At 39.2% G+C, this 57,671-nt stretch carries 39 protein-coding genes (2 of these 39 cut by a window edge); 12 read left to right on the top strand and 27 right to left on the bottom strand.

Annotated features, from left to right (window positions below; all coding sequences use genetic code 11):
- From FMM05_RS08440 to porU, 4 genes are all read right to left on the bottom strand, one after another.
- Window positions 1–1,274, bottom strand: the 5' portion of a protein-coding gene (locus FMM05_RS08440; protein ID WP_143372902.1) for a 2-oxo acid dehydrogenase subunit E2. The gene continues 433 nt to the left of window position 1, outside the view; the window shows 1,274 of its 1,707 coding nt (coding positions 1–1,274); it begins with the start codon at window positions 1,272–1,274; its stop codon lies off the left edge, out of view.
- A 5-nt stretch (window positions 1,275–1,279) separates the two neighbouring features.
- The gene (gene pdhA / locus FMM05_RS08445) at window positions 1,280–2,281 is read right to left on the bottom strand and encodes a pyruvate dehydrogenase (acetyl-transferring) E1 component subunit alpha (RefSeq protein ID WP_143372903.1); all 1,002 of its coding nucleotides are present in this window, start codon (window positions 2,279–2,281) and stop codon (window positions 1,280–1,282) included.
- Between the two features lie 249 nt (window positions 2,282–2,530).
- Window positions 2,531–3,748 carry a type IX secretion system outer membrane channel protein PorV gene (gene porV, locus FMM05_RS08450; RefSeq protein WP_143372904.1) on the bottom strand — a complete coding sequence of 406 codons (1,218 nt, stop codon included), beginning with the start codon at window positions 3,746–3,748 and terminating at the stop codon, window positions 2,531–2,533.
- Window positions 3,749–3,788: 40 nt separating this feature from the next.
- Window positions 3,789–7,625, bottom strand: a complete 3,837-nt coding sequence (gene porU, locus FMM05_RS08455) for a type IX secretion system sortase PorU (protein ID WP_143372905.1) — start codon at window positions 7,623–7,625, stop codon at window positions 3,789–3,791.
- A 205-nt stretch (window positions 7,626–7,830) separates the two neighbouring features.
- On the opposite strand from porU, the gene gldJ reads away from it, so the two are divergent.
- A complete protein-coding gene (gene gldJ / locus FMM05_RS08460) occupies window positions 7,831–9,504 on the top strand; it encodes a gliding motility lipoprotein GldJ (protein ID WP_143372906.1) in 1,674 nt (557 codons plus the stop codon).
- A 75-nt stretch (window positions 9,505–9,579) separates the two neighbouring features.
- Entirely contained in the window at window positions 9,580–10,863 is a 1,284-nt protein-coding gene (locus FMM05_RS08465) for a UDP-N-acetylmuramoyl-tripeptide--D-alanyl-D-alanine ligase (RefSeq protein ID WP_143372907.1), read from the top strand.
- Between the two features lie 19 nt (window positions 10,864–10,882).
- Here FMM05_RS08465 and FMM05_RS08470 read toward each other — a convergent pair whose 3' ends face one another.
- Window positions 10,883–12,610, bottom strand: a complete 1,728-nt coding sequence (locus FMM05_RS08470) for a mechanosensitive ion channel family protein (protein WP_143372908.1) — start codon at window positions 12,608–12,610, stop codon at window positions 10,883–10,885.
- A gap of 302 nt (window positions 12,611–12,912) precedes the next feature.
- Between FMM05_RS08470 and FMM05_RS08475 the strand changes: the two genes are divergently transcribed.
- The 3 genes from FMM05_RS08475 (at window position 12,913) to FMM05_RS08485 (ending at window position 15,604) form a co-directional block, all read left to right on the top strand.
- Window positions 12,913–14,601, top strand: coding sequence for an RluA family pseudouridine synthase (locus tag FMM05_RS08475; RefSeq protein WP_143372909.1), 1,689 nt, complete (start codon window positions 12,913–12,915; stop codon window positions 14,599–14,601).
- 12 nt (window positions 14,602–14,613) lie between these two features.
- Window positions 14,614–15,063, top strand: a complete 450-nt coding sequence (locus FMM05_RS08480; protein WP_143372910.1) for a GNAT family N-acetyltransferase — start codon at window positions 14,614–14,616, stop codon at window positions 15,061–15,063.
- Window positions 15,064–15,238: 175 nt separating this feature from the next.
- On the top strand, window positions 15,239–15,604 hold the full coding sequence (locus FMM05_RS08485; protein ID WP_143372911.1) for a nuclear transport factor 2-like protein: 366 nt from the start codon (window positions 15,239–15,241) through the stop codon (window positions 15,602–15,604).
- A gap of 88 nt (window positions 15,605–15,692) precedes the next feature.
- On the opposite strand, the gene FMM05_RS08490 is transcribed toward FMM05_RS08485, so the two are convergent.
- From FMM05_RS08490 to FMM05_RS08585, 20 genes are all read right to left on the bottom strand, one after another.
- Entirely contained in the window at window positions 15,693–16,691 is a 999-nt protein-coding gene (locus FMM05_RS08490) for a glycoside hydrolase family 43 protein (protein WP_394345148.1), read from the bottom strand.
- Window positions 16,692–16,871: 180 nt separating this feature from the next.
- A complete protein-coding gene (locus tag FMM05_RS08495) occupies window positions 16,872–18,179 on the bottom strand; it encodes a flavin monoamine oxidase family protein (RefSeq protein ID WP_143372912.1) in 1,308 nt (435 codons plus the stop codon).
- Between the two features lie 182 nt (window positions 18,180–18,361).
- Window positions 18,362–19,792: a glycoside hydrolase family 125 protein gene (locus tag FMM05_RS08500; protein ID WP_143372913.1), complete on the bottom strand. Its 1,431-nt coding sequence runs from the start codon at window positions 19,790–19,792 to the stop codon at window positions 18,362–18,364.
- A 34-nt stretch (window positions 19,793–19,826) separates the two neighbouring features.
- Window positions 19,827–22,130: a GH92 family glycosyl hydrolase gene (locus FMM05_RS08505; RefSeq protein WP_143372914.1), complete on the bottom strand. Its 2,304-nt coding sequence runs from the start codon at window positions 22,128–22,130 to the stop codon at window positions 19,827–19,829.
- Window positions 22,131–22,327: 197 nt separating this feature from the next.
- A complete protein-coding gene (locus tag FMM05_RS08510) occupies window positions 22,328–23,359 on the bottom strand; it encodes a LacI family DNA-binding transcriptional regulator (protein ID WP_143372915.1) in 1,032 nt (343 codons plus the stop codon).
- Between the two features lie 141 nt (window positions 23,360–23,500).
- Window positions 23,501–24,424: an ROK family protein gene (locus FMM05_RS08515; RefSeq protein ID WP_143372916.1), complete on the bottom strand. Its 924-nt coding sequence runs from the start codon at window positions 24,422–24,424 to the stop codon at window positions 23,501–23,503.
- Between the two features lie 55 nt (window positions 24,425–24,479).
- Window positions 24,480–26,762 carry a GH92 family glycosyl hydrolase gene (locus tag FMM05_RS08520; protein ID WP_143372917.1) on the bottom strand — a complete coding sequence of 761 codons (2,283 nt, stop codon included), beginning with the start codon at window positions 26,760–26,762 and terminating at the stop codon, window positions 24,480–24,482.
- Window positions 26,763–26,783: 21 nt separating this feature from the next.
- Complete coding sequence (locus FMM05_RS08525) at window positions 26,784–28,952, bottom strand: hypothetical protein (protein WP_143372918.1); 2,169 nt, start codon at window positions 28,950–28,952, stop codon at window positions 26,784–26,786.
- Between the two features lie 10 nt (window positions 28,953–28,962).
- Window positions 28,963–30,087, bottom strand: coding sequence for a glycoside hydrolase family 76 protein (locus tag FMM05_RS08530; protein WP_143372919.1), 1,125 nt, complete (start codon window positions 30,085–30,087; stop codon window positions 28,963–28,965).
- 3 nt (window positions 30,088–30,090) lie between these two features.
- Window positions 30,091–32,559 carry a glutaminase family protein gene (locus FMM05_RS08535; protein WP_143372920.1) on the bottom strand — a complete coding sequence of 823 codons (2,469 nt, stop codon included), beginning with the start codon at window positions 32,557–32,559 and terminating at the stop codon, window positions 30,091–30,093.
- Between the two features lie 117 nt (window positions 32,560–32,676).
- Window positions 32,677–34,062 (bottom strand): discoidin domain-containing protein, encoded by a 1,386-nt coding sequence (locus tag FMM05_RS08540; RefSeq protein ID WP_143372921.1) that lies wholly within the window; start codon window positions 34,060–34,062, stop codon window positions 32,677–32,679.
- A gap of 65 nt (window positions 34,063–34,127) precedes the next feature.
- Entirely contained in the window at window positions 34,128–35,924 is a 1,797-nt protein-coding gene (locus FMM05_RS08545) for a RagB/SusD family nutrient uptake outer membrane protein (protein WP_143372922.1), read from the bottom strand.
- A 35-nt stretch (window positions 35,925–35,959) separates the two neighbouring features.
- Entirely contained in the window at window positions 35,960–39,124 is a 3,165-nt protein-coding gene (locus tag FMM05_RS08550; RefSeq protein WP_143372923.1) for a SusC/RagA family TonB-linked outer membrane protein, read from the bottom strand.
- Window positions 39,125–39,741: 617 nt separating this feature from the next.
- Complete coding sequence (locus FMM05_RS08555; protein ID WP_143372924.1) at window positions 39,742–40,371, bottom strand: response regulator; 630 nt, start codon at window positions 40,369–40,371, stop codon at window positions 39,742–39,744.
- Window positions 40,372–42,282, bottom strand: coding sequence for a tetratricopeptide repeat-containing sensor histidine kinase (locus tag FMM05_RS08560; RefSeq protein ID WP_143372925.1), 1,911 nt, complete (start codon window positions 42,280–42,282; stop codon window positions 40,372–40,374).
- 120 nt (window positions 42,283–42,402) lie between these two features.
- On the bottom strand, window positions 42,403–44,232 hold the full coding sequence (locus FMM05_RS08565; RefSeq protein WP_143372926.1) for a T9SS type A sorting domain-containing protein: 1,830 nt from the start codon (window positions 44,230–44,232) through the stop codon (window positions 42,403–42,405).
- Window positions 44,233–45,154: 922 nt separating this feature from the next.
- On the bottom strand, window positions 45,155–45,478 hold the full coding sequence (locus tag FMM05_RS08570) for a hypothetical protein (protein WP_143372927.1): 324 nt from the start codon (window positions 45,476–45,478) through the stop codon (window positions 45,155–45,157).
- Window positions 45,479–45,636: 158 nt separating this feature from the next.
- Window positions 45,637–45,894 carry a hypothetical protein gene (locus FMM05_RS08575; protein ID WP_143372928.1) on the bottom strand — a complete coding sequence of 86 codons (258 nt, stop codon included), beginning with the start codon at window positions 45,892–45,894 and terminating at the stop codon, window positions 45,637–45,639.
- A 69-nt stretch (window positions 45,895–45,963) separates the two neighbouring features.
- Window positions 45,964–47,808 (bottom strand): DUF262 domain-containing protein, encoded by a 1,845-nt coding sequence (locus tag FMM05_RS08580; protein ID WP_143372929.1) that lies wholly within the window; start codon window positions 47,806–47,808, stop codon window positions 45,964–45,966.
- A gap of 191 nt (window positions 47,809–47,999) precedes the next feature.
- Window positions 48,000–48,734: a hypothetical protein gene (locus FMM05_RS08585; protein WP_143372930.1), complete on the bottom strand. Its 735-nt coding sequence runs from the start codon at window positions 48,732–48,734 to the stop codon at window positions 48,000–48,002.
- Between the two features lie 837 nt (window positions 48,735–49,571).
- Here FMM05_RS08585 and FMM05_RS08590 point away from each other — a divergent pair.
- From FMM05_RS08590 to FMM05_RS08615, 6 genes are all read left to right on the top strand, one after another.
- Window positions 49,572–50,252 (top strand): hypothetical protein, encoded by a 681-nt coding sequence (locus tag FMM05_RS08590; RefSeq protein WP_143372931.1) that lies wholly within the window; start codon window positions 49,572–49,574, stop codon window positions 50,250–50,252.
- A complete protein-coding gene (locus tag FMM05_RS08595) occupies window positions 50,249–51,334 on the top strand; it encodes a hypothetical protein (protein WP_143372932.1) in 1,086 nt (361 codons plus the stop codon). Before FMM05_RS08590 ends, FMM05_RS08595 begins: the two co-directional genes overlap by 4 nt.
- A 100-nt stretch (window positions 51,335–51,434) precedes the next feature.
- Window positions 51,435–52,289, top strand: coding sequence for a restriction endonuclease (locus tag FMM05_RS08600; RefSeq protein WP_143372934.1), 855 nt, complete (start codon window positions 51,435–51,437; stop codon window positions 52,287–52,289).
- Between the two features lie 38 nt (window positions 52,290–52,327).
- On the top strand, window positions 52,328–52,648 hold the full coding sequence (locus FMM05_RS08605; protein WP_143372935.1) for a hypothetical protein: 321 nt from the start codon (window positions 52,328–52,330) through the stop codon (window positions 52,646–52,648).
- Window positions 52,649–52,652: 4 nt separating this feature from the next.
- Window positions 52,653–53,606, top strand: a complete 954-nt coding sequence (locus FMM05_RS08610) for a hypothetical protein (protein ID WP_143372936.1) — start codon at window positions 52,653–52,655, stop codon at window positions 53,604–53,606.
- Between the two features lie 5 nt (window positions 53,607–53,611).
- Window positions 53,612–54,376: a peptide arginase family protein gene (locus tag FMM05_RS08615; protein WP_143372937.1), complete on the top strand. Its 765-nt coding sequence runs from the start codon at window positions 53,612–53,614 to the stop codon at window positions 54,374–54,376.
- Between the two features lie 694 nt (window positions 54,377–55,070).
- Here FMM05_RS08615 and FMM05_RS08620 read toward each other — a convergent pair.
- Window positions 55,071–55,511, bottom strand: a complete 441-nt coding sequence (locus FMM05_RS08620) for a very short patch repair endonuclease (protein WP_143372938.1) — start codon at window positions 55,509–55,511, stop codon at window positions 55,071–55,073.
- 61 nt (window positions 55,512–55,572) lie between these two features.
- Here FMM05_RS08620 and FMM05_RS08625 point away from each other — a divergent pair, with 61 nt between their 5' ends.
- Window positions 55,573–56,580 carry an HNH endonuclease gene (locus FMM05_RS08625; protein ID WP_143372939.1) on the top strand — a complete coding sequence of 336 codons (1,008 nt, stop codon included), beginning with the start codon at window positions 55,573–55,575 and terminating at the stop codon, window positions 56,578–56,580.
- An 88-nt stretch (window positions 56,581–56,668) separates the two neighbouring features.
- Here the strand turns inward: FMM05_RS08625 and FMM05_RS08630 are convergent, their stop codons facing one another.
- Window positions 56,669–57,671: the 3' portion of a hypothetical protein gene (locus FMM05_RS08630; protein ID WP_185965535.1), read on the bottom strand. It continues 365 nt past the right edge of the window; the window shows 1,003 of its 1,368 coding nt (coding positions 366–1,368); its start codon lies off the right edge, out of view — the gene reads right to left on this strand; the stop codon is at window positions 56,669–56,671.

The raw sequence follows: 57,671 nt of genomic DNA on the forward strand, positions 1-57,671 counted from the left end.
ACATCTTCTTTCCACTGGGTATTAACCTGCGGGTGTTTACGAAGCGCCATTGCACAAGCCTTGATAACAAGGTCGTTAAACGACACTTTAGTATCCGGCACGGCATTTAGCACGCCGCGGGATGCTATAGCATTATCCATATCAAGTTCAATAGTGAGGCTATATTCCGGAGCAGTAAATTTAGATTCGCCCAAACGCTTGGCAATTACCTTACGCATTTGGTTGTTCTTAACCTCTTCCGTAGCTACTTCACCTGTTGGAACGTAAGCCGGTTTAGCAGCAGCCTGCTCTTTAGCCGGAGCAGCTGTTGCAGCTGCCGGTTGTTGCGCAGGAGCGGCGGCAGCCGGTGTAAAGTTCTCGATATCTTTTTTAACGATACGGCCGTTCTCACCAGATCCTTTTACCTGATCAAGGCTTACACCTTTATCCTGGGCAATTTTACGGGCAAGCGGAGAAACAAATACCCTACCGCCATCATTAGATGCTGCAGGGGCAGCCTCTTCAGCTTTAGGAGCTTCTTTAGTTTCTTCTTTTTTATCTTCTGATTTAGGTTTGTCTTCGCTTTTGCTTTCGGCAACAGCAGGAGCAGCATCTTTACCAATGTTGCTAACATCTGTACCTGCAGGGCCTATTATAGCAAGAACGCTGTCTACCGGAGCCGACTCGCCTTCTTTAACACCTATAGATAATAAAGTACCGGCGTTGAATGATTCAAACTCCATAGTAGCTTTATCAGTTTCGATCTCAGCAAGGATGTCTCCTTCTTTAACTTCGTCACCTACTTTTTTAAGCCAGGTTGCAACAGTACCATCGGTCATGGTATCGCTAAGGCGTGGCATGGTAACCACAACAACACCCTTAGGCAATGCCGCAGGGGCTGCTTTTTTATCTTCGGTTTTTTCTTCAGCCTTAGGCTCAGAAGCTTTGTCTTCGGTTTTAGCCTCAGCTTTTTCTTCTTTCGGAGCTTCTTCTTTTTTATCAGAAGCACCCTCAGATGAACCGCCTTTACCGTCAAGAAGCGCCTGATAATCTTCGCCCTCTTTACCGATTACAGCAAGAACGCTGTCTACCGGAGCAGTATCGCCTTCTTTAATCCCTATATATAGTAATGTACCGGCATCAAAAGCCTCAAACTCCATAGTGGCTTTATCAGTCTCTATTTCTGCAAGTATATCACCCTCTTTAATGGTGTCACCTACTTTTTTAAGCCACGTTGCCACAGTACCCTCAGTCATGGTATCGCTAAGGCGTGGCATGGTAATAATTTTTGCCATGGTTATTATTGTAGTTTATGTGGTAAAAAAGGATAGTTTTCCTGATCGTAAACAACGTCATACATAACGCTTAATTCAGGGTATTCTGATTCTTCAGCAAATTTTTCACACTCAGCAACAAGGTCTTTAACCCTTGCGTCAATTGCTTCAATTTCTTCGTCTGTAGCGTATTTGTTTTCTTTTATAACATCAAGCACCTGTGTAATAGGGTCTATTTTACGGTACTCTTCCACTTCATCTTTAGTCCTGTAGTGTTGTGCATCACTCATAGAGTGGCCCCTGTAACGGTACGTTTTCATTTCTAAGAACGTTGGCCCGTCTCCGCGGCGTGCCCTGTCTATAGCCTCATGCATAGCTTCGGCAACTTTAACAGGATTCATACCATCTACTGGCCCGCATGGCATTTCATAACCAAGGCCCAGTTTCCAGATATCAGTATGGTTAGCAGTACGCTCTACCGATGTACCCATTGCGTAACCGTTGTTCTCTACAATGAATACTACCGGAAGTTTCCATAGCATAGCCATGTTAAATGCTTCGTGTAGCGATCCCTGGCGTGCAGCACCATCACCAAAATAGGTAAGGGTTACACCACCGGTCTCAAAATATTTATCGGCAAAGGCAAGGCCAGCGCCAAGAGGAATTTGCCCGCCCACGATACCGTGGCCGCCGTAAAATCCTTTTTCTTTAGAAAATATGTGCATAGAGCCACCTAAACCTTTAGAGGTTCCTGTGCCTTTACCTAAAAGCTCTGCCATAACACGGCGGGGATCTACACCCATACCAATAGGTTGCGGGTGGTTACGGTATGCTGTTATCATTTTATCTTTAGACAGGTCCATGGCATGCAATGCTCCTGCAAGCACCGCTTCCTGGCCGTTGTATAAGTGAAGGAAACCCCTCACCTTTTGCTGAATATACAAGGCAGCAAGCTTGTCTTCAAACTTTCTCCAAAACTGCATGTCTTCATACCACTTCAGGTAAACCTCTTTTGTAATTTCTTTCATTGCTAAATGATTGTTGCTCACGTGATTTTAAATGTTTTGGAAACACCCAAAAGCCTTTCCTCGCAAAATTGCGAAATGCAAAAATAAGACTTCCCTTTAATAACAAAAAAAATTACAGCAAGTATTTTGTTATTTTTTAAAAGGATTACCCATCGTGATGTTATTAAAAAGTAAAGGGATTTAAATAAATCCCTTTTCACTCGTTTTCGTAATGTAAAGCGCGCACAAATTACTTTGTGCTGCTGTATGCTAATATTCGTCCCAATCGTCGCCAAAGTTAAAGGTAAGCGAGAAACGAAGGGTATTTTCTAACGGGTTCCTTACTTTTGATGCAGAGAACAGGTAAGAAACATCTACCTTAACTACATTGTATTTAAAGCCGGCACCCATAGAGAAAAATTTACGTGCACCCTTAAGCTCATTCTCATTAAAATAACCAAGACGGAACATAAATGCATTATTGTACGTATACTCTGCACCTACCGAATAGGTAATTTCTTTAAGCTCCTCTTTTACACCATCGGGCGCATCGCCAAATGATTTAAACATACCGGAAACCCAGTTAATATCGTTATAATCCTGCAACCTTTGTCCGTATTCGTTATTTGCAATGTCCTGCTCAGCATTACCAATCTCCCCATCGCCATCAGCATCTATTGCTGCTACAGTTGCAGGAGGTGTAGGTACTAAAAGCTTTGCAAACTCTACGCTTACACCTACTGTGTTATACTCATCAAAAATAAAATCAAAGCCGCCTCCAAGCTTTAAATTAGCCGGTAAAAAGTTTGAGCTAAGTTCAGGATCACTGTCATAGCTAATTTTAGGACCTAAATTTTGCAAATTGAAACCTGCCCTCCAACGGCCATCAAAATCAGAAAAAGCTGTTTCTTCAGACTGATAAAAACCGGAAAGGTCAAAAGCAAACGAAGATGCCGCCTGTGCATCGGCACTACTGCCCGCAAATGCTTCTGCAATTCTCAGGTTAGACCTGATGTACCTTGCCGCTACCGACATTGAGAAACGCTCGTCAAGTTTTAGTGAGTACGAAAGGTCTACCGCGAGTTCGTTAGGGTTACGCACTAATGCCGGATCTTCTGCATTTTGCCTTAACTCAATTTCACCAAGGCTAAAATATCTTAAACTACCCGCAAAGGCCATACGCTCATCAAACTTATTGAAAAACGTTACCTGACCCAACGAAATGTCATTTGCAATACTGGTCATGTATGGCGTATAACTTGCTGAAAAACCATACTCTTTTAATGCAAACGCATATTTAGCGGGGTTCCATTGTTGTGAGAAAACATCAGATGATGTAGCCACACCCTGATCTGCCATACCGGCAGCACGGGCATCGGCAGCAATTAGTAAAAATGGCACACCTGTGGTTATAACCCGGCTGTTATCCTGAGCCTTTGCTACGTGCATTCCTAAGAGGCCTACGGCAATAAAAATTATTTTCTTCATTATGTTATTCAAAATTTAAGGGTCACAAATATACTATTTTTTACAGCAAAACAAGTTTTTCATACTTTTCTGCTCTTTTATTGGTTGTAGAAGATCTAACAGTGAGTTTATAAACATACACTCCCTTACCTATTTTGTCGCCAAAATCATCACGCCCATCCCATTTAATCTCGCGGCACAAAAAGCCATCTGTAGTAACACTCTGGTTAATGGTTTTTACGATTTTACCGGTTACAGTAAATATTTGCACCTGAACATCAAGCAATTCAAACGGCCTGTTGTGCGAAAACCAAAACTCAGTATAGCTAACAAACGGGTTGGGGTAATTAAGCACCCTTTCCAGCTTTAGCTCATCATCTCCGGTAACTACAAATTGTATCTCGGCAGTAACAAGGTTATTATACACATCCCAAGCCTTAAAGGTTAGTGTATGCAAACCCTCTGCAAGGTTAGTAAACGGAAAACGTACCGTTCCTGTTGTATAGTCATCTATATTAGCTTCATAATAATCGTTCATAAGGAAAGGATTGGTCTCATCTCCATCTAATATCCCAATAATATCGTGCCCAATACCGCTGGCAGTATTAATACCATGCGCATCAAAAAGCTGGGCAATAAGTATGGGAGTACTGTTTGTTATACCGCCCGACACGAACGATTCATCGTTCATATACAACCTTGCTGTTGGCGCAGTATTATCTTCTTCTGCATTTGGGTTAACCCCACCTATTTTTATCAAAGCATCATACCCTGTATGATCTTCCAGCACATTATTTTTTTTAGAATAAAAACTAACACGCCCTTCGGCAACCGGCACACGAATGTCGCGCGGTACAACAAAACCAAATTCAAATTGGCCGTTAGTAACCGTTGCATTACCCCTAAAAATAGTTTCGCCTAATGTTTGAAACGGAGTAACCTGCCCCATATTATCGTTATCCAGTGTTACTTTATTTATAGGCTTATCAAAAACCGTAACCTCCAGCACTCCGTTATAATTACCCATTAAAGTATTATTCTCATCGGTAACCCTGCCGCCAAGCTTTGCATAAGCAAGTGACTGTAAAACATCGGTAGTGCCAGTTATAGGAGCATCGTTAATATGAGTAAGCACAATTTTAGGCTTAGGTACTGCAAGTTTAAGCGCCGGATCGCCAATAAAACATACCATCCTGATGTTATTATCTGCCATTAAAAACTTGGTCTGCCGTAGCGCCTCTGCCATAGATGGATATTCCGGACTATCAAAAGCATACAGCTTTTGGGTAATTATAGGATTAAATTCATTTGCCACACTTATAAAAAGTTCGCGCGTAGTGGTTATCATTGCTATAGCCCCCCCGGTAGGATTCCAATATAAATACTCTCCTGCGGTTTGCCTGTAGGGGTTATCAAACTTGGTAAGTTCGCAGGTGGCCGTAATAAATAATGCATATTTATACCTGTTAGTAAGCTCTGCAACATCAGAAATTTTAAAAACACGCTCACTCGCAAGGCCGTCTTCGCCACCATGACCAAAATAATTTACTACTAATGCGCCATAATTTATAGTACGTTTAAGTTCATCTTCGGCATCAGGATAACGCTGCCCGCCGGAAGATGCCTGCTGTTCATACGAATCCAGGTAAATTTTTCGCACATTAACAAACGGACGGTTATTACGCAAGTCGGTTACCGTTTCTTCCAACTTGGCCTGAAAACCAAGAGACCCATTACCATCTAAATCGTCTGAGACTACCACAAACTCATTGCGCCACCTGCCGTACGAATCGGCATGCTTGTATTCTGCAACCTTATTTACCATTTCATCGGCCTGCGATTTACTGCTTACAAGCATCCTGCCCGTTGCAATATCCAACCCCTCGGTAATACCTCCGGTCATACGCATCTCTCCTTCGGCATCATCCATTAGCCCAAAAAAATCATCGGTAACAAAAGTGGTAATTATACTGTAATTTCGGGCACCATTAGGATCATAAGCATGAAAAGTAGGCACTATGTTAGTATTATTGGGTATACGGTCTTTGTAATCAAAAGAGCCATCTCCAAAAAGATTTACATATTTAATTCGCTTATCCGGTGTAGATGCATTGTTATAAATATACTTAACCAAATTTCTTATGGCAGCAATATCCTGCTTGCCCGACGAAAATTCCTGGTATATATTATCAAGCGAAATCACCTTTACGCTGAGGCCATCCTCTGTACGATGTAAATTAGCAAGTGTTTCTGCAGATGACCTTAAATCTTCGGGAGTGACTATTAAATAATCAAGATCCTGGAATTCGCCCTGGGTATTGTTAAATATTGTACCCTTTAAATTTTGATTGGCCACTTTAGCCTGCGATTCTTTTAAAGGTGTATAGTAGTCAGACGCCACTACCGCAACATATTGCCTTAACGACCCCATATTGCCTTTAAAAGAAAACGATGCCTGCCCGTTATTATCTATACCCCGTGCATTGTAAATATCGGTAATATCCCAAACCTCATCTATACCGGCAGCACTGCTAAAATTATACTGCACCACCCCAAGGTTATTGGCAGTTTCTTTTAAACGGAACCTAAACTGGCCATTTCCTCCCCTGAGGGCTCTTTTACCCTCAATATTTATATGGTCCAGCCAGGCGTTAGATGCCGGGTTGCCACCATTATTATACGTAAGCGATATGGTAGTAGTGCCCGCAGGGGTAAATGTACCCGTAAAGTCCCTGTCTATTGCCGCAACAGTATCTTCAGTATTAGCTCCAAAAGACAGGGAGCCCACCACGCCACCATTAGCCTTAACCTCCATAGTAGTAGATACAATAGAGTTTGCCGCAGCATTAACCGATATGGTATAAGGCCCTTCGGCATCAGGGAGGTTAAACTCAAAATCCTGCACATTATCTACATTAAATTGCTCACCATGCCATTTACGGCCCAATCGGGCAATACTAACAAGATCCTGCTCATGAAAATAATAAGCATCAAAACTACTTGTTTGCAACGTAGGCGCACCGGTAGGCTGGGTAGCATCTATAATACGCTTGCCGTTACCACTACCTGCCGATGTTACATAATAATACGTCCTGTCGGCAAATAGATTATTATTGGTATCGCTTTCACTATTCCAGTTATCAACACCCTCGGCGTAGAAAAGTATGTAATCGTCGTTGCCAAAATTACCATCATTTTCACCTATAAACCTTACGGCATTTTCCTGAAGGTCTGCAGGGTACTCTATAGAATTAAGCAATGGAAGCATGCGCCCACCGTTACCGTATATTTTTATTTTTCGGGGATCGGTGTTTACGTTAAACCCAAGCGACGATAAAAAACTACGGCTTAACCTGTAAACGCCTGATTTTTCTACATAAAAACGATACCATTCACCCGATGCAAGCACCGAGTTTGTTATAACATTTGCAGCCATGCCACTCCTTGCAGTACTGGCCTGCCCAAGCGAATAGGTGTAAGAAAATGATTTTATTCTTTTATAACTTGAGCCTTCTTTAACGATAGGCGAAAGCGACAACGAACCAAACCATTGTTCCCTGGCCTTATAGCCATTTAAAACAGGTTTTTCTGTTGAAGGGATTTTTGAAGCAGAGAGCTGCCCCAATTGTGCGGCAGTTATGCTTTCATACACTATATTAGAGAGTTGTAACGAGGTGGTATTTACAGCTCCCGAAACCGGAAAGACCGCAGAAAAGCTAAGCTGCTTTAAAGAAACATCGTAACGCATATATTCACTCTGAAAAACAGGTATTTTAACCGGCTTATCGCCAACAGATGTTGTTGTGTTATCAACCCAGTTTAAAGCAATTTCGGTTCTTTGCTGTGCAAAAGACAACAAAGAATATAGGAGTGTAAAAAAGAGTAACCTGTTTTTCATTATTCAAACAACGCAGATAGCGCTATTATATTACGGTGGTGCGATTTTTTTTATTGGTATGGTACTGCAATATTACTCCAAAAACCACGTTATATACAGACACATTTAACATAATTTTGTAATTTTATTAAAAATTTTAAAAACGTGTTGCAGTTTAATGGTTAATTATTATATTGCGCCACGAAATTTATTTACCTACAGAAAGATGAAAGTTAACAAAATCACGGCTTTAAGAGTGTTGCTCGCAATGGCGGTAACAGTGGGTTTTACCGGCTGCAGCAAAAAGGGCGCAGGTGGAGACACTTCCACAGCTACGGGATGGAAGATTAATGACCGAAAAGGTGGTTTCCAGCACAACTCCAGGTACAAACAGCAGGCAACTGCACCGGGACTGGTTGAAGTAGAAGGCGGAACATTTACCATGGGTAAAGTTCAGGACGATGTTATGCACGATTGGAACAACACACCAACCCAACAACACGTTCAGTCTTTCTTTATGGATGAAACAGAGGTTACCAATGTTATGTACATGGAATACCTTGACTGGCTTAAAAGAGTTTTCCCTCCTACGGAAGAGAACTATAAAAATATATATGTAGGTGCACTACCCGATACTCTTGTATGGAGGAGCGCTCTTGGATATAACGAAACCATGACTAACAACTACCTTAGGCATCCGGGCTACTCTAACTACCCTGTAGTTGGTGTTAACTGGATCCAGGCGGTTGAATTTAGTAAATGGAGAACTGACCGTGTTAACGAAAACACGCTTGAGCAGGAAGGCTACCTTAAAAGGGATGCCAAGCTTACTGATGCAACCGCAGAAGCTACTTTTAGTACAGAAGCTTACCTTGAGAGCCCTACAAAGAGCTACGGTGGTAACGAAGAAATTGTACTAAAAGGCCCAAGAAATAAACTTGCAAGCAAAGAAGATGCTAAAGGCGTTTATGCCCAAAGAACTTCTGGCCTTATACTTCCTGAGTACAGGCTTCCAACCGAAGCTGAGTGGGAATATGCTGCTATAGCGCTTGTTGGTAACCGTGAGTATAATTTATACCGTGGTAACAAAAAATATCCTTGGAAAGGCCAATATACCCGTAACGGTAAAAGGCAGACTAAAGGTGACCAGTTAGCCAACTTTAAACAAGGTAAAGGTGACTACGGAGGAATTGCAGGATGGAGCGATGATAACGCTGATATTACTGCACCTGCTAAATCGTATCCACCAAACGATTTTGGTCTTTATGATATGGCTGGTAACGTAGCCGAGTGGGTTGCCGACGTTTACCGTCCTATAGTTGATGATGAAGCTAACGACTTTAACTACTACAGGGGTAACGTTTACATGAAAAACAAAATTGGCGAAGACGGACGTGCTGAAATTGTTACTGCCGAAACTATTGAGTATGATACTCTAAGCAATGGTAGGATACAGTACAGGAACCTTCCTGGCCAAATTGCTCAAACGCAAATTACTAAAGAAGATACTTACCTTAGGCAAAACTATACCAAAGCTGATAACAGAAATTACAGGGATGGTGACAGGCAGTCTACACGTTACTACGACTTTGGTACTACTGACGAAGAAGCAGGTGCATTAACTGATGCTGAAAGGATGTACGATTCTCCTAAACACCTTGTTGCTAAAGACAGCCTTGGTAACATGCTTAGAGAATACGATAAAACTTCTAAAAGAACTACACTTATTAACGATAACGTAAGGGTATTTAAAGGTGGTTCGTGGAGAGACAGGGCTTACTGGTTAGACCCGGCTCAAAGAAGGTACTTCCCTCAGGATATGGCTACAGACTATATTGGTTTTAGATGTGCTATGTCTAAAGTTGGACCTAAAAACGCAAGAAAAACTGCAAGAAATTAATTTCTTACAACATAAAATTATCAATAAAAGCCCTAATTTAGGGCTTTTATTATTTTACACCGTTTATCATTTTATATGGAAACCAGCGAGCTTTACAATTACTTTTTAGAATGCACCGGTATTGCTACCGATACCCGTAAAATTACACCCGGCTCTTTGTTTGTTGCCCTTAAAGGCGACAACTTTGATGCCAATACTTTTGCTGCCGAAGCACTTAATAAGGGCGCTCTTTATGTTGTGATAGACAACCCTGCTTATAAAACCAATGACAGGATGTTATTGGTTAACAACGGGCTTACAGCCTTGCAGCAACTGGCGCAATACCATCGCAGGGAGCTTGGCCTGCCCATAATAGGGCTTACTGGCAGTAATGGCAAAACAACTACCAAAGAGCTAATAAATGCTGTACTCTCTAAAAAATACGCTACTAAGGCTACGATAGGCAACCTCAACAACCACATAGGCGTACCCCTTACACTGCTTTCTTTTACTACTGAAACCGAAATTGGTATTGTAGAGATGGGTGCCAACCATCAAAAAGAAATTGAGTTTTTGTGCAACATAGCCGAACCTAATTTTGGCTACATTACAAACTTTGGCAAAGCACATTTAGAAGGTTTTGGCGGATATGAAGGTGTTATTAAAGGCAAGAGTGAGCTATACACTTATTTAGAGCAAAACACTAAAATGGCTTTCGTAAATTTAAATGATACCATACAGAAAGAAAAGACACAGCAACTGCCCCGCTTTACTTTTGCTACCGAAAGTTATGATGGCGATGTGCGAATAGAAAGCATTACTGCAAATCCTATGGTGTCTTTGATTTATAAAGACCTGCACATACAATCGCACCTTATAGGCATTTATAACGCGGCTAACATAAGCGCGGCCATTGCTATTGGGCACTACTTTAAAGTACCGGATGATTTAATAAAAGAAGCCATAGAAGGCTATATCCCTGCTAACAACCGCTCACAGCTTTTAGAAAAAGACAGTAATAGCATTATATTAGATGCCTATAACGCCAACCCAAGCAGTATGGCAGCAGCCATAAATAACTTTATACAGTTAGGCCATCCGGGTAAAGTTGCCATTTTAGGCGATATGTTCGAGCTGGGTCCTGAAAGCCTGTACGAACACAAAAAAGTTGTTGAATTATTGATTGACGAGAAAGAAATAGAAGTCCACTTTATAGGTCCGGATTTTTACAGCAACATTGTAGATGAAAGCAATATACACTTTCATAAAAGTTTTGACGATTTTAAGCAATATATGCAGGGTGTAAAGTATATCAACAAAAATATACTCATAAAGGGTTCGCGGGGTATGGCACTGGAGCGCACACTCGATCTGATATAAAAATCTTAAAGGCGCTGCATTAATTTGTAGCGCCTTTATCTTTATTAAGCGCAGAACCTTCCGGCGGATAGGATAATGTACTTTTTATCGATTTTATCTTTTCTTCGCTAAAACCGGGAAGCTGTAAATCATTTTCCTCTTTCCACTGTTTAACAGTTTCGCTCGTTGTTGCGGCTTTATCTTCGGCAGGAACCTTATCGCGGGTTAGATAAACAGTTTGCGATGGTAGCGCAAAACCGGTACCGCTGGCATCAACCACATCCATCATGCGCAAAAGTAAATCTTCCTGCACTTCCTGAAACGCATCAAAATTTGCAGCGTTTATATAAGCATATACTTCAATTTTTACCGAAGCGGAATTAAACCCCGTAAACCTCACCTTTGCAGGATCGGGGTTTACCATTGGGTGTGCATATAATATAGCTCTTAATTCTACCAATAAATACCGCACTTGGTCGGGGGTGGTTTCTTTCCTGAATTCCAAAACCGGGTCAAACAAAAAGCGGTCGCGGTGGGCGTAATTCTCAATCCTGTTCGATGAAAAATCTCCATTGGGTATCGTAACTACAGTACGCTCTCCGGTACGCAAACGTGTAGAGCGTATGCCTATCTGCTCTACCGTACCCGATACCTCGCCTACCTTACAAAAATCGCCCACACGCACCGGCTGATCGGCGATAAGGGTAACGCTGCCCACAAAATTCTCCACGGTTTTTTGAGCCCCAAGTGCCAGGGCTATACCACCTATTCCCAACGCAGCAAACCAGGTATTAACATCTACCCCTACTACCCCAAGCACCGATATGATCCCGAAAACAATTATCGCTATCTTAAAGGCACGTCGCACAAAAAGTATTACTGATATGGCCGATACCCTTCCCCGCTGGGTCATTCGGTCTTTAGTAAATGTGCTAATAAAATCGGTTAAACGCCATAATAGTATAAGAAATGCCAGCACCCCTACTATAAGTGTTATGGCACTAAACCTTTGCCGTACAATTATAGATATGCCTATTTGCTGTGAAACGGTTACAAATATCCACAAGGCAACACACAACCTGAATGGCAGCACCAAAGCTGCAATTATACCCGAAGTAGGTTCGGTTTCGGCCTTACGCCAAATTTTGCGTATTAAAAAACTACAGATGAAAACAATACCCCATGCAATAAGATACGATATAATAACCAGTACTATCAGCGCCAGCCAGTGCCCTATGGGCACACCGCCCAGCATGGTGTCTTTTAACACCTGAGGCAAAGCCCTGTCAATTAACAAATTGTCATTAATCTTGAGGGCAGCTACGGCAGCAATGGTTTCCTCCGAAAAGAGCCATACCGGCGGGGCATCTTCGGCAGCCTTATTTTCTACGTAAAGGTCTATTATTACACCATCAGATGTAACGGTACCTATCAGGTCGGTATTTTGCGGGAGGTCGTCATCGGTACGGCCGGTTGCTTTATTGCTTATAAGCGAATACGGCATAATATCGCCGCCCTGGTCCAGCAGGCGCTGCATTACCTTTACAATACGCTCCCGCTCCTTTAAGCGGCGTTGTGTACGTTTAGTAAGATCAAGAAAGCGGCTTGCACGAGTATAATTCTGGTCGGCCACAGCCTGAATGAATCCACTAACCGTACCACGCGGATTTTGCCTGCCCAGCGAGTCATCCGGAAATTTTTGCTCGGGCACTTCCTGTTTTTCGCCTGTAAGGTCGCTTAAGGTTTGCGCAGTAATTTGAAAAGGCATTAGCATTAAAACACCCAAGAGAATTAGTGCGTGCAACATTTTTGTTAGGCGAAGCATAGGTTATAAGGTTGGTTAGATAAACAATTACTAAATTTAGCAAAATACCTGTCCTGCCGCAAGCGTTTAACGTTACTTTTAATTTTTTGCCCTACGTTGCTTTGTTCATGACCCCATTGCCCCTGAAGTTCAGGGAGTCATTCAAATGATGATTCACTCTAACAAAAGCTTCAGTTTTACTTGAGCTTTTTTATTTTAATAGCCTTAAATCTATTACTTTCGCGCTATAAATATGTTATAAAGAATTGACCGAAACTACCCAAAATACTATTACCTATTTTTCTGACAGCGACGTTAGCGGGATTGCTTTACCGGAGCGTTTTACGTTTCCGTTTTTTTATGAACCGCATCCGCTGACCCAGATTGCGGCGGCAGAATTACAAGACTATTTGGAAACCCAAACAGAGCTTGATCATAATTTTGGGCTTATAGAAAACCAACCCGGACTTGTTATAGGTAAAATGTTTGGCGTTTTAGTGATTCAGGATACTGAAGGGAAATTAGGGTATTTATCGGCGTTTTCCGGCAAGCTGGCCGATAGCAATACGCATTCCCGATTTGTACCTCCGGTTTTTGATATGCTTTTAGAGGATAGCTTTTTCCTTAAAGAACAGTACATACTTAACAGCATTAACGACAGGGTTAAAGAAATAGAGTCTGACTCAACCTATCAAAGCCTAAAACGCGAACTAAAACAATTTATAGCGCAGTCGGATGCTGAGATAGCGGCTTTAAAAGCACAGCTAAAAAGCAATAAGCAAATACGTAAGGAAGCGAGAAATGCACAAAAAAGCATCTTAACGCCGGAGGATTACGCTTTTTTTGAAGCCTATTTAGTACGCAACAGCCTGCACGACAAGCACCAGTTTAATATGCTTACACAAAACTGGCAGCAACGTTTAGATACAATTAAGCAGGAACTGGCGCATTTTGATACGATTTTAGAAGCACTAAAAACGGAACGTAAAGAAAAATCAGGGGCATTGCAGCAGCAGCTTTTTGAGCAATATGCTTTTCTTAATAAAGATAGACGAACAAAAAGCCTCCATGCCATATTTAGCGATACTGTTTTTGGCAAACCGCCAGCCGCTGCCGGCGAATGTGCCACACCCAAGCTGTTGCAATACGCTTTTTTGCACGGATATAAGCCACTTGCCATGGCAGAATTTTGGTGGGGAGCTCCGCCAAAATCGGAAATACGGAAACATAAGCAGTTTTACCCCGCCTGTACAGGCAAATGCAAGCCCATACTAGCACACATGCTGGAAGGGATGGATATAGATGATAACCCGTTGCTGATTAACGCAGGAGAGGGCACAGAACTTAAAATTGTATATGAGGATGATAGTTTTGTAGTAGTTAACAAACCTGCCGAACTGCTTTCGGTACCCGGTATACAAATACAGGATTCGGTGTATACGCGCTTACAGGCCAGGTTTGGCACTATTGAGCCGCTTATTATCCACAGGCTGGATATGGCAACATCAGGGCTTTTAGTGGTAGCCAAAACAAAAGAGGCCCATAAAGACATACAAAAACAGTTTTTAAAACGTACCGTTACCAAACGCTACACCGCGGTGCTTTCTAAAATTATTGAGGATAATGAGGGCGAGATATCACTCCCATTGCGTGGCGACTTAGATAACCGGCCAAGGCAACTGGTTTGCTTTGAGTTTGGGAAAAAAGCAATTACAAAATGGAAAGCCGTAGCGCGCACAGCTACCACTACTAAAGTACATTTTTGGCCGCTAACCGGCCGTACGCACCAGTTACGCATGCACGCAGCACACGAACACGGCCTTAATGCACCAATTGTGGGCGACGACCTTTACGGGACAGCATCAAACAGATTGTACCTTCATGCGGCTTACCTGGAGTTTATACATCCCGTAACTAAACAAATAATGGTTTTTGAAGAAATGGAGGAGTTTTAATCCCGCAGTACAATGACCATAGAAAAAGCCAACAGCAACGATGATAAAATCTTAACGGAGATAACCCTTAAGTCTAAAGCGTATTGGGGCTATAGCGATGAGCAAATTGTTGCATGGCATGAATTGCTTACCATTACTAAAAGCTATATTGAAACCAGACCAGTCTATAAATTAGTTATAAATGATATCATTGCCGGGTATTATTCGTTCTTCACCGAAAACGAATATACAGTAAGGCTTGACAATCTTTTTATCCTGCCGGAATATATCGGCAAAGGCCTGGGCAGGTTTTTAATGGATGATTTTATATTACGTATTGCAGGTACAGGCGTTAAAAAAGTAATTCTTGATGCCGACCCCAATGCTGAACTATTTTATGCCAAATTCGGTTTTGTAAAAATAGGCAAACTTAAAACATATATCAAAAACCGGTATTTACCTGTGATGGAGTTGGTGTTTTAATTACGAGAGTCTATCTATTTACCCTTGGTATTCTACTTATATGCTTGACACATGTCAAGATTATTTTCTGTCATATATCATCGTTCAGGGCATCATATAATTCTACTTTTACATTAGTAATCAGAACTAAGACAAAAGATTACTAAAAACAATACGTAACATAAAATTAGATATCATGAACGATCTTTCAAAAATTTTAGAGAACAGCCTGTTGCAAATATGGAATAACCGTAATGCTGAAGAACGGCTTAACATTATGAAAAATATCTACTCGCCCGAAATAGATTTTTTTGAAGACAATACAGGCGCGGCTATTACCGGCTATGATGCTATAAACGAACTTATAGAAAAATTACAAATAAACTGGCCGGCCGAGTTTGAGTTTAGCCTGCACAAAGCACAGGGTAACCATAATGTACATTATATTACCTGGTCTTTAGGAGCACCCGGGCAACCACCGGTAGCAAGCGGAATGGACATAGCGATTATTGAAAACGAAAAAATTAAATCGCTGTATCTTTATTTAGACAGTAGTAAATAAATGCCTGGAGTATTACTATAAAGAAACACCTTCAGCAAAAAACTGAAGGTGTTTTAAATTTTATGAGCGATAATAATTTACAGGAGTACTAGTGCGTTAACGGCCAAATTACCTCAGCGCCCGGCTTAATTGCTAACACTCCCTGTTCTAACGATAATTCTATAATTGCTGTTTTCCTGGGATCTACCTGTGTGGTTGAAAAATGCGTATGAAACACATAATATATAGCTCCTGCCCCATCATAAAAAATATCGCCATGCCCTGTGCCGGGAGCGTTAAGTAACTGTTGGGATATAAAAGGGCTACTGTTTTCTTTATTCCACGGGCCGGTAGGGCTGGCAGATGTTGCATAGCCCACAGCATAATTTTGGTTCCTGAAATCATTAGCCGAATATACCATATAGTACAGTTCGCCGCTTTTAAAAACCGTAGGCCCTTCGGTTACTGCCCAGTCAAGGTTTTCTGTATTTTCCCAGGGCTTGGTGGCGTGTATGCACTCTATAAGTGTTTCGGGCTTTATGGCACTAAGGTCGTCTTCCATCTCTGCTACAAAAATGCGGTTGCCCTGATCGAGCCGCACATGGTACAGGTATATCTTACCGTTATCAAAAAACACGTAGGGGTCTATCTGCTTCCCATCTGATGGGATAGGGTTACCTGCATTAGTAAATGGGCCAAGAGGGCTGCTGCTTTCTGCTATGGCAATATGCTCATTGGCTGTGTATGCCATATAAAACTTACTGTTATATTCAAATATTTGCGGTGCCCAAAAACCGGTATCGCCATAACCGTCGCCTTTTTTAAAGGCAAAACCATCATGCGCACCGGCAGGCCCGCTCCAGTTTTCTAAGTCGGTAGATGTGTATACTGTAAAACCATCACCTTGTACATTAGGATTGTTTTTTGTACCATACAGATAATACGTGCCGTTATGGCTGTATATGGTTGGGTCGGCCTGCATCGGGTTGATACGGCTTTCTGCAATTACCGATTCTTTACTATCATCAGATCCGCACATGATAAATAACGGACATATAAAAAGTAATAGCGCCAGTTTTGCAAACGGTGTTGTAAGTTTTAGCTTCATCTCTAAATAACTATTTCGTTTTCGCAAACTAGCTCATTTAAATCGGATTACTACTCGCCCATCCATTTCAAAATCTGTTCATAGCGTGTCAATCACACTAAATTAGGCTGCTATAAATAGATCTGTAGAAAAATAAGACACCGTGGGATCGTATCGAAAGCTGCCATTGGAAGAAGCCTGTTAAAGCTTCAATATCTTTTCAGCAACGTTCCTGCCGCTGGTTAAAGCAGCCTCAACGGTACCCATAGCAGGGCCATCGTACAAATATTCTCCTGCAAAATATAGTGTATCATTAACAGGCTGCTGCAAAAGCTTACGCGCCTGAGCGCTTGCCACCTTATCGTAAGCATAAGAGCCTCGGGTATACGGTTCGGCTGTCCAGTTGGCTACGTGCCATGCAACAAGTTTTTGTTTTAACGAATCTGGTGCGATTTTAAAGACATTGCTTAACGAGGTGAGTGCCTGTTGCAATACATCCTTAGGAAATGCATCTTTTACATGATAAGCCGGCGGCCCACCAAGCCATCCCGTAATTAGCGGGCTGTGTGCAGGCGCTTGTGTCCAAAACGTAGGGATTGCCTCATTAGTAAATAAGAACCCCATGGTAGAGAGGTTAGCGCCAAGTTGTTTGGTAACGGCATCGCTTTCCCAAAAAACAGTATCAAACTCTAATAGTATTTTAATGACAGCCCCAAACCCAATGTTATTTATAGCGTTTAGCTGCTCCTGCACCGGCGGATTAAACAGGATGGTTCCTTCGGCACCTTCAGCGGCCTGTAGCACGCCCAATGGCAGGGCTACAATTACTTTTGCGGCGTTGTAAGTACTTCCGTTCGTAGCACTTACAGTTATGTTGTTATTATGCCATTGCACATTGTTTACCACATTGTTTATAAGGATATCATTGCCGGCATCGCGGCACTTTTGGGCAAGATAATTTATCATGCGGCAATACCCTCCGGTAACACGGTGCTGGGCATCTTCATCTTCGTGGTTCCATTCGTTACGCAGGGCAAAGGCGCTTACATCATTGATATCGGCAGTATCATACCCGGCCACATAGTTTTGTACCTGGGTGCGCATCTTGGCATATTCGCTACCTGCAAAGTGCTCATCTAAAAAATCCTGCAGCGGCACATCATGCTGTAATTCATTCAGCGCTTTGAGCAAGGCATCCCAACCGTCAATAAACGCATTACTTTGTATAAACGATCCGTCTTTGTGCTGCCACATTTCAAAATCAACACCGGTAGTAGCAATGCCTGCCTCCTTTAAAAGGCTAAGAGTAACGGGTAAGTTGCCGTGAACAAATTCAGCGCCAAGTTCGGTAGGTTGGGTAAACACATCATTATTAAGTGTAAGTATGCGGCCACCCAAGCGGTTGCGTGCCTCCAGCACTGTAACTGTTTTACCTGCCTTAATTAGGGCATAGGCAGCCATTAATCCGGCGGCACCGGCACCTATTATAATAACGTCTGTCTGTTTCATTTATTTATTGTAAATGAAAGCAAGATAGGAATTTTGATGAAGCTATTGCATGACCCAAATTTTCAATCGTGGATAAATCAATTTCACGCATCACAATTGCAAATCTCAGAGTCCGAAAGTGAAATATTAAGGCATTTTGTACCTTAAAATAGCTAAATTATGCACGTGAATAAAAACGATATTTACTTCGTTAATAATTCCGGATGATTCTTATAGGTATCCCAAAGCAGTTCGCCAAACAGTGTGTTAGACCAGGCAAACCATGGCCTTGAAAAGTTTTTAGGATCATCTTTATGAAAAGATTCATGCATAAAGCCCGTGTTACCATGTGTTGCTTTAAGCATTGTAATACAGTCTTTTATCTCCTGTTTATTGGTGCTTGTTAATGCTCTCATAGTGATTGACATAGGCCAGATCATATCCATACCCACGTGTGGGCCACCAATTCCCTCTGCAGCGGTTCCTTTAAAGAAGAAAGGATTTTCTTTAGACCACACGAAATTACGCGTATTTTGGTAAATGGGATCTTTGCTATCTATAGCATCTAAATAAGGTAACGACAACAAACTGGGCACATTAGCGTCGTCCATCAGGAGATGGTTGCCAAAACCGTCGATCTCAAAGGCGTAAATTTTCCCATGTTTTGGATGGTTTACAACGGCATGATCTTTAAGGGCCTGGCTTACTTCTGTGCTCAGTTCCTTTAATTCAGCAACCAATTTAGCATCTTTGCTAATCTCACGAATCATTTCCGAGGCCTGCTTTAAGCTTACCACCGCAAAAAAGTTAGACGGTACTAAAAATGAAAATACTGTGGCATCATCACTTGGCCTAAAGGCAGAGCAGATTAGCCCTACAGGGTTTACAGGATAGCCGTAACCTTCTAAAGCCCTTGTATCTGTAGCTTTTGCAGTTTCACGCTGAAAATGGTAAGGGCCTTTACTTGTTTTTTGTTGCTGCTCTTTAAACACTTTTAATATTGCCTCTATCGATTTTTTCCATTCGGCATCAAAAGGGGCGGTATCACCGGTGGTCTTCCAGTAGTTATACGCCAGCCTTATGGGATAGCATAGGGAGTCGATTTCATACTTACGTTCGTGAACTCCGGGTTTCATATCGGTTAAATCGGTTGTCCACTCCCCTTTTTTATCAGCATCGTTATAAAACGCATTCGCATAGGGATCTTTTAAAATGTATTGTGTTTGCCTGTTTATTACACCGGCAATGAGGTCTTTAAGTTGTTTATCTTTTGCTACAAAAGCCATATAAGGCCAAACCTGGGCAGAACTGTCGCGCAGCCACATGGCATCAATATCGCCGGTAATAACATAGGTATCGGGCCTGCTGTTTTTCATCGAAAAGGTTACTGTGGTATCTAAGGTATTGGGGAAACAATTGTTAAACAGCCATGCAAGTTCCTGGTCTTTTACATTTTTAGTAAATTCAGCTATAGCTTTTTCAACACTTTCACTCTGAAAATTCCTGTTAGCTTTTAATGTCCTTACAATGGGAAACCCCTCAATAGTAGAGGTACCCGCAAATAAATCAGACGGGTTAATTAACGTTAAGCCGCCAAACATGGCCGAATTTCTTATAAATGTTCTTCTTTGCATCGTTCTGTATTTAAAATAAAAATCAGTCTTATAACTATTCGTTTGAAAGTGAGTAAGGAAGGTCTTCTTTATCTGTCCCTCTTCTCTTATTGGGAGAATCGTTCATTTCAAAATCAATGGTTGCCCCTTTTAGCAATTCTGAATGGCTCAACCAGTTTTTTGTATAGTTTTCGCCGTTAACTTTCATCGATTTTACGTATCTGTTTCTATCGCTGTTGTCATCAGCTTTAATAATGATCTCTTTCCCGTTCTGTAGCTTAAGCGCAATATTTTTAAAGAGTGGTGCGCCTAAAACATACTGGTCGCTTGCCGGGGTTACAGGATAAAACCCAAGTGCAGAGAAAACATACCAGGCAGAAGTTTGCCCGTTATCTTCGTCGCCACAATAACCATCGGGTGTTGGCTTGTACATCCTGTTCATTGTCTCCCTTACCCAATACTGGGTTTTCCATGGCTCGCCGGCATAATTGTAAAGATAGATCATGTGCTGTATAGGCTGGTTACCATGTGCATATTGTCCCATATTTGCAATTTGCATTTCCCTGATTTCGTGTATTATGCCACCATAATAGCTTGCATCATAAATTGGGGAAAGTGAAAATACATTATCTAACTGATTTACAAAAACCTTTTTGCCGCCCATCAGGTCTATCAAACCCTGCACGTCATGAAAAACCGACCATGAATAGTGCCAGCTGTTACCCTCGGTAAACGCATCGCCCCATTTAAAAGGGCTAAACGGTGCCTGAAATTCTCCGTTACTATTTTTACCCCTCATTAAATTATTTTGCGAGTCGAACAAATTCTTATAATTAAGGCTTCGCTTTTTATATATATCTGTTTCTGTTTTTGGCTTGTTAAGTGCTAAACCTAACTTGTAAATGGCAAAATCATCGTAGGCATATTCAAGCGTTCTTGCTGCATTTTCATTAATGCCTGCGTCATACGGCACATATCCCAGGGTATTATAATAGTTTACCCCTAAACGCCCCACTGCTCTTAAAGGTCCTGCGTTATTGGCGCCGTGCACTAAAGCCTGGTAAAGATTCTCGATATTTGGATTTACTTTATCTTCACTCTTTAAATAGGCTTCTGCCACCACCGATGCAGAGTTGTTCCCTACCATAATATCCCTTAAGCCCGGGCTTGCCCACTCCGGTAGCCATCCGCTTTCATTGTAAGCATTAGATAAACCTTCCTGTATTTGCTTATTAACCTCCGGGTACATTAAATTAAGAAAAGGAAATAAAGCCCTAAAGGTGTCCCAAAAGCCGGTGTCGGTATACATATAGCCCGGTAAGACCTGACCGTTGTACGGACTGTAATGCACAACTTTTCCTTTGGCATCAAACTCATGAAATTTCCTTGGGAACAGTAGCGACCTGTAAAGGCCTGAATAAAAATTGGTTATTTGAGCCGAAGTTCCGCCACCTACTTTAATACGGCTCAACTCAGTATTCCAAACATCCCTGCCCTTTTCTTTTATCTCATCAAAATCATCCCGGCCAATTTCTTCCTTAAGGTTTCTTTCTGCCTGTTCGTAGCTGATAAATGAAGAAGCTACTTTTGCATTAACCTTTTCTCCTTTTGATGTTTTAAACCCAATGACCGCGCCCGAGTGAAATGCCTGGGTTTCTAAACTATCTAACAATATGTCGCCGTTAAACGTTTTATTTACAGTGAATTTCTTATCAAAAACAATCACGAAATAATTTTTGAAATTCTCCGGCACGCCACCACTGTTTTTAGTGGTGTAGCCTATAATTTTATTTTCTTTCGGGATTATTTTTACATAAGAGCCATTATCAAAAGCATCAATAATTATGTAAGCATCTTTTGTTTCAGGAAAAGTAAACCTAAATCGTGCCGCTCGCTCCGTTGGAGCAATTTCGGTAGTTACATCATGGTCGGCCAGGTAAACGCTGTAATAATACGGCGTAACTGTTTCTGCCTTGTGCGAAAAAAAGCTTTCCCTCTCGTATTCCCTAAATTTTAAACTCCCCGTTACCGGCATGATAGAAAACTGTCCATAATCGTTCATCCATGGCGAAGGCTGGTGTGTTTGCTTAAATCCTTTAATTTTAGTGGCACTGTAGGTGTATGCCCACCCGTCTCCCATTTTACCGGTTTGGGGTGTCCAAAAGTTCATTCCCCACGGCATGGCAATTGCCGGATATGTATTACCGTTTGAGAGGCTATGATCAGAATCTGAACCTATTAACGGATTTACCCAATCTACAGGTGTTTCAACGTTGTTTATAATACCTTCCTGTGCGCGTACACACTGAAATAAAAAAAGAAATGCAATAGAATTGCTAACGATTTTTTTGATAGACATAGTTATAGTTTGCCAAATGATTTACAAAAGCAAACATACTAAAACGTTTTAGTATCAACAAAAATATTTATTACTTTTTTGCGATACCATAAAAAATGGTAAACTAAAATTTACATTACATTTTTTATAAAGGAAAAATTATTGAAATCTTGACGATATGGGGTAAATTAAAGAATTTAACTAAATCTTTTAAAAACCTATTTAACCTTTGCTCCAGAAGATTCCCGGATCTTTAATTCTGCTGAAAGTAAAATATTCTTAGTTGTTTCTTTTACATCCTTACGCTTTAATAAGGGCAATAAGAGTTTCATTAATTCAGTACTGATATCAAATAAAGGCTGGGCAACAGAGGTAATTGTTGGGTCGTAAATTTTAAAAAGTTCGTTATCATCAAAAGCGATAATGCCAAGATCATGAATAAGGTGCGGTGCATCTTCTTTAAACACCTCTAAGCCTGTTTGTGCAAGATAGTTGGTAGCAAAAAAAACGGAATCCAGACTTTTAGATTCTTTTAAAAAACTTCTTATATAGTCTTTAGACCTGCTATCGCTTGTTGCTATATACGGAATTTTAAGTACTTGGGCATTTAACCCGGATTTTGTCATGGCTTTTTGGTATCCGCCCAAGCGATCCTGCATTTGTGTCTGGTCAGAATCGGTTGTTATAAAGCCAATATTTTTAAACTTATTATTAATGAGGTGTGTTGTAGCGTTAAAGGTAGCTTCCTCATTATCTATAACTACGCTGTTGCAATCAAGATCGGCAAAATACCTGTCTAAAAGAACAACCGGAATGTTCTCATCTATCAGCTCTTTAATTGTAGATTTAATTCCAGGCGACGGGACAATAATAAATCCATCTACCTGCCTGTATTTAAATAAACTGATTAACTCTTCCGATTTTTTATCGTCGTTTTCGTTACTGCAAAAAATAACTTTGTATCCTTTTTCATAAGCTATATCCTCAATTATACGTGCCAGTTTTGAGAAGAAATTATTGGAAATATCCTCAACCATAAAAACCAATATGTTTGATTTACCGGTTCTTAAGCTTTGCGCTATTTGATTGGGTTTATAATTAACCTCTTTTGCATAATCTAAAACTTTCTGGGTTAGCTCTTTAGAAATATGTTTTTCTTTAGCCTTACCGTTTAACACAAAAGATACCGTAGTAACCGAAATATTAAGATTTGCAGCAATGGTCTTTATTGATACTGTCTTTTTTTTCATCCCTCAAAGATACGTTTTAAAAATATTACAAATTGCCCAATGGTGTATTGGGCAATTTGTTTTCAAATATAATTAAAGTAACTTATGGTTTATAATACTATATTGTCTCAATACTGTAATATTAAACTGTTAATATAGCACTCAAAGCGAAGGCAGGGCTTGTTTTATTTTTTGCCAAAAAACCTCATTATACACATAACTGGCTCCTATAATGCTTGCTTCTTCGGTGTTTTCTATAACATCTACAATAATATCGACTTCGTTTTCCTTAAAGTTTTCAAGGATTTTTGGCAGGAATAACGGATGGCATTTAGCAATATTGCCACCTAAAACTAACGAGGCGGCACTAAACCTGGATATGTGCGGCAACAGGAAACTGCTTAAATTGGCTGCAAATTCATTAAAAACATTTGCAGAATGTTCGTTTTTTATACCTGCAATCTCTTTAACGCCATCGTTTATCTTCTGTCCACTGTACTGTTCATAGGCATTTAAAAACCAGCGGGTAGAAAAATAATTATCAGCTATGCTCTCTTTAAAGGGCTTATCCCATAAACAGCCGTTTTCAGGCACATTATCATCTTTTGTTACCGGGACTATATCATTTAAAAAAGAGGCCCCAAAACCGGTTCCCAGTGTTATTGCAATAATTTTTTTGTTCCTGCCGCCATCTTTTTGCAATAAGGCACTACCGATACCGAAACAGGTTGCATCGTTTAAAAACTTAAAGGAAACATTTTGACTGTTCAGGTATTTACCTAACTCTTCCGGAACATTTACATTGTATAGCGATTCGTATTTATCGTTGCCCTCAAACATGGCAATTCCGGTTTCATACTCAAATGGGCCCGGCATAGAAAAAGCTATTCCTACTACTTCTGAAGTATTTAGCTTGCCAAGGGTCTGATTAATTATTTCAGCCCATCCTTTCAGGATTGTTTCTTTAGAAGCCTTGCTGTCAACAGGCCCTTTAAAGTATGTCCCTTCAATTATAGTTAGTGTATCCTCATTTACTGCGGCACTACTTATATGGCTTCCCCCTATATCGATTCCTACTATTGGCATTTTAATTCTTTATTTTATAATTTAATTCTTTTTGTTTTAGATACTCCGGAAAGGATTACTTTTTTGTTAAAGAAAACGGGCGGTCTAAAACCTCAGTCCCTCTTTTTTCATTGGGCGTGTTCTGCATTTCGAGCTTAAAGACACCACCATTTACTAAATCACTATACGTTAAAAAGTTGTGCGTGTAATTTTTCCCGTTAAGGGTAGCCGACTGGATGTAAACATTTTCTTTACTGTTGTTTTGAGCCTCTATTACAAACTTTTTCCCGTTCTCTAAATTAATCGTTGTCTTTTTAAAGACCGGGCTTCCTAATACATACTGGTCGGTTCCCGGGCAAACACTGTAAAAACCAAGGGCGCTTAAAACGTACCATGAAGACGTTTGTCCCTGGTCTTCATCTCCCGGATAACCATTTTCGGTAGAGTTGTATAATTTTTCCATTACATCACGAACGTGGTATTGCGCTTTCCAGGGCTGTCCGGCATAATCATATAAATATATCATGTGCTGTATGGGCTGATTGCCATGCGCATACTGGCCCATGTTGCCCACTTCCATTTCTGTCATTTCATGAATCTTACCTCCATAAGTACCCACATTAACGGTATTGGGGCTGGAGAAAATCGCATCCAATTTTTTATTAAAATTATCTTCGCCCCCCATTAGACCGATTAAACCCTGAGGGTCGTGAAAAACCGACCACAAATAATGCCACGCATTTCCCTCGGTAAAAGGCCCACCCCATTCATAGGGGTCAAAATTTTGTTTCCACTGCCCGTTTACATTTTTGCCTTGCATAAAGCCGTCTTTAGCATTATATACATTTTTGTAATTATACATCTGCCTTGAAAACACATCCTGGTAAAACTGGTTGCCGGTCATTTTTGCAAGTTCGTAACCACAAAAATCGTCGTAGGCATACTCTAAAGTTTTGGCGGTAGCCTCGCCATATTCAGGATACGGAACATAACCTAATGTATAGTATTCTTTCCAGCCATGCCTACCGTTAGATGGGCCTTGCGGACCTTTATTTGTAGCCTCATGATAGTAAGCCTTTAAGGCTTTTTCAGAATCAAATGTCCTGAAACCTTTTGCCCAGGCGTCGGTTAAAAGTGAGATTCCGTGATTGCCTATCATACTACCAGCTTCGGCAGGGAAAGACCATGATGGCAGCCAGCCAAACTGGTCGTACGCATCTACCAGAGCGCCCACATAACGACCATGCATTTGAGGTGATAATAGCGCATTTAAAGGAAATTGAGCCCTGAACGTATCCCAAAAACCGGTATCGGTATACATGTACCCATCGTGTACTTTTACATCATAAGGACTAAAATAAATGGGGCTTCCATCTGCTTTTTCTTCGTAAAATTTCCTCGAAAAAAGGCTTGCCCTGAACAAACACGAATAAAATGTTCGCATTTGTTCTTCGGTACCGCCTTCTACAACAACTTTTCCTAATTGTTTGTTCCATACTTTGCGGGCGGCCTCCTTAGTATCTTCCAGTTTTTTAAATTTACCCAGTTCCCTGTCTAAATTTAGCTGTGCCTGCTCATAGCTAATGTATGATGAAGCTATCTTAGCCTGAACGGTTACTCCCTCTTTAAACTGAAGGTACGCACCTACTCCGCGGCCTTCGGCGGTTAACTTATTATCCCATTTTTCGCCGGTTTTATTTTCCCAGGTTCCCTGGGTTTTAAAAGGCTTATCAAACTGGATTATAAAGTAATTCTTCAATTCTTTAACCTGGTCAAAACCTTTCCCGTTTTGAACATAGCCGGTAATCCTCTGTTTCTTAACATCAATTGTTACGCCGCTCATTCCTGTATATCCATCTAATACAACATAAGATGGCTGATTTTTAGGGAATGAAAAACGCATGTGAACGCCTCTTTCCGTGGGAGACATTTCGGTTGTTATCTTATTTTCAAATTGTACTTTGTAGTAATGGGGTTTTGCAATTTCGTTAGCATGGCTAAACTTTGCTGCCCTTTTTTGTTCGTTAAGTTCTAACGCTCCGGTAACGGGCATTAGCGAAAAAACGGCATAGTCATTAGACCACGAGCTACACTGGTGCGCCTGCTGAAACCCCCGTATGGTTTCTTTAAAATATTGATATTTCCAGCCATCGCCATTGTTGCCGGTTTGGGGCGACCATGTATTCATGCCAAAAGGCAACGCCGTTGTAGGGTAGGTATTTCCTTTAGTTAACTCATGTTTAGAATTTGTGCCCTGCAACGTATTCACATACTGAACCAGGTCTAAATTGCCGCCTGGTACTTGTGCATGGCTAAAAAAATGTATTAAAATAAAAAGTGACAGATATTTATACTTCATAATTGTTATCTTATTGTTTGCTTACCATTTGATATGTACCTGGATGCCATCGCTGTTGTTTTCAAATTGCAGCAGGCAGGTTTTACTCCCTTCATCCCAAGTTGTTTTAAAATCTTTTAGAGGTTGGTTGGCAGCATCTTTCAGGATTATTTCTACAGGTTTTGATGGTAATAATATTCGCATCGCGTTCATAGTATTCGACGGGCTTTTGGTTAAAAAAGCGTAACTTTTTTTAGATACTTTCTCGTCATATACCCTTGAGGCTGCACACAAAACCTGAGGCTGTTTTTTGTTTTCAATCCTTTTCATATCAAAAAGGTAGGCCTGCTCTCCGGGGTTGACTATTTTTTCCTGTAACACCGGTAACTCAGGATCAAAAAGGTCTATTACCGGGCGTTTTATGTGTAGTGGTTCTGCATTTATACTCTCGTCTAAAACCGCAACAATGTCATAAGGGCCGCGTTCCAGGTAATAATAATTTTTGAATTGCAACGCTTCTTTGGGCACTGTGTTTTGATATGCATTTTTAACTATTTCAAGAAAATTTTTATCGCCACCTTTTTGCATTACCAGTTCTTTAGGGTTTTCCCTAACAATGAATACTTTGCCCTTACCAAAACTATAATTTGTTTGGGAAGCAGTTGCTTTTATGTTCATCAGCTCAAAAAGATGTTCAGACGGTGCGTTGTAATTATTGCCATCTTTATTCCACCACTCAGTTACTTTTTGAAAAGGATCATCGTCCCTGCCGTAGTAAATAAGCATCCCGCCATCTTTAACCCATTTGGCTAAGACCTCGTGATTTTGAGCCGAAAGCGGTTTCATGTTTGAATACGACATGATCAGGACCTTGGTATCTTTTAAACCCGACTTTAAGCCTATATTTTCCATGTGGACAGTACCAACAGGAATACCTCTTTTTAATAATGGCAATGCCATTCCGTAAAAATTAGAAAGCGACGGATCCTGATAGCCTTCATGGATAGGAAAACGCTGAAACATGATAGAATTGGCCAATAAAACATTGATGCCCTTTGTACCATTAATTTCATTTTTTGAAAGCGGCATGCTGTTTAACGAATTAACCATTACCTGCATTTGTGTGCCGTATGCTTTAGAAAGCGGTTGCTTTTCCTGGCCTTCCTCCATCTTATATTTACCAAGGTAAATGCGTGGCGGCCATGGCATAACCTCATAGTTAGCAACCGTAGGATACAACAGCTGCGCCGTAAAAGTAGCCTGGTAATTTTTCTTGTAATCGGCCCATGTCTGGTTCCGGTCTTCTATCGGGTCGGTAAGGAAAAACATTTCCCTGCCCGTAGGCGCCGTCATAGAAACCATCGACCCGTATTCTAAAAACGCATTTTCAAAAGTCCTTTCTTTAAATTCTCCGTTAAAGTAAATACGCTCTCTCGACGTTCCCGTCCACACCTGCGCAATATAACCATCCATATGTGGGAGCTGGGCTAAACTGGCTTCGGGGCTAACAATTTCCCATGAGGCATAGTTAATCAGGGAATGTGTGGGCACGTAGCATTTTACTTTCTTATTTACACTTTTGCTGTACGTATGCACATATTCAAAAACGCTTTTTAAAGCATTGTAATACAGGCCATATTTTAGTTTTGAAGACAAATACGTTGCTTCCGGCGACTCGTGCTGTGCCTGCCACGGAGCGCCATAAAATTTTTGCCATTCATCTTTAAAGGCATCGCTGTAACCGGCGCGGGCCCAAAATTCCGGTTCTTCAAGGTAAATTGCGGTAACACCGGCATCTATAGCTTCTTTAACCAGCGTTTTTATATAGGCAATATAGCCGGCAGTAGGCACTGTGTAAGGAACATCCTCCCCATGCCATATTATCTCGCCGTTTTTCATTTTCTGGCCTTCATCAAAGTGCTCTTTACCGTCGTATTTACCTTTAAAATACTCTTTGTACTGCCCCCATGCAATACCTGTCATAAACTGTATGGTATAGCCCTTATCTTTCCAGCTTTTTGCCCTTTCTTTAAAGTTCCCGCCGGCATCGTTAATGCCGTAAACTATAGCAGCATCTGCCCGTACATCATAAGCCGGACTCCAGCTATCTGCAACCTGAAAGACCGTTTTAGGCTCTTTTTGTTGTGCAAAAGCAGCAACAGGTAAGGTAAAAAGTGAGGCGAGAAGGCATTTTTTTAAATAGCTTTTCATACTTCCTGCTTTAATTATTTTCCGGTGGGGCAATTTGCATAATTCCCACTGCGCTGCACGCTTCAAAAGACTGAATGGTTAACACAGGGCATTGCACATCATAATCGCGGTACATAATGTTCCTGTTAATATCCCTGTTTTTCCAGGCTATAGATGCATTCCTGCGAATCCACGGTAAGTATTGTGTTTGGTTGCCATCGTTTACCAGATCCATTAAATACCTTGCAAAAATAGCTTTTAACACGCCCTGCTCGTTCCAGTCGCCCTCAGCAGGAAGGATACCATCTTCATCAGACATTACATTTTTGGTGTAATCTGCGGCCAATATGGCATCATCAAGATAGGATTGGTTACCGGTTTGTTTGTAAAGTGCCATAGCCGCCCCAATACAGGTTCCCTGGTTATAGGTATAGTCCGAAAAACCTGCGTTATCGCCTATTTTGTTATCCGCTACACGGCCATCTGAGTGTTGAAATAAATTATCCTGAGACCATTCGTATATCTCTATTGCTTTTGCTAAATATTCTTCATCACCGGTTATTTCATATAACTTCATGGCTGCAATTACTGTTGGGTAATTGATGCATGCATTTTTTCCTGAATGTGCAAAATCCCAAAACATACCGCCATCCACAGGGTCATAAGAGCCATTCCAAACATGGTTAAAGCCAGCAATTGAATTTTGAAGATACGCCTCGTTATGAGTAAGCTCGTACGCTCGGCCTAACGAAATTACCCACCACATGATATCATCATAAATAAACCATTCAACAGTATTATTGTAATTAAACCCATCATACTCGTTGTAAGCCCCTTGGTAAATATCGCCTACCAAGGCAAGGTATTTAGGATCGTTGGTACGCTTATAGGCATCCATAGAAATATCCCAGAAAATTGCCTGTGTCCATATAGAGCCAAGCCCTCCTTTCTCGGTTGTGCTGTAATACAATTTAGCCTCAGGGTTATAAAACTGAAAGTTAAAAGCATCGTAAGCTACCGTTGCATCGGCAGATGTATAAGGTGTAACATTGCTGTTATCCGGATCCCAAAACGCTGGCCCTGTAGGGTCGTCATCACTACATGAGGCAAAAAAAGCACCTAATACAAACAGGTAAATTATTTTAAAGTTTTTCATGTCTTATTTTTTTATTGATTGTGCCGACTTCCATTTTAAAAGTGGTAAGAAATACCCCCCTACTACAGATCGTGCCGTAAAGTTCATTTTATTTGCAGTTACGGTATTGTGCCAGTCGCTCAATGCCATCCTGTTGCTTGTTTCGTTGGCGTAATCCCACATTGGGTTAATCAGGGCATCAAAATCTTTTTTGTTATCAGTTAATGATGCCGTCCATATAACCCAGTCTGATTTTGTATAATTCTCGCGGCTGTCTAAGGGCAAACCATATTTGTTTTGCTTGGTTAGGTAATAGGCAATTTCAGTTTTCATTACGCTTTCAGGAAAAACATTCAGGTTTAAGATCCTGTCCCATGCCAGGTTGTATTTTTGGCTCCAGGTTCCTTTACTTTGAAAAGCTAATGAGTAATGGTCTCCATCTTTTGCAAGCTCCATCCATTTAACCGCCATTTCTTTTGAAGCATCAATAAACTCTTTCTCGGTCTTTTTATCGCCTAACATCCCGGCGAGTTTTCCATAAGCCGCTAATGCCTCAATTGCTTTTACCGATAAGTTGGCGTTTCGGGCTAAATGTCCTGCAAAATCATCTGTAGATAACTGATTGCCCGGATCAAAACCGCTCTTCTTTAAATAATTTACCCATTCGGTCAGGGTAGCCCAGTGCTTTTTGGCATAATCGGCGTTGCCCTCCTGCTGTGCAATTGCAGCCACAACAATAATGGCATTACCGGCTTCTTCTACCGGCATGTCTTCTCCGTAGGTTTGCCCGGTAGCAATAGGGTATGTTCCTAAATCATGCGCCGGGAAAGGCTTTTTCCACTTACCGCTTTCGCTGTAGTAAAAAATTCCGTTTAACATGCCTTCCATCAATTTAGGATTATAAAGAAGGAAAAGGGGTGCCGACGGATAGGTAAGGTCTACCGTATTGATAGAGCCGTTACTATGGTTTTCTTTAGAAAGAAATAAAATTTCCCCGTTTGGCGCCTGAGTGATTGAATGTGCAGCAATGGCCTGCCTGTAGGCTAAAATGCATAGATCGGCATATTTTTTACCACCCGCTTTAGTAGCATCTGATTTTAACTGCGCATCAAACGCATCGGTTTTTTGGAGTACTTTTTTGTAATCGGTGTTTGCTTCGCTAAGTGCCTGCTCAATTGTGGCTCCGTCTTTTTTCCACCATGGCTTTAAGTTGGTTCCAAAATAGTTTACAGCAAACAATTCGTCATAACCCATTAAAAAAACCTGTTGTGTTTCTTTTTTACCAACAGTACCTAAATCAACAATAGTGTTTAAATATAAGTTGGTACCTTTTTGGTTATCTACCTTAGAGCCCTCTGTATTTTTAAGGAATGGCTCAAAACCTTTGTTAGCAGCAGAGATGTATTGTTTTACATTTTTAGAATTTGGCGTTGCTACATAAGCATAACCCCAGTCGATACGAACATCATCGCCTTTCTTTTGCAAAACTGGCTGCTCTGTAGTACCGGCCTTTAATATGGCTAAATTATTTTGGCTATAGCGCCAGGCTTCCACTTCCTGTGCGGGAGTATTAACCGCAAGTGAACCTGACGCCCCCAAATATACCTGTACCTTGTGTTCTTTACCATCTTTAGCACTTACTGCCACCCAGATATACGATACCGGCCTGCTTAACAATTTAAGATCATCCATTAAAAGCGGTGAGGTAAACGTTACTTTAAGCTGTGCTTTTCCGCAATCAAACGTATATTTTGTACTGGTAGCCTCTAAGGTTACGCCAGTTTGTTTTGCCTCAAGAATGTTTACGCTTTTCATTGAAGCATCTTCGGTTACCAAACCTGCATCCAGCCACTGGCCTCCCGCAGTGTTTTCTATATGAACGGCAAGTACATTGTTTTTAGCTTTTAACTTTGCTATGATTGCTTTATCTATAGCAATGTATTTGTACTCGTGTTTCCATCCTTTAAAATCATATATTTTTTCACCGTTCAGGTACACCTCAACATCATCATCATGGCGAAGCTTAAGATATAATTTATCGAAATTTTTATCTGCCAGGTCAAAGGTTCTCCTTGTCCATAAGTTTTTAGATTTCCAGCTTGTTTTTGCGTTAGCATCATCTGTAAAAGGTGCTTTGCCTGATTTCCACGCAGCATCATTAAAATCAGCGTTGTTCCAGTTACCTGACGGACGCTCCTCGGTATATTTTACCGTGTAATTTTCTTCATCGGCAGTGGGCATAACTGTTTTATACGTTGTAGATTCCACACCGAGAAAACGGTATACCTCATTGTCTACTTTAATCAACCCTGTGAGCGATTGTTCTGTTGCAGTCCAGTGCTGCGTGGCGACACCGTTAAGCTCATTCCCTGCCGACCATACACTCTGATAAGGCGTATGCGTTATTAACGGGTATGCAGGAGCCCTTAACTCCTGGGCATTGATATTGATAACGGCAAAAGCGGCAGCCAAAATCGACATATATATTTTCATAATTGCTTTTGTAATTTAAATTCAATAATTTTTTAGTGGATGCAGATCATTAAGAATGGTATTCCGAAACGACTTCGGAATACCTATCAATAACCTAACTCAAACAAAATCTAACATTTATTCTAAAATATAATACAGCCTCCACTCGCTTATCTGGATGGCATCGCTACCATAATTTGCGGTGATGTTTATCCTGTAATATTTGTAAACTGTTTCAATGTCTACTTCAAAATCCCTGGTTTGGTTCCTGCCGGTAAATACCTCGTTTGTCCTTGTATCTAAAGAGGTCCAGGTGGTACCGTCGTTAGAGCCTAACAATTCCCAGTTTTTAGGGTCGCGCTCCGGGGCATCGTTACCCGATGTAAAGTTGTATTTGTTTACTACGGCAGCCTCTGTTAAGTCCTGCTGCATCCAGAAGTTTATATTATTAGTATCTAAACCACCTACTAAAAATTTAGAAAACAGGTCGTTGTCAATTAGTTTTAATGATCCTTCAGCTCCTTCCGGCCCATTACCGTTATCTGCACTTACAGTTATGGTGGCGCCAAGGGTAAGGTCTGTAATATAAACCACAGGCTCAAACGGATAATTTAGTGTTGGGAAATCAGCACGCGCAGTTATTAACTGATCCTGCCATTCGTCGTTCCAGCCAAAAGCTTCTGTAGCAAGTGGCAATAAGTCTTCGCCGGTTGCACCGCTAAAAAAGTGTACAAATTCGCCCATGTTCATATCATGGCTAAAAGAATTACCGGTAGTTGGGTAATATTGTGCTACGATCCTAAAGAAATTACCAAATGCCTGGCCACCGCCATAATTGCTGTAAATAGGATAATACCAGTCCCTGAACCAATAGGTATTTTCTCTTGGGAAGTTAGCCGTAGCGGTATTGTACTGCCCAAAAATACGGTCGGCATCTGCCTGCATTTGCTGAGAGGCATACGCATCGTATAAAAATATCTGGGAAAAAGTATCGCCCCAAACGTCACCCGCCGCAGAGCCGCTTATACCGTTTGAAGATGTTTCAACTATCTTACTAACCGATAACAGTATATTATCGGTATTGGTACCGCTCATTTCATATCCGTTAAAGCCGATATCAAATAAGTTCCTGTTTTCGCTTTGGCTATCAAAAGCCGTTGCTACATAAGGTGCCGGGCTTGAGGTATGAAAAACAGCATATAACCTGTTCTCTATACCAAACATTCCGTACACATCATTAGCATGCTCTGTTGTTTTTGATAGAAACTCAAAAGGCCATTCTAAAGGTCTTGCAACATCATCTGAGTAATAAACGGCAACATTATTATCAAAATACTGACGAAATAGCTCATTGTTATGCCCCGCCCAGCTTTCGATAATATTTCTGGGTGGCGATCCCGCAGGATCTGAATTTACTATGGCATCGGGCAGCCCGCCTGTATCTGCAGGATCATCATCGCTGCAAGAACAAATTAAACTTGTAACAAAAATTAATGATAGGGTTTTTAAAATATTTGTTGTCATGGGTTTACGTATTAAGATTAGTTTAAAGGATATTTACTGGTAAAAAATTGTCTCGACACAATTTTTTACCATCCAGGGTTTTGTATTAAACTTCTGTTAGTATTCAATTCTGCCTGTGGTATTGGCCATAAATAATGCCTCTGATTAAACGTTCTTTGCTCAAAAACCTCACGGCTATAAAAATTATTTTCATCGGTAGCATTAATATCCATACCATGAAAAGCGCCTCCAAATTTCTGTACAGCCTCTTTCCAGCGGCGAACATCAAAATACCTTACGTTTTCAAAAGCAAGCTCTACCCTGCGCTCTTTATGAACGGCATCGCGCATTTGCGCCTGACCTGTAGGGGCAGGTAAATCTGCCGAGCCATATTCCGGAACACCGGCACGCTCCCTTATTTTATTCAGGTATAGTAAAATATCCGGATTACCGGGGTCTGACTCATTTAAGGCCTCTACATAATCCATATAAATTTCGGCAAGGCGCAACATCGGTATGCTCCTGTTTGTATTGTTCTTATTACCCGTAATCATGGTTTTACGCACTACATAGCCTGTTGGGGTATAATCGTTTGCCCCTACTGCCCTGCCGGAATTGCCATAGTACCATGTTGCGGTAATAATATTACCAAAGTCGCGGTTTAGCCAAAGGCTTTGGTTATAGGTTACACCCACATAAAATCGTGGCTCCCTGTTTGCCCACTGGTTATAGGTATTCCTTTCGGTATAATCAAAAGGGGCCCTAAAGTTTGAGAAACCATCTTCCTGGTAGCCTGAGGCAGGATCATCTATAGACCTTCCGTTAGCCGTAAAATAGGCATCTACCATTTCCTGCGTTACCGCAAGGCCGCCTGCACCGTGTACCTCATCAGGATAGCCTGAATGATAAGGTGTAACATCATAATGATATGAAATACCCCCACGCGGACGCGCATAGATCATTTCTTTATTCCAGTCTACCAGCATTACATCGCGGGTTGACAGGTACGGATTGTAAGACCCATCGGTATTATATACTTTGTACAGGTCGTAAGTGCCGGGTACATACTCATCTATAAATGCTTTTGCAGCCTGGGCAGCTAATTGCCATTTACTTAGATCTACACTTTGCGATATAAAGTTTTGGCCACTCTCATTTACAAAAGAGCTGTAATCCTGGTTGCCATTAAAAAGTGGGCTTGCATTTAGCAGCAACACTTTTTCTTTAATTGCCAGGGCAAAAGGCCTGCTCATCCTGCCGGCGTTATCGTCCTGAAACGATACCGTTGTTAGTGCGGCAGCACCGGTATTAAGTTCGCTTACAATATAATCAACACATTCCTGCATTGTATTTCTGTGCAAATTAAGCACTTCAAGATCGGCATCAGCAGGAACAGGTGTTTCTCCCATAAGGACAGTTGGACCATAAATCCTTACCAGGTTGTAGTAAAAATAAGCCCTTAGTATCCTTGCTTCGGCAATGTACTGGCTGGTCCTGTCGTCTGTACAGTTTGTACAGCTGCCTATATTTTCAATCAGCGTAGAACAATCTCTTATGCCTCCATAAAAGTTAGCCCATTGGTCGCTTACTTCGCCACTATTGGCATTCCAGTCGCCAATATCCATAAAGTTGCCAAAATGGAACGACACCCAGTACTCGGCCTCATCTGATGCTCCTAACCAAGGGCCGGAGTGCGAATTGGTATCGCGCTGATCGAGCTCACTTGGCACGCGTGAATAAATATTAGCGAGGTATTTTTCAACAGTACTTCTTTGAGAAAAAGTTTCCTCGAAAGTCAAACGGTCATCAGGAACCTGATCCAGATAATCATCATTACAGGAAAAAAGCATAAGCCCCGTAACTATTAATATCAATTTTTTCATGACTTGTTTATTTTAAATATTACTATTAGTATTAATTAGTATTGTATGTTAAGGCCTACCGAGATTGTTGTTATATTAGGGTAAGCCCTTCCGTTACCGCTGTTTAACTCAGGATCCCACATATCAAACTTTGAGAACGTTAATAAATTTACACCCCTTGCATAAAAGCGTACATTCTGGATCTTTAACCTGTTAGAAAATTCAGTAGGAAGGCTATAGCCTATCTCAGCTGTTTTTAGCCTTAAGAAGTTAACACTTCTTAACCACCATGAACTTACCTGTGTATTGTTATTTTGGCCAATACCCGAATCTCCGTAGGATAACCTTGGGTACATGGCATTAGGGTTATCGCTCTCGGGTGTCCAACGGTCTATAGCTGCGGTATATAAATTACCTATACCCCCACCGCCTACAAAGGGATGGACTGACTGGCCGCTTAACATAATATCAGCATCTGATTGCCCTTGGAAAAACAGGCTCAAATCAAAATGCTTGTATTCTGCCGTAAGGCCAAAACCGTAGGTAAAGGCAGGTACATCTCCCACACCAATTTGCTTTTGGTCATACGAGTCTATCTTACCATCGCCAGTAAGGTCGGTGTATTTGATATCCCCGGGCATTATCTGTCCAAATTGTGTTGGGTACTGGCTACCATCGGCAGGCGAAATAAAACCATCTTTGTTTACGTCATCAGCAAGTGTGTACAAACGTTCGGCAACATATCCAAAACGGGAATTTATTGGGGTTCCTCTCCTATCCAAGTCATAAAGCTGCAGAGGAGCACCGTTTTCTATAATCTTGTTTTTGTTGTATGTAAATGTTCCGCGCAGGGAAAGTTTAAGATTATTGATATCCTTGGTATAATTCACACTTCCGTCAAAACCTTTATTTTCAGTAACTCCCACATTTCCAAAAGGGGCGGCAGCAAGGCCTATGTAAATTGGCACATCGCCTTTGCTTAAGAAAGCGCCCGATGTACGTTCTTTAAATAGATCGAAAATTATTTTCAGGCTGTTATCAAAAGCATTTACCTCGATACCAAGATCCTGCTTTCTCGATGTAGACCAGGTAACATTAGACCCGTAATAGGTTTCGCGTATACCGGGTGTATATTGAGGGTCTTCGCCAAAATCAAAGCCCGGCTGATTGTCTTCCACACGGCTTAAATAAGCAAAACGCCCGGCACCTGATGCAGCCCCTACCTTACCATCAGAATATCTTATTTTTAAGTAATCGATAGTCCCTTTTAAAGGAGCAAAAAATGATTCGTTAGAAATAAGCCAGCCTCCGGCAAATGATGGGAAAAACCCGTACCTGTTGTTTGGTGCAAAATTTTCAGACCCGTTGTAGCCCGCATTAACCTCTACAAAGTAACGATCGTTATAACCGTAGGTAACACGGCCTGCAAGACCCTGGTTCCTGTAAGGGATAGATGCCGTGAAATCGTTTGCGAAAGCATCTACATAATCAGTACGGTTAAACAATAGCAATCCGCCAACGGCGTGCTTATCAAAAGTACGGTTATAGTTAAACGATGTTTCAAGATAAACCCTCCTGTTACCACCGTTAGACCTGCTGTACCCCAAATAATCGGTACCTGCATAGGTTTCATTCAGGATAAGTTCGCCATCCTGGCTATACGGATTGTTCTGGTCTACAATATAAGTGCTTGGCCTTTTGCCCCTGTTAACGTTTTGCTCGTTATAAGCATCAAAAGAAAACATCCCGGTCCAGCTTAAGCCCTGTGTAAATACATCTAAATTTTGGGTAACCCTTAAGTTAGAATTTATCTGGTTTTTAGTATTTACCTTATACCCTCTTAATGCTACCTGCGCATACGGGTTAAATACCGATGTTGGGCCAAGGCCCGGAATAAAACCACCCGGATATAGAACGGGATAATCTACCGGCGAAGCCTCAAGAGCTGCACCGTACACCCCATCCGACCCCACTTCAGGATACGTAGCATCCGAAAGGTAGCCACGCACACCCAGTGTCATGCTCGTAGTCTTGGTAACATCTATATTTAAATTTGAGGTAAAATTGTAGCGTTTGTAGCGTGTGTCCGAATCATATTTCTCTGTATCACTCGTTTTAAACAATCCTTTCTCATCATAATAACCTAAGGAAACGTAATATTTTGCTGCTTCAGAACCTCCGCTAACGTTTACCGTTGCCTGGCGGTTCCTTGCAAATTTATCGTAAACCGCATCAAGCCAGTCTACATCAGGATAACGTAGCGGGTCATATTTAGAAGCGGTACGCTGTATTGTTTCTTCCGAATATTTAGCCTGTTGACCCCTTGTTGTTAAGGCCTCATTGGCAAGGCGCATGTAAGTAACACCATCAACCAGATCGGGCACTTTTGTAAAAGATGTTACACCTTCATTGTAATCGATCATAATTTGTGGCTTACCTATCTTACCTTTTCTGGTTTCGATAAGGATTACACCATTAGCACCACGGATACCGTATACTGCCGTGGCCGAAGCATCTTTTAAAATTGAGAATGATGCAATATCAAGTGGGTTAAGATCGTCTATGGTACGTTCTACCCCATCAACCAGGATCAACGGGCTTGAGCTCCCGAAGGTAGAAATACCACGAATCCATAAATCGGCACTGTTGCCTCCGGGAAGCCCCGAACGCTGCACCCCTGTTAAGCCTGATATCCTACCGGCCAGCATTGTACTAACACTTGCAACCGGTTGTTTAAGCTCATCTACATTTAAAGTAGACTGGGCACCAACAACGCTTAATTTCTTCTGTGTTCCATATCCTACTACAACAACCTCATCAAGTGATATCTCGTCGCTTAATAATTGGACATTCATAACTATGTTATCGCCAATTTGATTTTCGACCGTTTTAAAGCCCTGGTATGTAAATGACAGCACAGCCGTTTTTGAACTTGCGGCAATAGTAAAATTTCCGTCAATATCGGTTTGGGTTCCTGTGTTAGTGCCCTTTTCATAAATTGACACGCCCGGTACAGGCAAATTATCAGAATCGACAACTTTACCCGTAACGATAACCGGGTCCTGCTGAAATTTCTCTGCAGCAGAAAGTGTATTAATCATACAGGATGACAGGATTAAATACATAAGAGCGAGCTTTTTTAACTTCAGCATATCGCTGAGTTTAAAAAGAAAGTCGCCTTTTATGTCAAGAAAAGCCTTTAAGTAATCTTTTGTTTTCATAAATGTTTGGGTGATATGGGTTAACTGCGGGAACAAACATACTAAAACGATTTAGTAAAAAAAAATAAAATTTCCATATGATTATTTTTTTACACTTTTTTTACTATATTCATTATTTATACAAGAAAAATGTACTGAATTTAAAACATTTAGCCGTTTTAGGCTTAAATATTATCTGTTAAGGTGTAAAATACAGAAATGAGTGATAACTCTAAATGTTGGTAAGAAACAGATAGATTAATTTGATGTGAGTCCTTTATTTTACTTGGATAGCATGAAATTTAAGATAGCTTTGCATGGCAACTATCCGACATTTTGATTATGCATTGTATATTAGTGATAATAGCAAAACTGAACACGTAAGTTGAGTTTTTAGACATTCGTGTTGCAACTTCAGATTTTTAGTTGTGATAAATTATCGTAGGCTTTTCTAAAAATAATGATATGGAATGCTGCTGCTTTTTAGTTTGACTAAAATGAAAACGAAACGAAAAAACAGGATAGTAAAATTTTGCGATTTTTAGCGAATCTCGAAGTCCGAAAGTGAAATATCAAGCACATTTTAACCTTTTCAATATCCTTTAACAACGCTTAAACTATTTTTCAAAGACTGAATATTACACCAATCCTTTTTCAAATGCTACCCTTACCAATCCGGCGCTGTTTTTAACTCCCAGTTTTTGAAAGAGGTTGCTCCTGTGCGACTCTACAGTTTTTGTACTTAAAAAAATAGCATTTGCAATTTCCTCTGTAGTGTATTCTTTTATAATAAGATTAAGTATTTCCTGCTCCCTGGAGGTAAGCTTTGGTATAAATGATGCATCGCTTGCTTCACCAAGAGATTCGTTGAGCAAAATAGTTGTAATGCTGGCAGATAGGTACCGTTTGCCTTCCATAACAGTTTTAATGGCAAGTATAAGCTCAGGCTTACCTGTATTTTTAAGCAGGTAGCCCATTGCTCCATTTTTCATCATTTGTTTTATGAATGATGTCTCGTCAAAGTTAGTAAGCGCTATTATTTTTAACTCCGGGAATTTTTTAAGCAGCACCTTGCAGGCATCTATGCCACTACCATCGGGCAGGTTTATGTCCAGTAAAAGTACTTGTGTACTCTCATCCAGCCCGGCAAGTAAATCATTAATAGTTGTAAAAGATTTTGATATACATATGTCCTTTTCTGCCCGTAGCAATGTTTTTATACCCTCAATTACTATAGTATGGTCGTCAGTTATTGCTATTTGTATCATTTACAGCTTGTTTAAATCAATAAGTATTAAAAAAGAAGTGCCGTTTGAAGAACTGCTTATGTCAAGATCGGCATTAAGCACCTGAACCCTTGAGCGGATGTTTTTAAGTCCCAGTCCTTGTACAACTGTTTTTGGATCGAATCCCACACCATTATCTTCTACTGTAATACTAAGCTCTGCCTCATGAAAATTGAGCTGTACAAGAGCATTTGTTGCCTGGGCATGTTTTATAATATTATTGATGATTTCCTGTATAATCCTGTAAATTGTAGTCTCCGCAGTTTGCTTAAGGGGCTTTGGCATTCCAAAATACTGAAAATCAATTCGGGTAGCATTAACAGCACTTGTTTTTATACAGTACTGCTTAACCGATTCTACAAGCCCGAAATCAATTATAGACGCAGGCATAAGGTCGTGCGATATGTTTCTTACCTGTGTGCAGGCATGGTCTATCATTTCAATAATTTTTTGTAAATCTTTTTTCTCGCCCGGCATTATTCCATACTCCTCAATGCCGGATATTCGGTATTTTATGGCCGAAAGATCGCCGTTAATGCCATCATGCAGCTCCTGCGCTATGCGCTTGCGTTCTTTTTCCTGGCCGTCCAACAATGCTTCCAGTTGCATTATTTCCTGTTTTTGCTGCAGGGATAAAATTTCTTTGTCTTTAATTTTTTGCCTTTGGCGAAAACTAAGCCATACACCTGCTGAAAGCAGAATAAGAAGACCCATGCCTGCCAGCGAATATACAAACCGGTTCCTGTTACTAAGCACCTCTACTTCTTTCTTTTTAAGGAGTATTTGCTGGCCTGCTATGGCATTGTCTTTCTTCTCTGATTCAAACTGGTTTTGGTAAAGCGATATCTGCTTTAGGTAGTCAGCGCTTACAACAGAGTCTTTAATGGCAATGCTTTGCTGCAGGGAATTATAGGCGAGCCGGTAATTGCCCATAGCTTTGTGTATTTTAGCCAGCTGGTTATAGCTACGGTAGCCTATTTCCCTGGCTTTAATTTGTTTTGCAAGGCGTGCTGACTTTTCTGCATAGTTAAGAGCTTCTTTATAGTTACCCGTTTCCAAATACAGGCCGCTTATAATATGGAACAGGTCGTTTTTTTGAAACAGGTCATTTTGCACCTCTGATAGTTTCAGCGCTTTTGCATAATGATTTAAAGCGGCAGGATACTGTTTTATATATTTATAATATTCGGCAAAATTCCGTTCGGCAAAAAACTGTATACGCTTACTACTATCTATTTTTGACAGGGCCTGAGTTTTTTTAAAATAGGGTAACGCTTCAGCCGGCTTGTCCTGCCCTAAGAGGGTAATGCCTACATCGCCATAAAGGAGTGCCTTTTGTTCTGTTTGGGCTGCGCCAACATAATTTAAAGCTTTTTTAAGGTACAGGAGCTCCATCCTGAGGTCCTTAATATTGTCATACATGGTTGAAAGGTTTTGGTAGCTTTGGCTTAATGCAGCGCTGTCATTAATTATCTCAAAAATGGTTATGCCTTTCAGGTAATACGTAATAGCACCCTTATAATCTCCCCTAAACTGAGAATTGTTTGCCAGGTTATTATAAGTAAGCCCTTCGCCCCGTTTGTAACCTGCCTTTATACTGTAGGGCAGCGATTTTTTAAAAAAATAAAGGGCCGAATCATAATTGCCATTATCACTATGCACCAGTCCACTGTATTGTAATGCCTTAAAAGTACCAATATGATAACCATCGTTAACGCTTCGCCTGTAAGCCTGGTTATAAATTTCGAGTGCCTTCTTTGGTGCAGATGCCTCATTCTCATAAGCCTTATCCAGTAACAAATTTATGTTCACCGAATCTTTTTGGGCATTTACGCCCGTAAAGACAAGAATGACAAAACAACAAATAATGTACTGCCTGTTTAGGAAAGCCATGTGTAGTATTGGTTACGGTTACCCCGGTTTAAGCCCACGGGAGCAATTACTATTTTTAACTTGTTACAATGCACTAAGTTAAGCAAGATTATTGTAAGATAAACAGGGCATGGTAGTTGCTTATAGTTTTATGAGACGTTTTGTAACGCTGCCCTCATTGCTTTTTATAAAAAAGAAGTATACCCCGGCGCTTAATTTGCTTACATCTACAACCTGCCTATTGGAGGTAATGTTCTTGTGGCTTATTATCCTGCCTTTAGCATCTGTAATAGTAAGCGATACCGCACCCGTAAATTGCGCAAACAAAAGTGTTACCTGCCCTGCTGCCGGGTTAGGATAAATACTCATGGTAGTGGCTGTATCTTGCGAGCCAGTTGTTAAAAGCACAAAATCTGTTGAAGCTTCCTCAGTATTCATGCAGCCTGTAGGCATGGTGTATTCAACTGTATAAATTCCGGTTGCAGTTGCTGTAATTACCTCATCATTTTCGCCTTCAAGGGCAATACCATCAAGAAACCATTGTATGATGCCTGAAAATTCCGGCATAGCAGTTAATTCATTTCCTGTAACAGTTATAGAGGGCTGTGGGGCTGTATCGGGTTCAAGTGTAAATTTACCAAGGTAAAAACCGTTGTTGGTGTCCGGCTCCCGGCAGCTGAATACTGCTGTACCGGAACCAGAACCGGTATCTATCCTGCCGCCCACAAAATAAGTACCGTCGTTATCAGATGCAAGGCATTGTGCCCTGTAGGTATCATCGCCACCAAAGGCAAAGGCGCTTACAAAATTGCCTTCATAATCTATTTTGGCAACAAAACAGTTGTTTACCCCGCCATCAAGAACTACTTCGCCAAACTCACCGGTGGTTGCACCGGTACTAAACTGGCCGGTAATGAACAAACCATTTTCATCAGATACTTTAATAATATCCCATGGGTGCACTGTGCCGCCCACAGGCTTTAGCCACACACCATTACCTGCACCATCTATTTTTGCAACACCGTTTGTAGATGTACTTCCTATAGGATTTGTAATGGTATCCGGCCCTACGGTAGCCTCTGTAGCTACCTGTACAGTGGCATAAACATTATCATTTGCAATGGCAACAGGTACGGTATTCATATCCGGGTCGCGATAGCCGTCAAAATAGTGTACCCATACAATTTCAAGATTTGGGGTGCAGCGCATAAATAGTATAGGCATGGTTACAAAGGTGCTGCTCGTGGGTGCCAACACTGTATCGCCATAAGTTACTGTACCGCGCGATAGGGCTGCGAAAAGCAGGTCGCCGTTACTAAATGTACCTGCGCCATTAAAGCACAAGCCTGTAGACGAGGTAATGGAGGTGTATGCATCGGCCGTAAGAGTTTCTGATATAGTGCCTGATGTGTCCATTTTACCTATTGATACTGCCCCTGTTTGAAAGTAAATAAACCCATTGGCATATTCCATCATAGAGGATGCCGGCCAGTTTCCAAAGCTTAACGGCGCCGGTACCGCCCATACCAACTCGCCTGTTGGAGACAGCTTAAATACATAATTGCGGTTTACCACCGCAGGTATCACCTCATCGTTGATTTTTATCACATTGTTGTCGCCATTGGCACCTAAAAAGTATAGATTGTCATCATCATCCACCTCCAGGTTAAGGGGCGTGATGTAGCCTATTGGCTTCATGTAAATGGGCGCACCGGCCGAATTAAATTTGTAAAGAAAGGTGCAGCCAGAATTGTCAAAAGGCGCTGCCGTTTGATCCTGGCATTGTTGCGGGGCATTACCAATATCCATAGTGTAAAGGTTACCCTGAGAGTCGCGCACAATATCTACAGTGCCAATGTAGCTGTTAGCCACACCCACAAACCCGCCCGTTGATACCCAGTCAAACAATTGAGCATAGCTTTGCGTACACATAACTGTAAAAAGGACCAAGAATGTAATTTTTGATTTCATGCTGAAGAAAGTTTAAAGTTTATATTGCTAATTTATTGACAATAAATACTTTACACATCAGCAGAAACTTTGATATTTAGAACTCAGGGTTTACCCTTAGTAGCAACTTCATACTAACTTTTTCTATATCTGCTCTATGTTTATGGGTTACGCTATGCTCCATGCAAACTGCGCTTAATTGAAATTCAGATTTTTAAGTACGGTTATTATGCTTTACCAAAAGTTAACCCAAAACTTGCTGTTAGCATAATTCAATTATTTTAAAATTAATAAAATTAGAATTATAGCGTGTGTAAACCAGGTCATTAAGTAGGTTTACATGTTGATATTCAATACTTTAAACCCTTTTTTGTGACACACTTTAAAAAATGTTTTGTGCCACGAATTACCACCTAAACTTTGGGAATTTTTGCAAATTTTGATAGACAGGGGTAAAATAAAAAAACCTGCAACTTCGTAAAGTGCAGGTTTTCTATAATTTAACTAACTTTATAATGACATAAAGCTGAATTGTGGTGGGCTGTCAGGGATCACAGTCGAACACCTTGTGCCGATTTTGACTCTATTTAATGAATTTTAAAACATTTAATCAATTGATTTACATGTATTTATGCACTTATATTTATTACATCACTGTTTATACTTTGTAATATCATATCAATTATTTTTTATAGTTCTCGTTTTGATTACCATTAAAATTAGGTCTAAATATTTGACAATTAGGGTGTTAGGGTTCTATCGAACACAGTTTTTTTAGCCCGGATTTAGCTTTTTTAAATCTGATAACGCAGAAACTAAGCCTACTATGCGCTATCAGTTTGACAAGTACGAAAGTGTCAAGCTTAAAAGCAACTTACCATGGTCTTTTAGCGGTATTCATTGTCAACATTTAGAAAAAGAAGCTTAATATTGTGCTCATTCTTTAATAGTTAGAAAACTCTAAAATTTGATAATCCGTATTTTCTCTTGTAAATTTTAAATTATTCGATTCATAAAATTCATTTATGAACTCGCTAAATTGTTGTTTTGTTGTAGAAATATCCTTGTTGTTATATGCTAATTGGAATATATTATCAAGTTGTGTAGATAATCTATAATCTCCATTAATTTTTTCACCGCTGTGCCATGCGATATTCGTTCCTGCCTTTGAGTAAGAATAATAATGTTCAGATGTAGTAACATTTTCATGAGGTGGTATTGAAATATGACCCCTTAAAAATGGCATCAAACCAATTTGCTTTTTCATGCTTCTCGAAAAAAGTATTTCATCTCTGTAGTAAAATGGATTGTAACCAAATAATCTCTCCACCATCGAAATTTCTAGTGAATGATTATATTCATCAATCAAAAGGGTTAGAGGAGCAACATAAAATGCGAATTGGTGAGGAGGTTTATGGAATGACTTTAAAATGTTATGTTGAAATTCTGAAGCATTTTTTGCTTTGGAAGTGGCTTTAAGCCTTGCGAGGCCTTAAATTGTAAATATATTGGAACAAATCTGTTGAATAATTTATCTGCTCCGGTTAATTGCTCATTAACCGATTTTAATTGAAATCTTTTTGACCAAAAAGGAGTTATAAAGCCTAAATATGAGGCAACATCAGCTTCAATTTGATCTTCAGATAGCTCACTATCCTTATATAATTTATAATTTTTATTCATTGCGCCTTAAGTAATTATTTTTAGTAATATGCTTTATAATCAGTCAGATAGGCTCTGCAACCGGTTCTGCTAGTCAATTTCGGTAAGGATTATTTCCTCTTCTTCATCTATTGTATCACTTGTTGGAGGTTCAAAATGTCTGTTTATACCCCAAGTGTCAATAATCCAACTTGTCAGATTCTCTCGTCTCTTCTCTAAGTTTATGGCTGTCCAATCATCAAATTCTGCAATCTTCCTTTCTTGTCTAATGTCGGAGTTAGAATAAGAATAACCTAAACCCGCAACTCCCTTTTTTCTCTCAAATTCAAAATTACTGTATCGTGAATTGTCCTTTGTTAGCACTAAGTTGGAAATATCGTGTATAAACTTCTTTCGTTCTTGCTCTGACCATTTAGAAAACCAATTTGATTTCAAATCAGGATTTTGTGGCAATATATGCTCGATTGTAGAATCCGTCAAGTCTTCCCAATTCAATTTCGGCCTATTTTTACCTTTTAATAAAAAGAGTTCATACTCATAAAGAGTATATTTCAGTAATCGTCTGTGGTGATACCACTCAAAGAAATCTTCTATTAAAGATTTTCTGAAATTGTTTTCAGGTGAATACCAATTAATAGTTCCATATATCCATTCAGTTACTGACTGGATGGAAAACTTTGATGAAAATATATCATCTGCCCAACGATAGAATTTTGAAAGCCCTGCATTACTTCTTTTTCCTTCCCAAAGAAATACCCGATATGAGAAAGTTTCAAGTGACTTCAAAAGTTGAATGTATTCGTCATTTAAAGTTTCATTATTTTCGCGTTTAATTCTGGAAGCGATCAGTAATGGAAGATAATTAGCAATGTTCCCTGCATTGTTGATTTTAAATAGTAGATTTAGTTCGCTTTCATTAAAAGAACTATTATGAGGTTTAATAATTGCTGAATAATGTTTAGAAATTAATGCAAGACCGTCCACAAACTGAAGAAGAAAACTCTTTACTTCATCTTTGCTTCTAATCGAAAAATCTCTAAGAGGGATCACTTCATCTGACTTAAAGCCTCTGTAACCATCCCAGTTTTTTGGGGTGTAGTTTACGAATAAAGTCCAAGCAATACGTAAACATTGACTTTCACTGCCCTTACATTTAGCAATATTTACATAGACCTCTTTCCAAGTTTTATTTATAATTTTAGTAAAATCTTCTTTTTCTGATATTTCAGGAATGTTTCTATAGACCCAATACATCAAGTAGTTTTTTAGTAACTCCATAGAAGACAAATCTTTTCCTCTTGAATTCATTAGTTCAAAAGTCATCCCAATTTCACTTTCGACCTCAATAGGATAAAATGAAAAATTTAATTTTCTTATAATTGCATCAAACAGATCTCTTAAATATTCTACGCCATTTTCGGCTCTTTCTTCTAATTGTTCTTCAATATGATTTTTCAAAAAGCAATATGCATCGTAAATTCTATTTTGATGAATTGAATTGGGTTCAACATTGCTAACACCTTTAGACAACAAATCGAAATAAAAATCGGCAGTATCATTGTTAAGCCTTAGTTTGCTTTTGCTTCCTGAATATAGATAGATTGGAATTTCTGATATAAAGTCTTCTAAGCCAATTTTAATAAGCTCTTTTAGTATAATTGATAAGTAAATGCTACAAGTTGTTAATCTTTGTTGCCCGTCAACGATGTCAACTAACTCAAGCTTTTTTGTACCATAGTTTTCAGTTGGTTTATGAATTGGCTGATAGATAACAATAGTTCCAGTATAATGACTGATTATGTTGTCATCAATTAATGCATCAATATCTTGTACAAAATCTTTCCATTGTTTAGTCTCCCAAGCATAGCCCCTTTGATAATCAGGAATTTGAAAAATTTTCCCTTCTAAAATGTTTGACAATGTTTTTTTCTCCATGTAATTTATTCACTTAAAAATGGTTAATATTGTAAAGCGCCCTTCGAGTTGATAAGTTATTTATATTGCTCCCTCTCCATAAACTTCAATGAAGTTGATATTAACCTGTATACCAATCTATAGGAGCTAAGTAAAAAAAGCAAAAGGGGGCAATCAAGTTAGATCTATACATAATACTTTAAAGTTTCTAATTACTGCTTGCGTCTAGCGTAAATAGCATTAGCAGACTCCGCAGATAAAAATAAAATGTTTGATTCATCTACCTTTTCCGGCCAGTCAAAATCTTTCACGTTATCTAAATAAATTTCAATATCGACCTCTTGGTCGATATCCAAGTTACGATATTGGGATAAGGTTGTTAGTCCTCTAAAAGTATCGCTATCTGTTACAATAAATGCTAAAGGGAAATATTTAATCATGTGCGCGAACGTGCAGACAGAGAAATTGCCCGGAACAACTGGCAGTGCAAAGTCACGCATAATTACTGTTGTATCATAAGGAAAGAACCAATAGTGGATGTGTAAATCTTCGGGAATTGATTGATTGACTAAGAGTAGCATTTCTCTCATATTCTTATCAGTCACAACTTCGTCAATATGCATCTTTGCTGATAGTAGATGAGCTAATACCGCTTTCATCAATCTAACAGGTTTAGTCCTAATCTTTACAGGATTTGCTACCCAAGTTGGATTATCAGGTTGTATTATATTTATAAGGCTTCTATTAAGTTGATTTAGTACCGGATCAAATTCGCTGCCAATCTTAGAATTACAATCAACACAAATCGTCCTATATTTTACACCGTTCTGACTAACCCAACCATTTTGCTTACCAGCGGTATAAAACTCATATAAATTATTTACCTCGACACTGGTTAAATTTATTCCACCTTTAGGAGGTACATGATCCCATGAAAGTGGTTTCATTTCTCTACATATATTGCAAATATCTATTTTGCTTCTTTTCTTCTTAAACTCTGTACTCACTTTAATCTCGCTATTTTTAGGTTATATTGATATACAATAAAAGTATTGGCTTTCATAGTAATTTTAATTCTCTTCGATGTAGTATAATCCTTGAAGTTCATTTACAGATTAACTATGGTCATCGTTATTTTTCCGTATTGAAAACGGTAAGATAAGCCCGTCTCTTATCTATGTGAAGCATATTGCCGATACCTTAGTGAAGACATCAAGCATTTTCTTGTTTTTCAGTAAGGTATGGTTTGTTTTGGGGGCTAAACATACAAATTATTTCTTTCGATTTTGTACGTAAAACACGTAAAAAAGAAAGACAGGTAAAACTACCTGTTTTTGACCTTAGAAATGAATTATTCCCTTCTATAAAATCTTTTCAAATTTAATGCTTGGTAATAATCTTTTTTATTTGTTCTATAGCAATGGATAAACCTAACGCAATTGACCCTTTTCGCCGATTTAGAATTGATCCCTATTTTACTTGGTATACAATTGATTAATAACCTAATTAAAATTGGTAGGGAGGGGCAATGTAATTAATTTATCCACTTAAGTACTTTGAATTTGATCTAAAAGATCTATTTATATAGTGTTAGGGGCTGCGTCGAACACTTAGCCTCATCACTACTTATTACTAATTATTTTGCATACCTGTAAAAATAACTTTGCCCCTTTCATTTAGCCCGTATATTGGCTGTTTTATTTACTAATTTTGATGAGGAATTTACTATTTCTGCGAAAAAAATAATGTAAATCTATTCCAAGCAAAAATTTCAGATACGAAGTTTGATATGGAAAGAAAATAAAGTGGTGGTAACAGTTAGCATGCCCTTTACTTGTTTTTCCAATGGAGCAGTTTTCTGCCTCGAAAACCTTATCTTAGCGAAAAGACAGCAGTTTCCTTTTTCCGAAACTAAGCGTGGCTATGTAACGTTATGTCGAACCCATAGTCTGAATATTCAAAATAGTTGGCAACATATGACCAAAACAAATACAATAATTGACTTAGCATCTAAGATTTCTTCAGAGATTGAAGATTTTCAAATGATTCGCGGTGCAGGAGCCGGAAATTTTGCAACAAATAGCTTTATGAAAACTCTGCGGTCTCACGCCATTGAAATCTTAAGCATAGACTATAGTGAAAAACGTGTTTCTGGAAAAAATTCCTTCGCTGTTGATTTTTATATTCCAGAAGAAAAAACGATAATAGAAGTAGCATTAGGCCTGCCTAATACTGCAAGTGAATTCGAGAAAGATATTCTTAAAGCGATAATGGCAAAAGAATTGAATACGGAAATTGAAAAGCTAATATTTATCTCAAGAGCAGGTGCAAAAAAGAAATGTTTGCAACCTGGCAGAACAGCGATTCGGGAATGGGCCAAAATTGTACACAACTTAGATATCGAAATATTTGAACTTCCCGGTGAGGCCCGAATTCGTAAGAAATCATTAATAAAGAATACGTGAAAGAATACCCACATATCTTTTATCCAACGACTGTAGCTGTAGATAAAAACTTAATCGACTTTAAAAATTACAAGACCGGGTTTTCCGAAAGCTTTTTTGAGCACAAATTAGAACGATATTTTAAAAATCACATTTTAAAAAATGTTGTAATAGATGACGGGAGAAAATATCCGTATCAGCCGGATTATATTTTCTATTATGAAGAATACAATTTGTATATAGATATAGAAATTGATGAACCATATGCCCTTAGCAATAAAAAGCCAATACACTTAAATGACGATAAACGAAATGATTACTTTTTAGATAAAGGCTGGGGCGTTATTCGATTTGCGGAAATACAAGTTACAAAATATCCTGAATTGTGCTGCAAAATCATCTCAGAGTACATTAGAAATATTACTGATGAAAATATCTGGATCGAAGGATTTCACGAACTTAAAAGCCTTGAAACTATTGCAGCCTGGAATTTCGATGATGCAAATGAAATGGCCTCTAAATCATATCGGCAAACTTATTTACAATTTCTAAAAAAAATTGATGAAAAACACCCGAGTGTGAGTATAATAGCTGACGGCATTTACTTAAATCAACAGATATTGGAAACGAAAGTTGTTTTAGCGGAAGTCGAAGAAATTGAAAGATTTAATGAGTCAGCAAAAATATCAGTTTTCTTAAAATTGCTTTTACCATCTATAGGGCATTTCAAGCTATCCGAAAATGAAAATGATAAAGTCTATATTGAACTTACAATCTACATTTCGAGGTATCATAGCTTTTATAGTTTTTCTTTTGATAGCGACTTTATTGAAATAGGAAGGTTTGTATTTAACATTTACTATGTAAGAACGCAAGAAATTATTTGCTTTGAAATTTTCGAGAAGATTATAGATGAAAGTTTAAAGCAGGTTATTTTGATTGCAGATGATCCAGCCTATCCGCCATTTTTGGATGACAAGAATAGGAACGAGTTTATTTTGGTGAGAAATTATTACGATACTTTTATGCCCGGCGATTTTAGCTATATTAACATTGATGGTCCGATCGAGCATTCGTTGGAGATTGTATATAAAAATGAATAAATGCGGAAAGAAATAATTCTTTTCAGAGCAGCGCTTAAAAATTAAATTATAGTAATTGATAATAATATTATCAACGTTACACTTCAAAACAAACTGACAAATGTCTGAAGCTAAAAACTTAGATTGGAAAACATACGAATCAATCACGAAATATATCTATGAAACTTTAGGTAAGCAACACGGTGTTACCGTAAAAGGACATGGAAGCAGCTGTACCGTTAAGGGCAATTCCGGAACAAGTCATCAAATTGACGTATTAACTACGCATTCGGATGGCATTCATTCTTATGAAACCGCCATTGAATGCAAACACTGGAAAGAAAAAGTAAACAAGGACATTGTAATGAAATTGTCGGCAATTTTGGAAGATACCGGCATTAACAAAGGTGTTATTGTTTCTAAAAGCGGCTTTACGCCCGATGGTATTGCACTTGCTAAATTTAAGAACATAGGATTAGTAGAGTTAAGGGAAGCTGTTGACAATGATTTTAAAGATAATTCGCGGGAATTGGAGATTGGACAACTCGAAATCCGTATGAAGATAGTGGCACGACGGCCCGAAATTTTGAGCGTGGTTACAGATGGAGGAGACCTGCTAGATGCACAGGATTATTTCGACTTTTTAGATTATGGCATTAGATCGGAAAATGGTGATCATGTTCACCTAATACAATTTGTAGATGCATTTCGTTTAGAAATAAGCCGGATAGACAAGGAACTTGAATTGATTACGAAACGCTACGATTTTCCCAACGGTACTTTATATAACAGAAAAACACAGTCATCTATTAAAATTGAACACTTAATCTTCACCGGCCAACTTAGGGACAGTGATGAAAGCAAAAATATTAAGTTTACGTTGGTTGACCAGGTGTGGTTGATTATGAAATCTCTTTTTGAAGAACGGATCTTTAGTTTTTCGGAAAGTGGTTTAATCATCGAAAATAAGAAATAGCAATGCTGGGGTAACATACACTTAATATCAAAATAATTATGATGAAGATACATGCTTTTTTAGAGGATAATTTACCTTCAGTTAGAGAACTTATTTCAGAATTTGAAATTGACGAAGAGTTTAGCTCACATGATTTTATTGAAAAGTTTATAGGTAAATTTGAATCAGAGTATATCGGCATGCTTGTGAAATATCAAAACTCTAATCAGGCATTTCAGACTGTTAATAGTCAGATAGATTTATATATGAATACAAAAAAAGAAATTTTAGGCATTTATAAAACTGATAGGAAAGCAAGTGAAAATGTTCGTGGGAGATTTCATGGTATACAGTGGTGGATGAAAACAAAACTTAACTAATAACATGAGCAAGACACAAGAAAAAAGGCATAAGATTTTCAATATTTATTCAAAACAACTACATTCTCTTGTTGATAATGGCTTGTCAGATATACAATTGAAATTCGAGAAAACATATATATGCCCGATTTGCTATAACCAATTTTCAGAAGCGGATTTAGATACTTCTAAAGAGAGCTTTTTAACGCTTGAAGATGCACCTCCAAAATCTCTTGGCGGAAAAGCAAATACACTAACATGCAATAAATGTAATAATGAGTTTGGACATACTATTGACTTTCACTTAGCAGAATACATAAACGAAGCCGATATACATGCATTTCTTCCAAATACGGGGTCACGGGTAAAAATGACCCATAAAGGCATTCGCGTGCAGGGCATAGTTAACGTGGATGCCGACGGAAAAATTACTATAACGCATATCGAAAAAATCAATAATCCTAAAGTTTTGAAGGACTATGTTGCAAAGACTGGTAAAGATGATATTGCAGATTTAGAATTTCCAGCTTCCAGAGTTGAGTTTAAAAAGTTTGAAATAGCGCTGCTAAAAACTGCTTATATCCTGGCTTTTGAAAAATTCGGATATCCTTTAATTTTAAGCAAAGCATTCGATATAGTCCGAGATCAATTAAGAAATCCCGAAAAAAATATTTACTCTACTGGATTTTGGTCAAGACAATCTGTTTTTAATAAATCCATTGCAGGAGTTCTTTTAATAATTACTCCCGGTTTTGAAGGGTTTCAAGCGATTTTCGTTCTCGCTACCGGAGCAAGTGAGTCTGGTTATGGCGTTTATCTTCCGATTTCTTATAAAACTGCGATAAGCACCATTGAAAATTTTAAGAAGCAAGAGGCGGGTTTTGGTTTAAAATATGAATCCTATCAAGAATCAGACTATTTCAATGATGAAAGCAATCAAAAAATGTGTGTTGCTTTTATGAATAAGCACAATAAATAGTTGTTATGAGAATACTTGACATTGACCTCGACTTTTTTTTGGATGAAATTGCGCACTTTCGAAAGAGAAATAATCAACGTCTCGATAAGCGCCGGTATGTTCCCTGGAATTCCGGTCAAGTTGAATGTTTTCTAGAGAAAAGCCTAGGACTCAATAAATCCAATCCAATACCGGGCTATTTATTTACACATCACGATGAAGTTTTCTGTTGGTATAAAGAGCAAATTGCAAGTGGTAATATACAAGGCGCATCGTCGATTCTCCATGTTGATGCACATTCTGATTTGGCTACAGGTATAGACGGCGCGTTTCTTTATATTATGGAAACAATGATGAGAAAACCAATAAATCTCAGACCTGATGTTTCCGATGCGACTGACTGGTCAAAATTGAACCCGGGCAATTATCTTGTCTTTATGGCGGCATGTGAATGGATTAGCGATTTAACGTTTGTAAAGCATCATAAATCAAATGAAAAATATAATCCGCTTTATTTTAGCGGCAATGATGCTGATAGCGGCAACATCCAGATAAAAAGTTATCAGCCCGGAATTTTAAAAAACCTAGCGAGTGGCACCAGACTGTTTGCTGAAATACATAATCATGAGCCAATAATCGTGGGGCAAGAGGTTCCTTTTCAAGAAATATCATGGTGCAATTATGGTACTGATGAAAAATTTGATTTCATTTTATTGACCCAATCGCCTAGCTTTACTCCCGCTACCGCCGATAAATTAATGGATGTCATCAAGCAATATATGGTTTTGTAATCGGCGCAAAAGAAATTGAACATTAATTAAGGCGACTTTAAGTTTATGATTGAGGATATTAAAAAGAACTACAGGAGAGCTATGAATCGTTTTTCCATTTTTCGATGGATCTTGTTAAAGGGCTTGACGATAACAATGATAACTTGAAGTTTGCGGTTGTAAATATGCAGGTAGCGTTAGAGTTGTTTTTAAAGTATTATTTTATAGCACGAGCAATGAATCACGGGTATTTAAAAACCTAAACACTTATCAAAAAGTCCTAGATAAAGTGTTTTCTAACCAAGATATTTTGATTACCAAAAAGAAAGTTTTAAAAGAAATTTCGGATTCAAGAAATGATATTGTCCACAAGGGCAAACATCACCAATGGTCGGACGAACTGGCCATGAATCTTATAAACTGCACCTTATTCATTCAAGTGGTGCTAAACAGGCATTTTAATACGAGCCTAATTCCAATATCTTAAAGCAATAATGAATTAAGCTCAAATTCTACGTGGCGAAAAGGGGCTGAGAGTTTCGCCAAGAACATTTCTGATCTGAATAAAACTTCAGTTTACGAATGTATTTATTGCTGTTCCAGAGCCATGGTTGATAAGAAGCTTTTTACATATGATGAGTTTAGCGATGAAGGCTTCCACAAGGTTAATTATAAATTATAAGAATCTATTAAACATGTGCAATATCAAAATACTTCACTGATTTGCAACAGCAATGGATGCTTTTCTCTCATCAATATTTTTTATGATTAGCTCGACTACATTTGAAATTTCTTTACGTACTTCTGTTGACCAGAATCTTAAGACAATCCAACCAGAATTGGTGAGGAAAGTCGTTACCTCTTTATCTCTCTCGATATTACGCTCAATTTTATTATGCCAAAAAGCCTGGTTAGATTTTATCTTATGTTTCGCACTATTCCAATCTTTTCCGTGAAAAAATTCTGAATCAATAAATATGGCTATTTTAAGTTTTTTAAACGTTATATCAGGTTTGCCGAAAACAGTCTTATTGTTTTTTCTGTAGCGATAACCTAACATCCATAAGGCTTTTGCAAGGGCAATTTCATCTTTGGTTCCCGAAGATTTAATTGCAGCCATATTTCTCGATCGCTGCTCTTTGCTTATTCTGTCCATATATTAAAGATAATTAAATGAAAGCTTATTCCAAAAGCTTTATATTTATAAATAAAATTTGATGCATAATAACGATATTTCTTACTGGATGCTAAAATCTGTCTCAGAGGTAGATGTGTCCTATAAAAGTAATGACGGATACAGTGATGAACTTGAAATAAAATACATGTACGATGATTCTGTTGCTAATCACAAACAAATTAATGCTGGTGACATTGCTGTAATTGTAAATAAACATATTGTACTTGGACTAGCCAAAATTTCAAGAATACTAACTTCTAAGAGCACTAAAGAACGTCGTCGATGTCCGTTTTGCAGGAGTACAAATTACGAGTACAGAAAAACAAGATCTCCACATTACAGATGTAACAAAGGTCATGAATTTGACAATCCACAATCTGAAAATATAGAAATTACACAATTTAGTGCTAATTACAGTGACTCTTTTCAGTTACCACTACAAAAAATAACTATTGATAAATTGAGACCTTTTTTTACGAATAACTATAATCGTAACATGTCAATGCAACGATTAGATAAACTTTTTTTTTCGGAATACATGAAAGAGGAGTTGGGAAAATTAAATAGATCGACAGTATATCCTGAAGCAACTGAGGCAGCTCATTTCTTGTCTGATATATCAGACAATAGTTACTTACCGGATAGAAATGATGAGAGATACAAAGTTTGGAAAGCTATCATGCAACGTAGAGGACAAAAGGACTTTAGAGATGCTTTAAGGAATACTTATGGAGATAAATGCATGATTACTGGATGTGAAGTTCTTGAGGTCTTAGAAGCTGCTCACATTAATCCCTATCGGGGTGACAAAGACAACCACATTACAAATGGCCTACTCTTACGATCAGATATTCACACTCTATTTGATTTAGATTTAATTGGCATTGAACCAGAGAAGCTTACTATTCATATTAATCTCAATATTAAAAGACAGGAATACACTGAGCTTTCAGGCTTGAAGTTAAAATTAGGTTTGACAAATTTAAAACCTAATAAAACTGCATTGCAAATTCGGTGGGAAAAATTTAAATTGATCGATATGTTATAAATGTGTCTTTTGAGTAAATTTCATGTTATGTGTATAAATTCACTTCATGAGTAGTTAATCCAGTAAAAACTATATTTATATTTGAGAATTATTGAAGAACTCCAATTCCTAACCTGGCAGTGTGCGAGGATAATTTCTGAAGGATATCTGCAAATAGCTTGTCTTTTGCGCGATAAATAATACTAAAACGCGTACTGTCCTTTAAATCATCTTCGATCAAAGTTTGAAAATGATAAAAATCAAAAATAAGCATTTGTGGCTTTTCAAATCCTTCTAATTGAATTGGATACAAAAAAGTATAAAAATTTTCCCCACCAAAAGCCGATGTCTTGATATTTGCATCATAGTCCATATGAAGACCGCCAACAACCCTTGAGAATTTTTTCTTTTTGCCCAGGGCAAAGTCACAAGGAGGAGTCATTTCAATGCATATTCTTCTCTTGGGTAAATCCTTATAATCTGGATCGGAATTCAAGTCTTTATCTGCTTTTTTGACTGTTATTGTTTTAATAAACATCGCCGATGACTCATCTTTAATTTCGTAAATGTTTCCTGGGATTGGGGAATCTTGCGCTAGATTGTGATTATCTAACATAAGAAGCGTATTAAGCTTCGAAAAGATAAGCTGCTTTTCTTCCTTACTGGCATTAAAATTTAATTTTTTAGGATCTGAAAACAGGTTGTCAATTTTGTTGAAACGATTGGAAATTTCGAATTGAAGTGAGTCCATCAAAGATTTAACCAAGTCCTTTTGTAAATCATAATTCCCAATGTTATCAGCAGGAATTCCGGTAAAATTTAAAGCTAAAGAATGAAGAAGAGGTTCTAAATTAATATATTTTTTTGGATCATTGTCGAATAGATCATAAAGCATTTTTATAGTGTGGTCTGACCCGCTTTTAACTGACTTGTTCCATTCGATAAATAATGAAGATGCTACATTTTCTTTTAACTTTTCTTCCACACCTTCCAGCAACCCTTCATAATTGTTATTCATATACAAAGTCTTATCTAATGCTACCGCGAAAAGGGGAAGTGTGAAATTATTAGTAGGTTTAAATATTCTGTTAATAAATTCAGTAAAATGTTCT

Origin of the sequence: Flavobacterium zepuense (assembly GCF_007097145.1) — a bacterium.
GTDB classification, from domain to species: domain Bacteria; phylum Bacteroidota; class Bacteroidia; order Flavobacteriales; family Flavobacteriaceae; genus Flavobacterium; species Flavobacterium zepuense.

Coding starts and splice junctions, on each gene's coding strand:
- pdhA (WP_143372903.1), bottom strand. CDS start 2,281: ATGAAAGAAATTACAAAAGAGGTTTACCTGAAGTGGTATGAAGACATG.
- porV (WP_143372904.1), bottom strand. CDS start 3,748: ATGAAGAAAATAATTTTTATTGCCGTAGGCCTCTTAGGAATGCACGTA.
- porU (WP_143372905.1), bottom strand. CDS start 7,625: ATGAAAAACAGGTTACTCTTTTTTACACTCCTATATTCTTTGTTGTCT.
- gldJ (WP_143372906.1), top strand. CDS start 7,831: ATGAAAGTTAACAAAATCACGGCTTTAAGAGTGTTGCTCGCAATGGCG.
- FMM05_RS08465 (WP_143372907.1), top strand. CDS start 9,580: ATGGAAACCAGCGAGCTTTACAATTACTTTTTAGAATGCACCGGTATT.
- FMM05_RS08470 (WP_143372908.1), bottom strand. CDS start 12,610: ATGCCTTTTCAAATTACTGCGCAAACCTTAAGCGACCTTACAGGCGAA.
- FMM05_RS08480 (WP_143372910.1), top strand. CDS start 14,614: ATGACCATAGAAAAAGCCAACAGCAACGATGATAAAATCTTAACGGAG.
- FMM05_RS08485 (WP_143372911.1), top strand. CDS start 15,239: ATGAACGATCTTTCAAAAATTTTAGAGAACAGCCTGTTGCAAATATGG.
- FMM05_RS08490 (WP_394345148.1), bottom strand. CDS start 16,691: ATGAAGCTAAAACTTACAACACCGTTTGCAAAACTGGCGCTATTACTT.
- FMM05_RS08495 (WP_143372912.1), bottom strand. CDS start 18,179: ATGAAACAGACAGACGTTATTATAATAGGTGCCGGTGCCGCCGGATTA.
- FMM05_RS08500 (WP_143372913.1), bottom strand. CDS start 19,792: ATGCAAAGAAGAACATTTATAAGAAATTCGGCCATGTTTGGCGGCTTA.
- FMM05_RS08505 (WP_143372914.1), bottom strand. CDS start 22,130: ATGTCTATCAAAAAAATCGTTAGCAATTCTATTGCATTTCTTTTTTTA.
- FMM05_RS08510 (WP_143372915.1), bottom strand. CDS start 23,359: ATGAAAAAAAAGACAGTATCAATAAAGACCATTGCTGCAAATCTTAAT.
- FMM05_RS08515 (WP_143372916.1), bottom strand. CDS start 24,424: ATGCCAATAGTAGGAATCGATATAGGGGGAAGCCATATAAGTAGTGCC.
- FMM05_RS08520 (WP_143372917.1), bottom strand. CDS start 26,762: ATGAAGTATAAATATCTGTCACTTTTTATTTTAATACATTTTTTTAGC.
- FMM05_RS08525 (WP_143372918.1), bottom strand. CDS start 28,952: ATGAAAAGCTATTTAAAAAAATGCCTTCTCGCCTCACTTTTTACCTTA.
- FMM05_RS08530 (WP_143372919.1), bottom strand. CDS start 30,087: ATGAAAAACTTTAAAATAATTTACCTGTTTGTATTAGGTGCTTTTTTT.
- FMM05_RS08535 (WP_143372920.1), bottom strand. CDS start 32,559: ATGAAAATATATATGTCGATTTTGGCTGCCGCTTTTGCCGTTATCAAT.
- FMM05_RS08540 (WP_143372921.1), bottom strand. CDS start 34,062: ATGACAACAAATATTTTAAAAACCCTATCATTAATTTTTGTTACAAGT.
- FMM05_RS08545 (WP_143372922.1), bottom strand. CDS start 35,924: ATGAAAAAATTGATATTAATAGTTACGGGGCTTATGCTTTTTTCCTGT.
- FMM05_RS08550 (WP_143372923.1), bottom strand. CDS start 39,124: ATGAAAACAAAAGATTACTTAAAGGCTTTTCTTGACATAAAAGGCGAC.
- FMM05_RS08555 (WP_143372924.1), bottom strand. CDS start 40,371: ATGATACAAATAGCAATAACTGACGACCATACTATAGTAATTGAGGGT.
- FMM05_RS08560 (WP_143372925.1), bottom strand. CDS start 42,282: ATGGCTTTCCTAAACAGGCAGTACATTATTTGTTGTTTTGTCATTCTT.
- FMM05_RS08565 (WP_143372926.1), bottom strand. CDS start 44,232: ATGAAATCAAAAATTACATTCTTGGTCCTTTTTACAGTTATGTGTACG.
- FMM05_RS08570 (WP_143372927.1), bottom strand. CDS start 45,478: ATGAAAAAGCAAATTGGTTTGATGCCATTTTTAAGGGGTCATATTTCA.
- FMM05_RS08575 (WP_143372928.1), bottom strand. CDS start 45,894: ATGAATAAAAATTATAAATTATATAAGGATAGTGAGCTATCTGAAGAT.
- FMM05_RS08580 (WP_143372929.1), bottom strand. CDS start 47,808: ATGGAGAAAAAAACATTGTCAAACATTTTAGAAGGGAAAATTTTTCAA.
- FMM05_RS08585 (WP_143372930.1), bottom strand. CDS start 48,734: ATGAAACCACTTTCATGGGATCATGTACCTCCTAAAGGTGGAATAAAT.
- FMM05_RS08600 (WP_143372934.1), top strand. CDS start 51,435: ATGTCTGAAGCTAAAAACTTAGATTGGAAAACATACGAATCAATCACG.
- FMM05_RS08605 (WP_143372935.1), top strand. CDS start 52,328: ATGATGAAGATACATGCTTTTTTAGAGGATAATTTACCTTCAGTTAGA.
- FMM05_RS08610 (WP_143372936.1), top strand. CDS start 52,653: ATGAGCAAGACACAAGAAAAAAGGCATAAGATTTTCAATATTTATTCA.
- FMM05_RS08615 (WP_143372937.1), top strand. CDS start 53,612: ATGAGAATACTTGACATTGACCTCGACTTTTTTTTGGATGAAATTGCG.
- FMM05_RS08620 (WP_143372938.1), bottom strand. CDS start 55,511: ATGGACAGAATAAGCAAAGAGCAGCGATCGAGAAATATGGCTGCAATT.
- FMM05_RS08625 (WP_143372939.1), top strand. CDS start 55,573: ATGCATAATAACGATATTTCTTACTGGATGCTAAAATCTGTCTCAGAG.